A 56929-nucleotide genomic window follows, 5' to 3' on the forward strand; every position below is an offset into this window, starting at 1 on the left:
CGTGCGCAACGCGCCCGCACCGGCGGTGCCCTCGGCGCGCACCACGGTGCAGCAGCGCAGCAGGTCGGTGATGCCCAGCTCCTCGGCCCGCCGGGCGGCGTGGAGCGGGTCGACCCGGCCCTCGACCACGGCGCAGAGGTGGTCCTCCCGCTCCTGCTGCAGACGCTGACCGCTCTCGAGCGCCCCGGCTTGCTCCACGATCAGCTCGGCCGTGACCCGGATCAGGTCCGCGAGCGGCTGGACCGTTGCGGGGTCGCCCGAGATGCCGACCACCCCGACCACCTCGCCGTGGTGCCGCAGCGGCAGGTTCACCCCGGGGTGTGCCCCGCGCAGGCCCCGGGCCTGGTCCGCGTCGATCACGACGGCCCGGTCGCCCTGGGCGGCCAGGAGCGCGCCTTCGTGCTGCTCTCCGCGCCGGGACGGGTGCCCGCTCGCGAGGATCGTGCCGCGCGCGTCCATGACGTTCACGTTGTGGCCGATCACGGCACTCGTGCGGTCGACGATGCGCTGGGCGACGTCCTCGCTGAGGGAGCTCATGAGCCCAGTATCGGACGTCGGCTGTGCAGATGCCCTGGATGATCGTCGACGACTGCTCCACGTCTGGTCACCTGCCCGTAGCGCCCGGTGAGGTCCTGTCCCCACGATGGAGGGGCGGCTCTGTGACGGCCGTCACCTCGAGAAGGAGAGACAGATGGCGGACGTCCTCGTGCTGGTAGGTCTGGTGCTCGGTCTGGTCGTGCTCGCGAGCGTGGTCAGGCTGCACCCGTTCGCGGCGCTGCTGATTACGGCGCTGGTGGGCGGCCTGGTCTTCGGCCTCCCGCTGCTCGACGAGGGGGAGGACCTGGGGCTGGTCGGCGTGATCACGTCAGGGTTCGGCTCGACCCTCGGCAACATCGGACTCGTGATCGTCCTGGGCACCGTGATCGGGGTGATCCTGGACAAGTCCGGTGCGGCCATCACGATGGCCGACTGGATCGTGAAGAAGATCGGTCAGCGCTTCCCGACCGTGACCATGTCCGTCATCGGCTACATCGTCTCCATCCCCGTCTTCTGCGACTCCGGGTACGTCATCCTCAACTCGCTCAAGGAGTCGATGGCCGCCCGGCAGCGCATCTCGCCGGTCGCGATGTCGGTCGCGCTCGCCACGGGACTCTTCGCCACGCACACGCTCGTCCCGCCGACGCCGGGACCGATCGCCGCAGCGGGAAGCCTCGGCCTCGGGAACCAGCTCGGGCTGGTCATCCTCGTCGGTCTCCCGGTGGCCCTCGTCGCGGCCGTGGCCGGCAACCTGTGGTCCAGGCGCTTCCGCGACGTGCTGCCCGACGGTGTGCCCGCGGAGGAGGTCGAGGCGCGGATCGCCGAGTTCGGGCGTCTGCGCGAGGACCTCGGGACGCTCCCCAGCCCCCTGGCGTCGTTCGCCCCGATCTTCGTGCCGCTGATCCTCATCATGCTCGGATCCGTCGCCGCCTACCCGACCTCCCCGCTGGGCGACGGCCCTGTCGCCACGGCGCTGCGCTTCATCGGCCTGCCGGTCGTCGCCCTGCTCGTCGGTGTGGTCTGCGCCCTGCCGCTGCTGCCGCGCTCCGGCTTCGTCGAGCAGCTGAACGCCCGCATCACGCTCGGCATCACCGAGGCGGCACCCATCCTGCTGATCACGGGAGCGGGAGGTGCCTTCGGCGCGGTCATCCAGGCCACGCCGGTCGGCTCCTACCTCGGCAACCAGCTGTCGGACCTCGGCATCGGCATCCTCGTGCCCTTCCTCGTGGCGGCGGCGCTGAAGACCGCACAGGGCTCCTCGACCGTCGCGCTGGTCACGACCTCGGCGCTGATGGCGCCGCTGGTGGGGGATCTCGGCTTCGACTCCGACTACGGGCGGGTGCTGGTCGTCATGGCCATCGGCGCCGGCGCGATGGTCGTGTCGCACGCCAACGACAGCTACTTCTGGGTGGTCAGCCAGTTCAGCCGGATGAGCGTCAAGCAGGCCTACGCGGCCCAGACGGCCGCCACCGGTGTCATGGGCGTGTCGGCCATCGCGGTCGTCTCCGTCCTGTCCCTCTTCGTCTGAGGAGACGGCCGTGCACGTCGTGATCGCACCCGACTCCTTCAAGGAGAGCCTGTCCAGCCCCGAGGTGGCCACCGCGTTGGAGCGCGGGTGGCTGCTCGGCGCACCCGGCAGCACCTGCGACCTGGTGCCGCTCGCCGACGGTGGCGAGGGCACGGTGAGGGCGCTCGTCCAGGCGACGGGTGGACGTCTCGAGCGTCGACGTGTGCAGGGGCCGCTCGGCGACCCGGTCGACGCCGAGCTCGGGGTGCTGGGTGGGCCCGGACCGCCGACGGCCGTTGTCGAGGTGGCGGCGGCGAGCGGGCTCGCCCTCGTGCCTCCGGACGAGCGTGACGCAGGGCGGGCCACGTCGTACGGCACAGGTGAGCTGATCGCTGCCGCGCTCGACCTCGGGGCACGTCGGATCGTCCTGGGTCTCGGGGGGAGCGCCACCACCGACGGTGGCACCGGCCTCGCCCGGGCGCTGGGCGTGCGGTTCATCGACGCCGACGGGCAGGACGTCGTCGGCGGTGGGGACGACCTGGGGCGCATCGTCCGCGTCGACACCGACGGTCGCCACCGAGGCCTCGCCGACTGCGAGGTGCTCGCGGCCTGCGACGTCGACAACCCGCTGACCGGTCCCGACGGTGCGGCTGCGGTCTACGGGCCGCAGAAGGGAGCCGACCCCACGTCGGTCGCGCTGCTCGACGGGAACCTCGCGCACCTCGCCGACGTGCTGGCGGGGGCGGGCCTCGGTGCCGACGCCACGACGCCCGGAGCCGGGGCCGCCGGCGGCATCGGGTTCGCGGTCCTCGCCCTCCTCCACGGGCGGCTCCGACCCGGTTTCGACCTGGTGGCCGAGGCCGTCGGGCTCGACGACCTGCTCGACCGAGCCGACCTGGTCCTGACCGGTGAGGGACGCCTGGACCGGCAGTCGCTCGCGGGGAAGACGCCGGTGGGTGTGATGCGGCGTGCGCGCGCCCGCGGCATCCCGGTCGTGGCCCTCGCCGGCTCGCTCGGGGAAGGCGCCGACGAGCTGCTCGACGCCGGGATGACCGCGGTCCTCAGCGTGGTCCCGGGCGTCGTCGACCACGACGAGGCGATGGGTCGCGCTGCGGCGAACCTGGAGGCGACGGCGCGCGCCGTGGCGGCCGTCTGGGCGGCTGCGAGGGCGCGTCCCGCCTGACCTCTGCCGCCGCGACACCGCGTCCCACCCGCTCTCGGCGGACACGTGGGCAGGCCCGTCCGGCCTACGCTGACCTCATGACGCTGCACCCCCAGGCCCGGGCCTACCTGGAGGCCCTCGGGTCCCACGACGGCGGGCCGCCGCTGGACCTCGATGCCGTCAGGGACATCCGTGCGCAGTCGCGGGCGGCCGCCCTGGAGCAGGACCGCATCGGCCTCGACCACGTGGCCGACGTGGACGCCGACGGCGTGCCGTGCCGGCTCTACCGTCCGAGGCTCGGTGCACCCGTGGCCCTCTACGTCCACGGGGGCGGCTGGGTCATGCACGACGTCGAGACGCACGACGTCTTCTGCCGGTACCTCGCGCACATCACCGGCTGGGCCCTGCTGTCGGTCGACTACCGACTGGCTCCGGAGCACCCGTTCCCGGCGGGCCTCGACGACGTGGAGCGCGCCGCCCGATGGCTCCGCGCGAACGGCCGCGGCCACCGGGTCGACACCGACTGGGTCCCCGCGATCGGCGACTCCGCCGGCGCCAACCTCGTCGCGGGGCTGTGCGTGCGCGACCCGGCACTCCTCGACCACCAGGTCCTGCTGTACCCCGTCACCGACCGCCGGGCCGAGCTCGACCCGTCGCTCGGGAACGCCGCCCTCGGCATCGACGACATGACCTGGATGTGGGAGGCGTACGCGCCGGGGGAGCGGGCCGACGAGCCCGAGGTGAGCGTGCTCCGCGTAGCCGACCTGGCCGAGCACCCGCCCGCCGTCGTCGTCACGTGCGAGCACGACGTGCTCCGTGACCAGGGCGAGGCGTATGCGGCAGCGCTCGCCGACGCCGGCGTGCAGGTCACCGCGCACCGGGCCCTCGGGATGATCCACTCCTTCTGGCGGCAGCCGGCCGTCTTCGACGCGTCTCGAGCCCTCGTGGTCGCGGTCGGCGGATGGCTCGACACGGCGCGGTCCGCGGCACGGGAGGCGTGATCGCGGCTGGCATACTGTCGCGCGTGGTGGAGCAGGCCGAGCCGGGGCAGACCGAGCGCCCAGCCTGGCGCCGCTTTCTCGACCGGCAGCTCAGCCGCGAACCCCTGGTGGTCGTCCCCACCCACGCCTACGGCCTGCGAGGCGTCGCGGACGGACCTCCGGCCCCGCACCGCCTGGTGCCGCTGCTGCGCACCGCGCTGCTGGGTGCGGCCTTCGCCGTCCTGGTGGTGCTCGCCCTCACCCGCCCGACGCCCCTCGTGGCGGTGCCCGGGGTCGTGGTGGCCGTCGCGCTCGCGGTCGGCGCGTCGGAGGGGACGCTGCGGCACTGGCGGCACCGCAGACGTCTGCGTCGCGCCCTGGTCCGTCACGCCCCGACCACGGCGATGGCCTACGCCGGCAGGTCGGGCGGTCCGTGGCAGCTGCGCATGTGGGAGCCCTACCTGCTGCGCTCCGGTGAGCCGAACGTCATCATCAACCTGCACGCCAAGTACGTCGAGCGGATCCTGACCGAGGGCGACACCCCGCTGCGATCGCCCTTCGTGCAGCTGGGGTCACGGGGGATGAAGGACCTCGACGACGCGCTGGTCCCCAGCCTCCGCGCCTTCTTCTACGTGCAGAACGCCCAGACGAACGCCCGGTTCATGGCGCGCCGGGACATCACGCACGTGTGGCTCAACCACGGCGACTCCGACAAGCCGGCCAACTACAACCCCCGGCACGCGGACTACGACGTCCTCGTCGTGTGCGGCCAGGCGGGCATCGACCGGTACGCCAACCACGGCATCCACGTGGACGCCGACAAGTTCGAGGTGCTCGGCCGCCCCCAGGCGTGGGACATCGAGCCCGCTCGCGGTGCCATCGGGTCCCTCGAGCAGCCGACCGTGCTCTACGCGCCGACGTGGCACGGCCTCGATCCCGCGGTCAACTTCTCCTCGCTCGAGCAGGGACCGAAGATCGTCGCCGCCCTCCTGCGACGCGGGGTGCGCGTGGTCTTCCGGCCACACCCGCTCAGCTACCGCTGGCGCATCCGACGGGCCGTGGTGCACGAGATCCACGGGCTGCTCGAGGCCGACCGGGCCGCCGGCGGTCCCGCGCACGTGTGGGGACGGCGCGCCGACGTCGAGTGGAGCGTGGCCGACTGCACCAACGCCTCCGACGCCCTCATCTCCGACGTGTCCAGCGTCGTGTCCGACTGGCTGCAGTCCGAGAAGCCGTACAGCATGACGGCGATGCGGTCGAGCGTCGAGGAGTTCCGCGACGAGTACCCCATCGCCCAGACCGCGTACGTGCTGCGCGGTGATCTCGAGAACCTCGACGAGGTCCTCGACGACCTGCTCGTGGACGACCCGCTGGCCGAGGCCCGGTCGGCTCGCAAGCGCTACGTGCTGGGGGAGTTCCGGGGCGAGGAGTCCGCCGACGCCTTCGCGGGGTTCGTGCGGCGCGTGGTGCGCGAAGGCCGCTGAACCGGCAACCGACCGCTCTGGGACACTGTCCGCATGCGCGTGCACCTCGGAACCGACCATGCCGGCCTCGAGCTCAAGGACGCCCTCGCGGCGTGGCTCACCGACCACGGGTACGAGCCCGTCGACCACGGCGCGCACGAGTACGACGCCGACGACGACTACCCGCCGTTCTGCGTCGCGGCGGCCCAGGCCGCGGTCGACGAGCCGGGGTCGCTGGCGATCGTGATCGGCGGGTCGGGCAACGGTGAGCAGATCGCCGCCAACAAGGTGCGCGGCGCTCGAGCGGCGCTCGCCTGGAGCACGGAGACGGCCGCACTCGCCCGTGAGCACAACGACGCCCAGGTGATGGCCATCGGCGGGCGCATGCACACGTTCGAGCAGGCCGTCGAGATCGTCGAGACCTTCCTGACCACGCCGTTCAGCGGAGCCGAGCGTCACCAGCGCCGGATCGACCTGCTCGCCACGTACGAGAGGACCGGCGGCTTCGCCTGATCCTCGTCGCCGGCCCCGACGGGTCGTCGTGCGGTACGCAGCGCGCTGACTAGGCTCGTCGGGTGGCTTCCTCTCCCGTCGTGACCGGCCCTCGAGATCGTCGTGCCTGAGGGCCACACCCTCCATCGGTTGGCAGGGCGGCTCACGAAGGCGTTCGCGGCGGACCGGGTGCGCTCGAGCAGCCCGCAGGGCCGTTTCGTCGACGGAGCCGGCCGGCTCGACGGGCTGGTGCTCGCCGGTGCCGACGCGTGGGGAAAGCACCTGCTGGTGCGGTTCGAGGGCCTCGACGAGCAGGTGCACGTCCACCTCGGCCTCTACGGGGCGTTCCGGATCTCGAAGCACGCCGAGGGCGAGGTCCCCGAGGTGAAGGGCCAGGTGCGCTGGCGGCTCGAGGGGCCGGCTGAGTGGCCCACGCGCACGGCGGACCTACGGGGTCCCACGGCGTGCGAGCTGCTGCTGCCCGGCGAGGTGGAGGCGCTCGTCGCGCGGCTCGGTCCCGACCCGTTGCGGGCGGACGCCGAGCCCGACCGTGCCTGGCGGCGGATCCACCGCTCGAGGGCACCGATCGCGACCTTGCTCATGGACCAGTCGGTCGTCGCCGGCATCGGCAACGTGTACCGGGCGGAGGCACTGTTCCGGCACCGCATCGACCCGTTCCTGCCCGGCCGGGACCTGCCCGAGCCGATCTGGGACGCCCTCTGGGCCGACCTCGTCGCCCTGATGCGAGAGGGCGTGCGCAAGGGTCGGATCGACACCGTCCACGTGGCGCACGGCCCGGCCGTCATGGGTCGGCTCCCGCGACGCGACGACCACGGCGGCGAGGTCTACGTCTACCGTCGCGACGGGCGGGAGTGCTACGTCTGCGGCGACGAGGTGCGCACCCAGGTCCTCGCGGCAAGGAACCTGTTCTGGTGCCCCACGTGCCAGGCCGCGGGTACGCTCGGCCGGTGAGATCACGTCTTCGCCGCGCCCGGCACACCGTGGGGCGCTACGTCGACGACCGGGTCGTGCGCTGGCAGACCGGCACCCAGGAGGGTCAGGTCGCGGTCCTCGGGGTGCTGGCGGTCCTCAGCGCGGTGATCCTCGCCCTCTCCATCGTGTCGTACCCGGTGTTCCCGGCCTTCACGTTCGTGATCCCGCTGCTGCTCGGCAGCATCACCCTGCGCTTCAAGCCGTTGCTCGTGCTGGTGGGCACGATCGCGCTGTTCGTGGCCGTCACGGTCACCGTCGAGTCGCTCGAGACGGGCATGACGACCAATCGGGTGAGCTCGCTCGTGATGATGACCGTCGTGGCCGGCATCCAGCTGTGGGAGGCGCGACGTCGGCGGAGCGGACTTCCCGGTCCGCTGGGCGAGGCCATGCTGGTCGACCTCCGAGACCGGCTGCAGGCTCAGGGCAAGGTCCCGCCCCTGCCGGCTCCGTGGCACGCGGAGTCCGCGATGCTGACCGCGGGCGGGGTGCACTTCTCCGGTGACTTCATGGTCGCCAACCTGAGCGAGGACGAGCGGAAGCTCGAGATGGTGCTCGTCGACGTCTGCGGGAAGGGCGTGGCCGCGGGGACCCAGTCGTTGCAGCTCGCCGGGGCCCTCGGTGGTCTGATCGGGGCGCTGCCGCCGCTGGCCCTGTTCGCGGCCGCCAACGACTTCCTCATGCGGCAGGACTGGGACGAGGGCTTCGCCACGGCGGTGCACGTGACGATCGACCTGCGCAGCGGGGACTACGGGATCATCAACGCCGGCCACCCGCCGGCGCTGCACTGGCACCCCGGCGCATCGGACTGGAAGACCGACCACGCCCGCGGCACGGCGCTCGGCATCCTGCAGCACCCCGACTTCCACGAGACCCGAGGGACCCTCGCGTCGGGGGAGGCCCTGCTGTTCTTCACCGACGGCGTGGTGGAGTCCCGTGAACAGGGCGTGGAGGAAGGCGTCGAGTGGCTCCGGTCCGTGGCCGCGCGTGCCGTGCGACCCGGCTTCGAGGGCGCCGCCGGCCGCATCATCGGACGGGTGAAGACCAAGGACGACGACCGAGCGGTGCTCCTGCTCGCACGTCGCGACTGACCCGCGGGCCGCAGCATCACCGGCCACGCGCATGTGGCATCCTGGAGTCGCTTCGGCCCCGAGAGCGGACGTAGCTCAATTGGTTAGAGTCTCTGCCTTCCAAGCAGAATGTTGCGAGTTCGAGTCTCGTCGTCCGCTCTCGGGGCCGAAGCCTGTTCCCAGCCGCGAGGCGTGGTCGAGCATCACGGGTCAGTGCTGGTCGGGCAGCACGTGTGCCCCGGCCGATGGGTCGGGGTGTCGTGGTCAGGGTCGCCAGCGGGTGTTGCGTTGCCAGGTGTCGGAGCCGGGGAGCTTCCACTCGACGTGTCCGTCGTCTGGGTTGATGCGTCCGATCCAGCCTTGGTCGTGTGCTCGGTGGTGGTGGAACGGGCAGAGCAGTGCGCCGTCTCTGATGTCGGTGGTCTTGGAGATGGCGTAGGGGTTCAGGTGGTGGGCCTCGGTCCACCGGGCGTCGCGGTCACATCCGGGAGTGGTGCAGCCCATGTCTCGCTTCTCCATGGCCCGGCGTGAGCTGCGGTTGAAGTAGCGGTTGGCCGAGCCGAGGTCGAGGGGGAGAGGCTTCCCGTTCAACACCATGGGCACAATCTGCGCGGAGCAGGCGAGCCGGCGTGCTTCGCCGGCGCTGATGCGGGTGCCGTCGGACAGCCCGGCGGCCTTGACGCCGCCGAGGAGGGTGTCGAGGTCCAGGTTCACGGTGACGACGGCGCTCACGCCACCGTTGGACGGCAGGGAATCGGCCGGGAGGTGCTCGACGAGGGTGGCGAACGCGTGCCCGAGGCGCTGCGGGTAGGACTGGCCGAATCCGACCTCGTCCATCTCGCCTGTGGCGGCGTTGACGGTCCCGACCTTCTGGTGCGGGGCTGCGAGCGCGTCGAGGGCGGTCTTGAGCATCGCGCCCTGGGCTTCGGGGAGGGTGAACCTGCCGGTGACGGTGCCGTCGTTGTTGTCCCACATCGAGAACGACGTCTTCTTGCGGGCTTCCTCTTCGCGGCGACGCAGGATCTCGTCCTCGTCGGCGTCGACCTCCTCGGTCTTCTTGCGGTAGGTCTCGGTGATCCGCGCCGCCCTGCGGCGCAGGTCCTTGAGCGTCAGCTTCTGCGCGTCCTTCAGCAAAGTCTCTTCGCACCGCTCGCGCTGCTCTGCGGTCACGTCCTCGGGCAGATTGGCCAGGGCGCGGGAGATGAGGTCGGCCTGCTTGGTGCTGATCACTCCGGCGGCGAGCGCGTTCTCGATGAGGGTGGTCTGCTCCTCGATCCGCTGCGCAGTGTTCACGAGTGCATCCGCACCCCCGCGGTCACCCCCGAAGTCGAACGAGATCGTCGCGCCGGTCGAGGTACCCGTTCCCGGTCGCGGACCGTCACCGTTGGCTGCCGCCTTGCGGGCCTTCTCCAGCACGCGAGCGGCGGCCATCTTGTGGGCGGCGACCTGGGACTCCAGGCGGCTCAGCTCACCGATCAGCCGCCGGACCTCACCGGTCTCCAGCCCGTCCCACGCACTGGTGGGGACCGCGGAGAATCCCTCACGAGCCGAACGCACGCACGCCGGCACCGGGTGGGTGTCGAGTGCGGCGACGCTCATGCTTCCTCCTGCGGATCTACCCCCATTCTAGAGACAGGATCAGACAAGAAACAAGCACACGTTCGAATACGTGACCAAGGTCCCGAGTCATCAGGGGCGATCGGTCCGGAGCACCAGATCGGCGGCGTTGCGGGTCCCTTCGGCGGCGAACAAGGCGCGCTCCTGCGCGGCCCACACGTCCCACCACGGCACGTACGCCTCACCGTCGCGTGCCGTGGCGCGGGTCCTGCGGGTCTCGACGTCGGCCTCGACCCAGACGAGCGCGCTCAGGAAGGGGCGGAGCGGTCGCGAGCCGCTGCCGCAGCCGTCGAGCACGAGCAGCGGTGCGGGCTCGACGGGCAGGCCGGGCAGCCAGGTGTCGCGCACCCAGCTCCACCGTCGGGGCCGCGCGACCTCGTCACGTGCGAGGGGGTCCAGCAGCTCGCGGGCCAGAGCAGGGGGCATCTGCGACAGCCCTCGCCATCCCGGCACGAAGGTGTCGGTCCGCAGCACCACCGCGTCCGTCCGTCGCGCCAGCTCGTCCGCGAGCGACGACTTGCCGGACCCGCTCGGCCCGTCGATCGCCACCACCGTGGTGGAGCCGCACGCCGGTAGTCGTCCGCGCACCAGCTCGACCACGGCGTCCATGCGGCCAGCGTAGGTTCGTGCGCGGCGCAGAGATCGTCCGGCGGTCGGTTCGGTCAGGCGAGTCGCTCGACGAGCGCGCGACCGAGGGCGCGGCCCGACACGAAGGCCGCCTCGACCGACGACGACGGCCCCCAGGAGTCGCCGCACGCGCCGATGCCGTCGTCGTCGAGGTGGAAGGGCGCCTCGCGCTCCTGTGCGGGGCGGGCGAAGGTCCACCGCTGCACGTGGACGAGCCAGGGCTCGTCGCCCGGCACGTCGACCACCTCGCGCAGCGCGGCGAGCATCGGGTCGGCGGCCGAGGCGGGGTCGGACAGGTGCCGGCGGGCGCGCTCGGCGGTGCTGTGCGCGACGAGGACCGGGGCCCGGTCGCCACGACGCAGCCCGTCGTCGGCGACCCACGTCAGGTCGGGGTGGTCACCGACGAAGACGCCGTCCTCCTCGGGCCAGGTGCGCCGTTGCCAGCCGACGGTGAGGGCGAGGGCCGGCTCGTAGGGATCGTCGAGGGCGTCGTGGGCGGCGGTGCCGGGCGCCACGAGCCTGCGGGCCTGGGGGTCAGGCATGGCGAGCACGACGGCGTCGGTCTGCTGCCCGTCGACGCTCGGCCGCTCCCCGACGGTCACGTGCTCCACGGGGTCCGCGCTGCGGATGTCGAGACCCTCCGCCAGGTCCTGGACGAGGGAACGGAGCCCGTGGGGCGCGGACCACCGGACGGGGCCGGGCTTCGGCTCCCGCTCGCCGTCGGACCACGCCGTGAACGTGTCGGTCCACGGTCGCGCGAGCCCTCGGCGCTCCCAGTCGTCCACGACGGCGGCGAAGGCGTCGTCGCGAACCGTGAAGTAGCTGGCACCGATGTCGACCACACGGTCGCCGTGGCGGCGCAGTGCCATGCGGCCGCCGGGTCGACGGCCGGTGTCGCGCAGCACCACCGTGTGTCCTGCGGCCTCCAGCTCACGAGCGCACGCGACGCCGGACACGCCGGCTCCCACCACCACGACGTCTGCCATGCCCCGATCGTCGCACCCACCGGCGCACCCGGCAGGACGAGACGAGCCCCCGACCCGGACGGGTCGGGGGCTCGTCGGAGCGCGTCGGCTCAGGCCGCGTCGCGCGTGGGGTAGTCGGTGTACCCCTCGGCGCCGCCACCGTAGAACGTCGACGGATCGGGCTCGTTGAGCTCGGCGCCGTCGCGCCAGCGGTCGGCGAGGTCGGGGTTGGCCAGGAACGGGCGGCCCACGGCCACGAGGTCGGCGAGGCCGCCGTCGACGATGTGCTTGACCTCGTCGAGGTCCGTGACCTCGGTGAACCCGGTGTTCGCGATCACGACGCCGCCGAAGCGGCTGCGCAGCTCGCGGAACAGGTCGCTCGCGGGGTCGCCGAGGATGCTCAGGTAGGCCAGGCCGAGGTCGGCGATGCCGTCGACGAGCGCGAGGTAGGTGGCCCGCGTGTCGGCGGCGTCCTCCTCGAGCACGCCCTGGATGTTGTGCGCAGGCGAGATGCGCAGCCCGACCTTGTCGGCACCGATGGCCTCGACGGCGGCGCGCACGGCCTCGATCGTGAGGCGGGCCCGGTTCTCGGGGCTGCCGCCGTACTCGTCGGTGCGCTCGTTCGTGGACGGCGCGAGGAACTGGTGCAGCAGGTAGCCGTTGGCGCCGTGCACCTCCACGCCGTCGAGCCCGGCCGCGACGGCGTTGCGGGACGCCTGCGCGAACTCCTCGACGACGCCGGGGATCTCCGCCGTCTCGAGCGCGCGGGGGACCGGGTGCGGCTTCTGGCCGTCAGCGGTCACCATCTCGCCCGGGGCCGCGATGGCGCTCGGGGCGACCGTGTCGAGGCCGTCCTTGTTGTCCGGGTGGGCGATGCGTCCGGCGTGCATCAGCTGGGCGACGACGCGGCCGCCTCCGGCGTGCACGGCCTCGGCGACGCCGCGCCATCCGTCGACCTGCTCGGGGGAGTGCAGGCCCGGCGTGGCGAGGTATCCCTGGCCCACGGCCGACGGCTGCGTGCCCTCCGTGACGACCAGCCCGGCACCGGCGCGCTGGCCGTAGTACTCGGCGGCGAGGGCTCCGGGCACGCCTCCGGCCTCGGCGCGGTTGCGGGTCAGCGGCGCCATGACGAAGCGCTGGGGCAGCTCCCAGGCGCCAACGGTGATCGGGTCGAAGACGGTGGTCATGTCTCTCCTTCAGCTCGGGTGTCCCGGACGCTGTCCGGGCGGGGCCGCGGACGGCCCATCTCCTTCACTGTTCAACCATCTGCCCGACGACGCATTCCGAATCGCGGCGACTGTGGGGGGTCTCACCCGCTGGCGTAGGCTGACGTCCGCCGTCGCCGCTGGTGCGGGTCCGACGGCACCGGGATGTAGCGCAGCTTGGTAGCGCATCCGCTTTGGGAGCGGAGGGTCGCAGGTTCAAATCCTGTCATCCCGACCCTGCTCGACCGTGGGCGTGGCGGTCAGCGCACCCGTGTGCTCGTCCGTGCACCCTGTGACGTCGTCATCCCGTCCCGCGAGGGTCGGAAGCGGACCCAGTACGTCCGCTTCCCCTTCGGCTGGCGGGCGAGGGTCGTGGTCGCCCGACCGTCCACGACGCGGATCGTCCCGATGCGGTCCGAGCCCTTCCTCGACCGGTAGAGGTCCAGTGAGCCGTCGACGTAGGCGGCGCTGACCTTCGCGACGGTCACCCTCGCCGACACCGCGACGCGACGGCCACCGCGCGGCGTCAGCGTGGCCTTCACGCTGCTGCGGGCCGACGTGACGTCGCGCGACGTGCTCCGCACGACTGCACGGGCGTATCCCGGACGCTGGACCGTCGCCTGCGCGACGACGTTGCGCCCGACGTCGGACGCGGTGGGCCGGTACCGGGCTCCGGTGGCGCCCTTGATCGCCTTCCCGTCGCGGAGCCACTGCCAGCTGGTGGTGCTCGGGGTGGGGGAGAGCGTGCCGGTGCGGGCCGACAGCAGCTCGTGGGCGACGGGCGCCGTCGTCGACGTGGTCGGTCGGCCGGTGAAGTACTCGGGGTCGCGCACCTCGACGGCCGGGGACGACACCCTGCTCTCGATCCCCTTCCGCTGCGCCGTCACCTCGGCGCTGACGAAGCTACCGTCGAGCGTGCGCGGTGCCGTGAAGCTCGATCCGGTCGCGAGCAGGACCCGTCCCGGCCCGGAGCCCTCGTACCATCGCACGCCGGTGATCACCGCGTCGTCCTGGTACAGCACACCCGGGTCGACCGTCATCGGCCGGTCCCAGGCAACGGCGTGGGGGCCGACATCGAGGGTTGGTGCGACCCGCCAGTACGGCGCCCGGTGTGCGAGGTCGGTCCGGACGTCAGTCGCTTGTCGGGGCTGCACCGAGGCGTCGCGGCGGGCGTGCTCGATGCGGTGCAGCGGATCACTGATGGAGAGCCCGTAGGTGCCCTCGCGCAGGCCGCCCAAGGTCCAGGAGCCGTCCGGGCCGGTCGTGACTTCGACCCGAGCCGCGTCGGAGGTGATTCGAACACCGTTCAGCGGCACCCCGTCGGAGGTACGGACCACACCGGAGAGCGTGCCGTTCGGCACCATCACGATCGGATCGGCCACGGTGATGCGGCCGGCGAAGACGTCGACCCGCTGCGCCGCGTCCTCGCTGGTTGCGCCACCGGAGAAGGTCTGGGCGTCGGCTCCCTGGGCCCCGTAGCCGACCCCGGTCACCGACGGTCCGCTGACCCGCACGACAGTAGGCCCGGAGTCGAGACCACCCAGGTCGTAGTCACCTTGGGAGGTGATGTCGCTGCGGCTCACCGGAACCCAACCTTCGTCACCTCTCGGCTGGAAGGCCTCGACGTAGGCGACGCGGGGCAGCGGCGATCCGTCGGCCCGCGACACGAGTCCCGTCAGGTGGCCTCCCGGCCGCGGAACGAAGGAGGTGAGGTCGACTGAGGAGTCGGGCTCCACCTGGAGGACGCTCGCATCGTCGGGACTCTCCGTCGAGGGGAAGTAGGTGGTGGAGACGTCCTCGAAGCCGGATCCGAAGGTGGGGTAGGGCTGGCGGTACCAGGCGACCCGATAGTCGCCCGCCGGAAGGTGGAAGTCCACGGTCTCGGCCCCCACGACGACCGGGTGCTGCGTCCAGTCGACGGTCCTCCAGGTGCCTTCGTCGAGTCGTTCGAACCGCAGGTGCGTGCGCTCGGCCCAGGCTCGTCCGACGGTGATCGTCCCCGACGCGGTGGCGTCGGCCGGGGCAGCCAGCAGCGTGGTGCCGAGGACCGTCGCCAGGAGGGCAGCGACGAGGTGGGACGCGCGGTTCATGACCGAAATCTAGGACGTTCCCCTCGGTTGTGCCCGCCGAACGCCGAAGTCGGTCTCACATGTCGCGGTAGCGCTGCGCCGCGTCGAGCTTCTCGCGGAGCAGGTCCGCGGTGACCTGGCGCGGCGGCGCGTCGACGTCGCCGGTCTCGGGGTCGATGTAGAGCCCGGCGTAGGCGGCGGTGTCGCGCTGGTAGCGCCAGCCCTCCGAGAGCGGGCCGACGTCGTACGCGTCGTAGCCGAGGGCGTCGAGCACCTCCGTGACCGTGCGCTTGGCGTCGTCGTGGTCGCCGGCGATGGCCAGGACGGAACGCTCGGCGTCGCCGCTCGGCCGCTGCAGCGTCCCGAGGTGCTTGAAGTAGATGTTGTTGAACGCCTTCACGACGTGCGACTCGGGCAGGTGCTCCTGCGTGAGCTCGCTCGTGGTGGTCGACTCGTCGTCGAGCTGCGCCACCTGGCCGTCGCGCTGCGGGTAGTAGTTGTTGGTGTCGATGACGACCTTGCCCCGCAACGGCTCGACGGGGACGTCGGGGAGCGCCTTCAACGGCACCGTGACGACGGCGATGTCTGCGGCCTCCGCGGCCTCGACGGGTGTGGCCGCGCGGGCACGCGGCCCGAGGCGGTCGACGAGCTCGGTCAAGGTGTCGGGGCCGCGACGGTTGCTGAGCACGACGTCGTAGCCCGCGTCGACGGCCAGCTGTGCGACCGTGCTGCCGATGTGTCCGCTGCCGATGAGTCCGATGGTGGTCATGCTCGGTTCAACACGACGGACCGACCGGGTGTTCCACCCCCATGCCCGACCCCCATCGGTGGATCCTCAACCGCAGGCGGACGTCTGCGGTTGACGATCCACCGATGCGGGCGCTGATGTTGCGGATCCACCGATGGGGGGAGTCAGACGAGGGCGCGGAGGGCGGTGTCGGCGGCGCGCAGGGCCTCGCGGTCCCACGTGGAGATGGAGGCGAGCAGCTCGTCGGCTCCGGTGCGGTCGGCCAGCTGCTCGAGGGTGCGCCGCACGGTGGCCGCGTCCCCGGCGATCGCGCGGTCCAGCGACGTCTCCACCCGCCTGCGCACCTGGTCGGGCCAGTCCTGGGCGCGGATCGACGCGGGTGACTCCAGCGGTGGGAACTCGCCCGTCCGGCGCGAGATCGCCATGGCCCACGCCTCGGGCAGGGCCAGCTCGCGGGCCGTCGCGACGTCGTCGGCCACGTGCACGTCGGCCGACACCACGACCGACGGTCGGTCGTGCTCCGACGAGGGCACGAAGGTGCGCCGATAGGCCGCCAGGGCCTTCGGGAGCTCGTCGGACCACAGCACCGGTCCACCGACGACCACGGGCAGACCCAGCTCGGCGGCCAGGGCGATGCCCCGACCGGTGGCCAGCAGGAACATCGGGACGGGACCGCCTTCCGGTCGCACCGTCACCGGGCCCGCGCCGGACAGGTGGTCGCGCAGCTCGCGTACGTCGTCGGCGAAGCGGTCCGGGGCGTCCGCGGCCTCCCGCAGGGCGGCACGGACGGGCGGGGTGAAGCCCGACGACCGGCCGAGCCCGACGTCGACGCGACCCGGGTTCAGCGCCTCGAGCATCCGCAGCTGCTCGGCCACCACGAACGGCTGGTGGTGGGGGAGCATGATGCCGCCCGACCCGATCCGGATGCGTGACGTCGCCGCCCCGATCGCCGCCATGAGCACGGGCGGTGACCCGCTGGCGATGCCCGGGACGCCGTGGTGCTCGGCCACCCAGAAGCGCTCGTAGCCGAGCTGCTCGGCCCAGACGGCACGTTCCACGCTTCCCGTCAGCCCCTCGCCGTCGGGGCGGCCGACGCGGGTCCGGGAGCGGTCGAGCAGCGAGAGCCTCACGTCGTCGTCAACACCGGACGGGGCCGATGGCTTCCGCGGCCGGACCGTCTCCTGGTCGTCCCGCCCCGTTCACCGCGGCATCGCCGTCCGGTACCCCGCCCCTGCCTGACTGGAGGGGTGAGGACCGGGACACCCCGCCAGCCCCCCGCGCGCCGCCGACCCCCGATGAGCCGCCGTGACCTCGTGGTCAGCGGTCTCGGACTCACAGTCGGCGCCGGGGTCGTCGCCTCCACCCTGCGGCCCTCGGCCGCACCGGCCAGTCGGCACCAGCACTTCCAGCACGGACTGGCGTCCGGGGACCCGCTGCCCGACGGCTTCGTGCTGTGGACCCGCGTCTCGCCCGCGCCCGACGCCACGCCCGGCTCGGGACGCGGGGGCCCGGTCGACGTGGCCTGGCAGGTGGCGCTCGACGACGTCTTCGCGGACGTGGTGGCGGAGGGCACGGTGAGCACCGACGCGGGGCGCGACCACACCGTGAAGCTCGACGTCCGCGCTCTCCGACCCGCCACGACCTACTGGTACCGGTTCTCCCACGGACCGGACACGGTCACCGGTCGCACCCGGACCGCACCGGCCGTCGACGCGGCCGTGGACCGGCTCCGGCTCGGCGTGGTGTGCTGCGCCAACTGGCAGGCCGGCCACTTCGGCGCGTACCGCCACCTGCTCGACCACGACCTCGACGCCGTCGTGCACCTCGGCGACTACCTCTACGAGTACGAGCCCGGTCGCTACTCCCACGGAGCAGACTGGTCCGACGTCCGGCGCCACGACCCCCCGCACGAGACCGTCACGCTCGAGGACTACCGGCGCCGGCACGCGCAGTACAAGACCGATCCCGACCTGAGCCGCCTGCACGCCGCCCTGCCGATGATCGCCACGTGGGACGACCACGAGGTCGCGGACGGCTGGTTCCCCGAGGGTGCGTACGAGCACGACCCCGCGACCGAGGGCCCCTGGACCCGCCGGCGCGACGCCGCGCTGCGGGCCTACGACGAGTGGATGCCGGTTCGGCTGTCGGGCACGGCGACGGTCGGCGACGGCACGACGATCCAGCGCCGCTTCCGCTTCGGTAGCCTCGTCGAGCTGACGATGCTCGACCTGCGCAGTCGCCGAGACGAGCGGGTCGAGCCGCGCGACGTCGCCCTCGCCGACGAGCGGCGCACGCTCACCGGCACGGACCAGGAGTCCTGGCTGGCGCAGGGGCTCGCGGCCTCGACCGCCCGGTGGAAGCTCGTCGGGAACCCGGTGATGGTGGCGCCGATGCTCATGCCGCCGCGGCCGCGCGGGGAGGAGCTGGCGCTGCGCGACACGACCGACCCCATGACCTGGGGCTCCCCGGAGCCGAACACCGACACGTGGGACGGCTATCCCGCCGAGCGGCGGCGGCTTCTGCAGGGTCTGGCCGACGCCGGCGTCGACGACGTGGTGTTCCTCAGCGGCGACGTGCACACGGCGTGGGCCAACGAGGTGGAGCTCGACGGCCGGCCGGTGGCCACGGAGCTCGTGTGCAGCTCGATCACCAGCAACAACGTCGACGACTTCATGGGCACCGCGCCGCGCACCGTCTCCCTCGCGATGGAGGAGGCGATCGGCGCGCTCAACCCGCACGTGCGTTTCGTCAACCTCGACGACCACGGCTACAGCGTGGTCGAGCTGACGCCCTCGGAGGCGAGGTGGGAGTGGCACGCCGTCAGCGACCGTCGAGATCCCGACGCGTCCTCGCGGCTGCTCGCCGCGCGGTGCGTCCGGTCGGGCTCCGCGCGGGTGCTCCCCGTCTGACGGCGAGCGTGGCAGGGCCACGCCCACGCCGTCGGACGGAGGGGCCGGGCCTCGGGAGCCCGACCCCTCCGCACCGCGTGGCGGTCAGTCGTCGTCGGGCTCGCTGCCCTGGTAGGCGCGGTCGTCGCCCTTGCCGCCGCTCACGACGTCCTTGGCCGCTCCGCCCTCGACGAGGTCGTTGCCGTCCTGGCCGTAGACCTTGTCGCGGCTCGCGCCACCGTCGAGCTCGTCGCGCCCGGGACCACCGTGCAGGCGGTCGTTGCCGGAGTCGCCGTCCACGTCGTCGTTGCCGTAGCCGGCGTAGACCAGGTCGGCGCCCGTGCCGCCCTCGACCTCGTCGTTGCCGTAGCCGGAGCAGATGACGTCGTTGCCGCCGTTGCCGTCGATCTCGTCGCTGCCACCGAGGGACACGATCACGTCGCGTCCGCGCGTCCCCTCGATCTCGTCGGCCCCGTTCGTGCCGACGATGGTGGCCTTGTAGCCGCCGCAGGAGTACGACGACGCGGCCTGGGCGGGGGAGGTGACGACGAGGGCGACCGGGACGACGCCGATGACGGCGGCCGCTGCTGCTGCGAGGGTGGTGCGCTTCATGGTGGTCCTCCAGGAGTGGGATGGGGTGGGGAGCGTCGCCGCTCGACTGCCCTCATCACAGCGACGCACCATGAGGCGGTGATGAGCCGGTCATGAGGGCTCTCTCATGAATCCCCTGCGGCCGGGGGCAGTGCGGGTTCGCCCTGGACTGGTGGGCCGTGAGAGACTGGCCGGAGGTCCTGCCGCAGGCTCGGAGAGCCAGCGCGACCTCCCGTGCCCGCAGCACGTCACGTGCGGATGCGGCACGCACCCCGACCCCCATCACCGCAGGAGCAGCACGACGTGAAGAGCACCACCGAGTCCCTGAGCCCCACCCGCGTCAAGCTCACGATCGAGGTGCCGTTCGAGGAGTTCCAGCCCAGCCTCGACAAGGCCTACAAGACGATCGGCGCGCAGATCACCATCCCCGGCTTCCGCAAGGGCAAGGTGCCGGCGGCCATCGTCGACCAGCGGATCGGCCGCAGCGCCGTCCTCGACGAGGCCATCAACGGCGCACTGCCCGGCTGGTACAGCGAGGCGCTGCAGCAGGCCGAGATCCAGCCGCTGAGCCAGCCCGAGATCGACCTCACCAAGTTCTCCGACGGTGAGGACATCGAGATCACCGCCGAGCTCGACGTGCGCCCGACCATCGAGCTGCCCGACCTCGCCGCCATCGAGGTCCAGGTCGCCGACGCCGAGGTCACCGACGCCGACGTCGACGAGCAGATCGACGCCCTGCGCGACCGCTTCGCCGTCACGCTCGACGTCGACCGTGCGGCCGCCGACGGCGACGCCGTGACCATCGACCTCGTCGCACGCGACAAGGACGGTGCCGACATCGAGGGCGCCGACGCCAAGGGCCTGCCCTACACGATCGGCTCGGGCACGCTGCTCGACGGCCTCGACGAGGCGCTCATCGGCCTCGAGAAGGGCGCGACGACGACGTTCTCCACCGAGCTGGTGGGCGGTGAGCTGAAGGGCACGCCGGTCGACGTCACCGTCACCCTCAACGACGTCAAGGAGCGCCAGGTCGCCGACCTGGACGAGGAGTTCGTCCAGACGGCGTCGGAGTTCGACACCGTCGAGGAGCTCAAGGCCGACGTCCGCGAGCGTCTCGTGCGCGGCAAGCGCATGGAGCAGGCCGCGGAGGCCCGCGACCTCGTGCTCGAGGAGGTCGTCGGCACGGTCGAGGCGCCGCTGCCCGAGACCGTCGTCGCCGAGGAGCTCCAGGGCCGCCGCGAGCAGATCATGCAGCAGCTCTCGTACGCCGGCATCTCCTTCGACACCTACCTCGAGGACGAGGGCCAGACGGCCGAGGAGTTCGAGGCAGAGCTGGAGCGTCGGGTCCGCGACTCGATCGTCGCCCAGTTCGTGCTCGACCAGGTCGTCGCCGACTCCGAGATCGGCATCGAGAACGACGAGCTGACGCAGCACATCATGCGTCGCGCCCAGGAGTCGGGCGAGGACCCGAACTCCTACATCCAGCACATCATGGAGCACAACCACGTGCCCGAGATGGTGAGCGAGGTGCTGCGCGGCAAGGCGCTCGCCACCCTCATGCAGCAGGCCACGGTCAAGGACGCGTCCGGCACCGTGCTCGAGCTCGGCAAGCTGCGCGCCGACGGCTCGATCGCCGACGACGAGGTCGAGACGACCGACGAGTCCGCCGACGCCGCCGCCGAGTCCGAGGTCTCCGAGGAGTCCGACAAGGCCTGACGCGACGTCGTCCGACGACGGCCCGGCGCCCCCTGGGGGTGCCGGGCCGTCGTGCGTCGGGGTCCGGTCCGGTGGGCCGGCCGGGAAATCGCTGAGAACCTCACCACTCCCGGTTCCCATCGTGTCCGGATACCGGCAGTATGTAGACATGCCCGGCACACCTGCACGCACCACCGACGTGGCAGCGCTCGCGCTCGACCACCTCGACCGGTTGGTCGTGGGCACGGTCCGCGAGGTGCACCAGGCGGCTGCGGCGCGGGCGTTCCGCGCCACGCGGGTCGTGGGCGGACGGGTCCCGGAGTCGTTGCACGACGCGGTCGTGACCTCGGTCTACGGCGCGGTGTCGGGCGTGCTGAGGGTCGGCAGCGGCACGGTGCGCGCGCTCTCCGCGCGGGGCGTGGGGTCGCCGGTCGAGTCCAGCCGGTTCGGCCGCAGCGTCGTCGCCGCCGTCAACGGGCTCATCGGCGACGAGCTGCGCATGCTCGACGACCCGCAGGCGATCGTCATGTCGGTGCGCGTCGACGGTGCGGACCTCCCGGTCACCGAGTGGCAGGTCGCCGAGGCCTTCCGGGGTGCCTCCAGCCACCTGGTGGTGTTCCTGCACGGTCTGTGCGAGGACGACGAGTCGTGGGACCTGGGCTCGAAGGTCAGCGGCTCCACCTACGCGTCGCGGCTCACCACCGAGACCGACGCGACGCCGGTCATGGTCCGGTACAACACCGGCCTGCACATCTCCGAGAACGGCAAGCACCTCGACGCGCTGATCACCCAGCTCGTCGACGTCTGGCCCACCGCCGTCTCGCGCATCACCCTGGTCGGCCACTCCATGGGTGGCCTGGTCGTGCGGGCCGCGACCAACCACGCCACGGCGGGCGGCAAGACGTGGCAGCACCTCGTGCGAGACGTCGTCTGCCTGGGCACGCCGCACGCCGGCGCCAACCTCGAGAAGGTCGCCCACCTCGGGTCGTCCGTGCTCCGGTTCCTGCCGGAGTCGCGTCCGTTCAGCACCATCCTCGACACCCGCTCCGCCGGCATCGTCGACCTGCGCCACGGCTACATCTCCGCCGACGAGTGGGAGGGGCAGGACCTCACTCGCGCCTGGGGCCTCGACCGCATCGCCGCGGCGCCGCTCCCGCACGCCGAGTACCACTTCGTGGCCGGCACGCTGGGTGCCACGCAGCGGCACGCCGTGAGCGCCGTGCTCGGCGACCTGCTGGTGCACTTCTCCTCGGCCACCGGGGTCGGACGCACCGGCCCGGTCGTCGACGGCGCCCGTTTCGAGTACGTCCCGAGCGCCCACCACTTCGCCCTGCTGAACCACCCGACGGTCGGCGACTGGATCGTCGAGTGGGTGCGCGCCGGTCACCGTCCCGTGCGTGCGCTCTCCGCCTCCGGTCGCGCCTAGGCCCGGGCCCCTCGTCCCCTCTCCGAACGACCCACCCGTCCCGCACCACCTTCTGGAGGACCACCGTGCCGAACCGCAGCCTGATCGAGGACTCCGTCGAGATCGACGCGACGCCCGCCGCCGTCTGGGCCGTCGTGTCCGACCTCAAGCGCATGGGGGAGTGGAGCCCTCAGTGCAAGAAGATGATCATCCGCGGAGGCGAGGTCAAGCAGGGTGCCCGCACGATCAACGTCAACCGCCAGGGCTGGAAGGTGTGGCCGACGCGCTCGTACGTGAAGGTCTTCGAGCCCGAGCGTGAGCTGGCGCTCAAGGTCGCCGAGAACGGCACCGTCTGGACGTACCGCCTGGAGGCGCTCGACGGTGGACGCACCCGGCTGACGGAGTCGCGCACCGCCCCGAACGGTGTCTCGAACCTCTCGAACCTGCTCACCAAGCACGTCCTCGGTGGCACCGACGCGTTCGAGACCGAGCTCGAGCAGGGCATCGCGCACACGCTGCAGCGGATCAAGTCCGAGGTCGAGCGGACCTCCCGTGCCGCCTGAGTTCCCGAGCCAAGGCCTGCCGCCCCTCGAGGCGGAGGTCGTCGTCGCCGCTCCGGTCGAGACGGTGTGGACCCTGCTCTCGGACCTGCGCTCGATGAGCGAGCGCAGCCCCGAGACCGTGCGGATGTTCATCGCCGCTGCGCCGAAGGTGGGCTCGCGCGGGCTGAACGTCAACCGCAAGGGTGCCGTCGTCTGGCCCACGACCACCCGCATCACCCGGTGGAAGCCGCCGACCCACGACGGCTCGGCAGCCCTGGCGTTCCACGTCGGCCCGACCGACGTGGAGTGGTCCTACGAGCTGACGCCCGAGGGTGCCGGCACGCGCGTCGTCGAGCGTCGCACGGCCCTGCCGCGCGCAGGCCTGACCGTGCGGCTGGCGGGGAAGTGGTTCATGGGCGGCGCCGAGAACCACGACGTCGACCTGCTCGACGGCATGCACCGCACCCTCGAGGCCCTGCGTCGCGACGCGGAGGCGCTGGGCTGATCGAGGCCCACTGACACCGATCCGCCCCGGATCGGTGTCAGTGGCATGGGCGTGCGAAGAAATCCACGTCAGTATGTCAGGACATGGGCTTGACGTGGGGCTGTGAGCGCGCCCACACTAGGGACGTCCCTCTTTGTCACGACAAATAACGCCCCTGTTGAAAGGACATCGCCCGATGTCGACCACCGCTTCCGTCCGCACGCGTGTCGCGGGCGCTCCCATCTCGTGGGGCGTCTGCGAGGTTCCCGGTTGGGGCCTGCAGCTGCCCGCCGACCGAGTCCTCGGCGAGATGCGCGAGCTGGGCCTGACCGCCACCGAGTTCGGTCCCGACGGCTTCCTGCCGGACGAGCCCGTCGAGAAGGCGGCCTTCCTCGAGCAGTACGGCCTCGCCGCCGTCGGCGGGTTCCTGCCCGTCGTGCTGTTCGACGCCGACCACGACCCGCTGCCCGAGGTCGACCGCTTCATCGACGCCTGTCTCGCGTCCGGTGCGGGCGTCGTGGTGCTGGCCGCGGCCACCGGCCAGGAGGGCTACGACGCACGTCCCGTGCTCGACGACGTGCAGTGGAAGACGCTGAACGCGAACCTCGACCGCATCGCCGACCACGCCGTCTCGCGCGGCGTCGTGGCCGTGATCCACCCGCACATGGGCACCATCGTCGAGAACGCCGCCGACGTGCAGCAGGTCCTCGACGGCTCGCACATCGGCCTGTGCGTCGACACCGGTCACCTGGCCGCCGCCGGCGCCGACCCCGTCGCCATCACGCTCGCCAACCTCGACCGCGTGGGCCACGTCCACCTCAAGGACGTCGATGCCGAGAAGGCCGCCCGCGTCGTGGCCGGCGAGGTCACCTTCTCCGACGCGGTCGCCGACGGCATGTGGCAGGTCCTGGGCCGCGGCTCGGTCGACGTCGCCGCCATGGTGAGCGCCCTCGAGGGCCACGGCTACACCGGCTGGTACGTGCTCGAGCAGGACCTCATGCTCACCGACGGCGAGCCCGAGGGCGAGGGTCCGGTCGCCGACGTGCGCCGCTGCCTCGCCTACGTGGAGGGCCTGCTGGCCTGACCGCCCCGACCCCCTGACGGACGGGCCCCGCGCACCTGCGCGGGGCCCGTCCGTCGTGGTGGGACAGGGGCGCCGAGTCGGTCGGCGCTGCCGGCCGGACGCAGGATTCTGCCTTCGTGGGTGCGAGCCCGAACGATGCTGCGTTCGTGTCGGGATCCGGACACGAACGCAGAATCCTCCAGCCAACCGTGCACGAACGCAGAATCCTCCAGCCAACCGTGCACGAACGCAGAATCTTGCGTCTCCCGGCGGCACCCGGCGAGCTCGGGGCGGCCCGGGCCCGTCCGCTCCGTCGAGGCCCTTTCGGAGACCAGGTTCGACGGGAGCCGCGGCAGCGCAGCACCACCCCGAGCGGGAGCCGCGGCAGCGCAGCACCACTCCGGGCGGGAGCCGGGCCAGCGCGGCGCCACACCGAGGGCGCGAGTCAGCCCACCACCGACGAAGGGCCCCGACCGTGAGGTCGGGGCCCTTCGCCGTGCGGTGGCAGCCGCAGGTCGGTGGAGCGTCAGGCGCGCGGTGTCACACGTTCAGCGTCACGCGTTCTGGGGGAAGCCCAGGTTGATGCCGCCGTGGCTGGGGTCGAGCCAGCGCGAGGTGACGACCTTGCCGCGGGTGAAGAAGTGCACGCCCTCGGTGCCGTGGGCGTGGGTGTCGCCGAACAGGCTGTTCTTCCAGCCGCCGAAGGAGTAGTACGCCATGGGCACGGGGACCGGCACGTTGATGCCGATCATGCCGACCTCGACCTCGTTCTGGAAGCGCCGGGCGGCGCCGCCGTCGTTGGTGAAGATCGCGGTCCCGTTGCCGTAGGGGTTGCTGTTGATGAGCTCCAGGGCCTCCTCGTAGGAGTCGACGCGCAGCACCGAGAGCACGGGGCCGAAGATCTCCTCGGTGTAGATGCTCATGTCGCGGCTCACGTGGTCGAACAGGGTGGGGCCGACGAAGAAGCCCTCACCGGCGGCGTCGACCTCGGGGTTGCGGCCGTCGACCACGAGCGTCGCGCCGGCGGCCTCGCCCGCGTCGACGAAGCCGGCCACGCGGTCGCGCGACTGCGACGTGACGAGCGGGCCCATGTCGCAGCCGCGGGTGCCGTCACCGGTGCGCAGCGCCTCGGCGCGCTCCTTGACCTTCGCGACGAACGTGTCGGCGACGTCCCCGACCACCACGGCGGCGGAGATCGCCATGCAACGCTCGCCCGCGGAGCCGAAGCCGGCGTTGATGGCCTGGTCGGCGGCGAGGTCGAGGTCGGCGTCGGGGAGCACGATCATGTGGTTCTTCGCGCCGCCGAGGGCCTGGACCCGCTTGCCGTGCGCGGTGCCGGTCTCGTAGACGTACTGCGCGATGGGGGTCGAGCCGACGAACGAGACGCTCTTGATGTCGGGGCTGGTGAGCAGTCCGTCGACGGCGACCTTGTCGCCGTGCAGCACGTTGAACACGCCGTCGGGCAGACCGGCCTCCTTCCACAGCTCCGCCATCCAGACCGCGGCCGTCGGGACCTTCTCCGACGGCTTCAGCACGACGGTGTTGCCGGCGGCGATCGCGACGGGGAAGAACCACATCGGCACCATCGCCGGGAAGTTGAACGGGCTGATGATCGCGACCGGGCCCAGGGGCTGGCGCACGGAGTGCACGTCGACGTTGGTGGACGCGTTCTCGGTGAAGCCGCCCTTGAGCAGGTGCGGCATGCCGCACGCGAACTCCACGACCTCCTGGCCGCGAGCGACCTCGCCGGCGGCGTCGGAGAGCACCTTGCCGTGCTCGGAGGTGATGATCGCGGCCAGCTCGTCGGCGCGGGCGTTCAGCAGCTCGCGGAACGCGAACATGACCTGGGTGCGGCGGGCCAGCGACGTGTCGCGCCAGGCCGGGAACGCGGCCTTCGCTGCGGCGACGGCTGCGGCGACGTCGTCCTCGGACGCGAACGACACGCTCGACGTGACCTCGCCCGTGGCGGGGTTCGTGACGTCGCCGAAGCGTCCGCTCGTGCCCTCGACGGGGGCGCCGTTGATCCAGTGGGTGACGGTGGTGGCCATGGTGGCTCTTCTCCTCGGTGGTGCAGGTGCTGGTGGGGTGGGGCGGTCGCCTCCGGCGGGGGTGCCGGGCTGTGGGCGGCGTCGTGCCTAGGCGCCCGGCGTGGGCGGCGGGGTGAGGTGCAGGTGCTGGCCGGCCTTGGCGGACCGGTAGGTCTCGTAGGCCTGCTGGGTGGACTCGAGGGTGGAGGTCTCGCTGACCGGGACGTCCCACCACGACTCGCTGCTCGGTGCAGGGACGAGCGGGTCGGTCTCGACGTGGATGACGGTGCTCGTCGGCGACTCCTTGGCCGCGGTGACGGCCTTGCCGAACGCCTCGGCCGAGTCCACGCGCACGACCTCGACGCCGAGGCTCTCGGCGTTCGCCGCGAGGTCGACGGGGAGCTTCTCCCCGTCGAGCCGGCCGGATCCCTCCGCGCGGTAGCGGTAGCGGGTGCCGAAGCGTTGCGAGCCGAGGCTCTCCGACAGCGAGCCGATCGAGGCGTAGCCGTGGTTCTGCACGAGCACGACGATGATCTTCACGCCCTCCTGCACCGCGGTCACGAGCTCGGTGGCCATCATCAGGTACGAGCCGTCGCCGACCATGACGAAGACGTCGCGGTCACCCCGCTCGGCCATCGCGGCGCCGATCCCGCCGGCCACCTCGTAGCCCATGCAGGAGTAGCCGTACTCCACGTGGTAGCCCTTGCTGTCGCGCGTGCGCCACAGCTTGTGCAGGTCGCCGGGCATCGAGCCGGCGGCGCAGAGCACCACGTCGCGCGGGTCGGACAGCTCGTTCACCAGGCCGAGCACCTCGCCCTGCGTGGGCAGGCCGCCCGCACCGCGGTCGGGCGTCTCGGGCACGTAGGTGGCCTCGACGGTGGCGTCCCAGTCGGCCGCGAGGCGCTGGTACTCCTCGACGTAGGCGTCGTCGACGCGGTGGCCGTCGAGCGCCACGCGCAGGGCGTCGAGCGTCTCGCGGGCGTCGGCGGTGATCGCGAGGCCCGACTGCTTGACCGAGTCGATCGCCGCGACGTTGACGTTCACGAAGCGCACGCCCTCGGCCTGGAACGCCGTGCGGCTGGCCGTCGTGAAGTCGGAGTAGCGGGTGCCGACGCCGATGACCAGGTCGGCGTCGCGGGCGATCGCGTTCGCGGCCGTCGTGCCGGTGGAGCCGATGGCGCCGAGGCACTGCGGGTGGTCGTACACGAGCGTGCCCTTGCCGGCCTGGCTCTGGCCGACGGGGATCCCGGTGGCCTCGCTGAAGGCCGCCAGCGCCTCGGTGGCCTGGCTGTAGTGCACGCCACCGCCGGCGACGAGCACCGGACGCCGCGCCGAGCGGATCGCCTCGGCGGCGACGTCGACCAGCGAGCGCTCGGGCACGGGGCGCGCCACGTGCCACACGCGCTTCTCGAACAGCTCGACCGGCCAGTCGTGGGCCTGTGCCTGCACGTCCTGCGGGAAGCAGATCGTGACGGCCCCGGTCTCGGCCGGGTCGGTGAGCACCCGCATGGCGGCCAGCAGCGCCGACGGCAGCTGCTCGGGACGCCACACACGGTCGAAGTAGCGCGACACGGCGCGGAAGGTGTCGTTGACGGTGACGTCGCCGGACTGGGGGAGCTCGAGCTCCTGCAGCAGGGGCGAGGCGCTGCGGTCGGCGAACGTGTCGGCGGGGAGCAGCAGCACGGGGAGCCGGTTGATCGTCGCCAGCGCGGCGCCGGTGACCATGTTCGTCGCGCCCGGCCCGACGCTCGTCGTCACGGCCCAGGTCTGCAGCCGGTCCTTCTGCCGGGCGTACGCCACGGCCGAGTGCACCATGGCCTGCTCGTTGCGGCCGAGCACGTAGGGGAGCAGGTCGGGGTCCTCGAGCTCGGCCTGGAGCAGCGCCTGACCGAGGCCCGCCACGTTCCCGTGGCCGAAGATGCCGAACGCCCCGGCGAACAGCTTGTGCTCCACGCCGTCGCGCTCGGAGTACTGAGCGCCCAGGAACGCGATGGTGGCCTGCGCGACGGTGAGCCGTCGGGTCTGCGTCATGTCAGTCGCCTTCGGTGAGTCGGGGGTCGATCTCCTGGTGCTCCCAGGTGGACCTGACCCAGGTCTGGTCGGGGTGGTCGCTGATGAGCCACGCACGCTCGGCGCCCGGTCCGGCCATGACGTTCAGGTAGTACATGTCGTGGCCGGGGGCCGCGGTGCACGGTCCGTGCCACCCGTGGGGGACGAGCACGGTGTCGCGGTCGCGCACCTCGTGCAGCACGTCGATCTCGCCCGCGGGCGTCGAGCTGGTGCGGTGGAAGCCGAGCCCGGGCTGGCCCTGCGGCCCGTCCTGCACCTCGAAGTAGTAGATCTCCTCGAGGGCGGACTCGTGCTCGGACTCCTCGTCGTGCTTGTGCGCCGGGTAGCTGGACCAGTTGCCGCCCGGGGTGATGACCTCGCAGGCGATGATCGACCCGGCGTCGAGGACGCCCACGGTGCCGAAGTTCCGCACCTGGCGGCTGCTCTGCCCGGCCCCGCGCAGCTCGACGGGGACCTCGGCCGCCGGCAGGTGCCGGGCGGGCAGGACCACGTCGGTCGTGGCGCCGCAGACCGCGAAGCGACCACCGTCGGCCGACGTCAGCGTGACGGCGGCGTCGAGCGGTGCGTAGACCACGTCGGTGGGTCCGGCGAACACGTCGGAGCGACCGGTGAGGGTGTAGGTCTCCCTGTCGACGGTGCTGCCGACGGTGCTGCCGACGGCCACCTCGGTGCCGCCGGACAGCGGCACGACCAGCAGCTCCTGGCCGGGTGCGGCCACGGTGCGGCTCTCGCCGGCGGCCAGCGTCACGGTCCACAGGCTGGTGTGCGACCAGCCCTCCCGCTCGCCCGCGACGACGGCGAGGTCGAAGCCGTCCTCGGCGCCCTCGCCGGCGGGGACGACCCAGTCCGTTGCCGCCCGCGGCCCGGCACCCCCGCCGCGCTCAGTGGTGGTCACCGGACGAGTCCCACGGCCGTGTCGACGGCGCCGGCGACGTCGTCGTCGTGCGGGAAGAGCATGGTGCGGCCGACCATCAGGCCACGGACCCCGGGCTGGGCCAGGGCCTGCTCCCAGCTGCGGTAGACCGTCTCGGGGTGGCCGGTCGGGTCGCCGCCCAGCAGCAGCGTGGGCAGCGTCGTGGACCGCATGACGCGCTCCATCTCCTCCACCACGGGGAGCTTGAGCCACGTGAAGGCGCTCGCGGCACCGAGCCCCTGGGCGATGGCCACGGACTTGATGACGGCGTCGGGGGAGAGGTCGTTCACGACCTTGCCGTCGCGCCGGCTCGACATGAACGGCTCGACCATGGCGACGACCTCGGCCCGGTTGAGCTCGGTGATCGCGGCCGCCTGCGTCTCGAGCGTGCGCAGGGTGCCCGGGTCGTCCAGGTCGATGCGGGTCAGCATCTTGGCGCCCTCGAACCCGGCGTCGATCGTGCCCCGCACGTCGTAGCCCGTCATGCGGTCGTCCATCTCGTAGGACGAGCCGGCGAGGCCCCCACGGTTCATGGAGGTGAAGACCACCTTGTCCTCGAGCGCGCCGAGCAGCAGCAGGTCCTCGAGGACGTCGGCCGTCGCGAGCACGCCGTCGACGCCGGGGCGGCCGAGCGCGGTGACCAGACGGGCGAGCACCTCGTGACGGTCGGCCATCGCCGTCGGGTTGCCCGTCGCAGCGAGGGCACCGCGGGCGGGGTGGTCGCACGCGACGATCATCAGGCGTCCGTCGGCCGGCAGCAGCGGCCGCCGACGGCGCGAGCTCAGCAGCTTCGTGACGCGTTGGGGGTCGTGCGCCCGGACCTCGCGCAGCGCGGCGATGTCGGCGACGAAGGGGGTCGTCGGGTCCTGGGGGGTGGGGGACATGCGGGTCACGACTCCTGCGGGAAGCGCTCTCGGACGAGCTCGTCGATCTCGTCCTGGGTGGGCATGGCGGTCGAGCACTCGAGGCGCGACGCGACGATCGCGCCGGCGGCGTTGGCGTTGCGCAGCAGCTGCTCCAGCGGGAGGCCCGTCAGCAGGCCGTGCACGAGCGAGCCGCCGAAGCTGTCGCCGGCACCGAGGCCGTTGACCGGCTCGATGAGGATCGGCGGGGACTCGACCCGCTCGTGGCGGGTCTTGGCGAGCACGCCCTTCGGGCCCTGCTTGACCACGGCGAGCTCCACGCCCGCGTCGAGCAGGGCGTCGGCGGCGCGGTCGGGGTCGGTCTCGCCGACGGCGACCTCGCACTCCTCGCGGTTGCCGACCGCGACGCTCACGTGGGGCAGCATCTTCTGCACCTGGACCGTGGCGTCCGCGGGGTCGGACCAGAACATGGGACGGTAGTCGAGGTCGAGCACGGTGTGGTGCCGCTCCTGACGTGCCGAGCCGTCATGCCGCCCGTGGCCCGGCACCCCCGCCGAGGAACGTGCCTCGAGCATCGCGAGCTGCGTCGAGCGGCTCGGTTCCTCGCTCATGCCGCTCGTGGTCACCCAGAGCAGGCCCACCTCGCGCACGAGGTCGAGGTCGACCTGGTCGACGGTCAGGTTCATGTCCGGGGCGCTGGGCTTGCGGTAGAAGTACAGCGGGAAGTCGTCGGGCGGGAAGATCTCGCAGAACGTGACGGGCGTGGCCAGCTCCGGCACGACCACGACGTGGGAGTCGTCGACGCCCAGGTCGCGGAACGCCCGCCGGACGAACCGTCCGAAGGGGTCGTCGCCGACACCGGTCAGCGCAGCCACCCGGTGACCCAGCCGCGCCGCGGCGACCGCGACGTTGGCCGTGGTCCCGCCGAGGAACTTGCCGAAGCTCTCGACGTCCTCGAGACCCACGCCGATCTGCAGCGGGTAGACGTCGACGCCTGCCCTGCCGTAGGTCAGGACCTCGGGGATGGTGCTCATGGCGGCCTCTCTGCCGGGCGGGGTACGACGTGGACGACGTTACGTTCGTCACGACGACCATGTCAACTGTTTGTCATGACAAACAAATGTCAGGACATATATCCACCGCGAGTGCGGCGTCGTTCAGCGGTCGACCAACGTCATCTCGAAGGAGTAGCGGTCCGGCCGGTAGAGGTGTGTGCCGAACTCCACCGCGTTGCCGGCGTCGTCGTAGGAGGTGCGCTGCATCGTGAGCAGGGGCGCCGAGCGCCGCTCCTCGAGCAGGCGGCACTCGCGAGCATCGCCCTTGCGCGCGCCGATGCGCTGCTTGGCCACGCGCATGAGCACGCCGGCGTTGCGCAGGGACTCGTACAGCCCCTCCCGCTCGAGGTCGACGGTGTCGAGGTCGAGCACGTCGACCGGCAGATAGTTGTGCATGAGGGCGAGCGGGGCGGACCCGACGAACCGGACCCTCTCGAGCGACCAGATCTCGGCGCCGACGTCCACCCGCAGCTCGTTGGCGAGCTCCTCGGTGGCCGGGATGCGCTCGTAGGACTCGACCTTGGTGTAGGGCTCCTGGCCGGCGGCCCGCAGGTCGTCGTGCAGGCTCGTCAGCTCGACGGAGCGGCTGATCTTGCCGTGCACGACCTGGGTGCCGACGCCGCGCTTGCGCACCAGCATGCCCTTGTCGACGAGCACCTGGATCGCCTGGCGCACGGTGGGCCGCGAGAGGCCGAGGTGGCCGGCGAGGCTGATCTCGTCGCTGATCCTGGCGCCGGCGCCCAGGTGGCCGTCCAGGATGGCGCGCTCGAGCTGCGCGGCCACCTGGAAGTACAGGGGAACCGGGCTGGAGCGGTCGAGCTGGATGTGCTGGGCTGTGTCCGACACGTCAAAGTCCTTCCTTTGTGAGGCCATGCAACACGGCGTGAAACGTTTCGTCAATATGTCTTGACAATGAACCCGTCCCTGCTGTGAAGTGGGGCACACTGTGACGCGTCGCACCTGGCGAGGTCACGAAGGGCCTGACCCGCAGGCCCCGAGAACAGGAGAACCCCCGCATGAAGAAGCTCAAGCTCGCCGGCGCGGTCATCGTCGCCGGCGCCCTCCTGGCGGCGTGCAGCGGCACCGGCCAGGAGGACGACACGGCCGAGTCCAAGGACCTCACGTACGCGGTCATCACGCACTCGAGCCCCGGTGACGCGTTCTGGGACCGGGTGAAGAGCGGTGCCGAGCAGGCCGGCAAGGACTACGGCGTCGAGATCAACTACAGCAACGACCCCGACCCGGCCAAGCAGTCGCAGCTGATCGACGGCGCGGTCGCCGACAAGGTCGACGGCATCGTGGTCTCCATGGCCAACCCGGACGGTCTCGAGAGCAGCATCAAGAAGGCCGTCGCCGCGGGGGTCCCGGTCGTCTCGATCAACTCCGGCATCGACCGCTGGCAGGAGTTCGGCGCCATCACCCACATCGGCCAGTCCGAGGCCATCGCCGGCGAGGCCGTCGGCGAGCGCCTCAAGAGCGAGGGCCTGAAGAAGGGCATCTGCGTCGTGCAGGAGGCCGGCAACGTCGGTCTCGAGGAGCGCTGCAAGGCTGCTGCCGGCACCTTCGGCGGCGACATGGAGAACCTCCAGGTCGACGGCACCGACGACAACGCGGTCACCTCGACCATCACCTCCAAGCTGCAGGCCGACTCCGACATCGACGTCGTCCTGACGCTCGGTGGCCAGTACGCGATCGACGCCGTCTCGGCCGTCGACGCGGCCGGCAGCGACGCCACCGTCGCGACGTTCGACCTCTCGGCCGACGTCGTGAAGAACATCGAGGACGGCAAGATCCTGTTCGCCGTCGACCAGCAGCCCTACGTCCAGGGCTTCCTGGGCGTCACGACGCTCTACCTCAAGAGCATCAACGGCAACGACGTCGGTGGCGGCCAGCCGATCAACTCCGGCCCCGCCTTCGTCACGAAGGACAACGCGGCCGACGTCGCGAAGTTCGCCGAGGACGGCACGCGCTGACACAGCGGTCACGGGCGGGGACTCGGACCATGTCCGGGTCCCCGCCGCCCCCCTCCACGAAAGGCACCCACACCATGACGACAGCCTCCGTCGCCGATGAACGCGTCGCCAAGACGTCGACGCTGACCAAGCTCCTCAAGCGACCCGAGATCGGCGCGCTGGTCGCCGTCATCGTCATCTTCAGCTTCTTCGCGCTGACCACCAGCGCCTTCGCCACCTCCAGCGGCGCCAGCACCTGGCTGCGCTCGGCCTCCACGATCGGCATCATGGCCGTCGCCGTGGCCCTGCTCATGATCGGCGGCGAGTTCGACCTCTCGGCCGGCGCGATGACCGGGTTCACCGGGCTCGCGGTCGGCATCCTCTGCACGGAGTACGGCCTCAACATCTGGGCCGCGATCCTCGTCTCGCTGGCCCTCGCGCTGGCGGTCGGCTTCTTCAACGGCGTGATCGTCATGCGGACGGGGCTGCCGAGCTTCATCGTCACGCTCGGCACGTTCTTCGTGCTCCAGGGCATCAACCTCGCCCTCACGAAGGCCCTCACGGGCCAGGTGGCGATCCAGGGCATGGCCCAGGTGCCGTTCTACGACCAGCCGAAGGCGATCTTCGGCTCGTCGGTCGACATCGCCGGCGGTGCGGTCTTCGCGTCCGTCTGGTGGTGGCTGGCCATCACCGCCGTGGCCACCTGGGTGCTGCTGCGCACGCGCGTCGGCAACTGGATCTTCGCGGTCGGTGGCGCCCAGGTCTCCGCACGCCAGGTCGGCGTGCCGGTCTTCAAGACCAAGGTCGGGCTCTTCATGACCACGGCCGGCGCCGGCTGGCTGGTCGGCATGCTGCTGCTGTTCACGACGTCGACCGTGCAGTCCAACACGGGCGTCGGCCAGGAGTTCATCTACATCATCTGTGCCGTCGTCGGCGGGTGCCTGCTCACGGGCGGCTACGGCTCGGCGATCGGCGCGGCCTTCGGCGCCCTGATCTACGGCATGGCGAACCAGGGCATCGTCTACTCGGGCTGGGACAACAACTGGCTCCGGGCGTTCCTCGGCATCATGCTGCTGGGAGCGGTCCTCCTCAACGAATGGGTACGCAAGCGAGCGGAGCTGTCCCGATGAGCAAGAAGTCCACGCAGTCCACCGTCACGACCAGCGAGCCGCCCGCGCGCGGCACGACGATCGTCGAGGTCCAGGACATCGGCAAGCGCTACGGCAACATCATCGCGCTGTCCGACGTCTCCACCACGGTCAAGGCCGGCGAGGTCACCTGCGTGCTGGGTGACAACGGCGCGGGCAAGTCGACGTTCATCAAGATCCTGGCCGGTGCGCACCAGCACACCGACGGGACGCTGGTGGTCGACGGCGAGTCCACGTCGTTCTCGAACCCGCGCCAGGCGCTCGACGCCGGCATCGCGACGGTCTACCAGGACCTCGCCGTCGTGCCGCTCATGCCGGTGTGGCGCAACTTCTTCCTCGGCAGCGAGGTCCGCACGGGCGTCGCGCCGTTCAAGAAGCTCGACGTCGACTTCATGAAGAGCACCACGCGCGACGAGCTCGCGGCGATGGGCATCGACCTGCGCGACGTGGAGCAGCCCATCGGCACGCTCTCCGGCGGCGAGCGCCAGTGCGTCGCCATCGCCCGGGCGGTGTACTTCGGCGCCCGGGTCCTGATCCTCGACGAGCCGACGGCCGCCCTGGGCGTCAAGCAGTCCGGTGTGGTGCTGAAGTACATCGCCAAGGCCCGCGAGCGTGGCCTGGGCGTCGTGTTCATCACCCACAACCCGCACCACGCCTACCCGGTCGGCGACCGCTTCATGCTGCTGCGTCGCGGCAAGAGCATGGGCGACTATGCCAAGTCCGAGGTCACGCTCGACGAGCTGACCTCGATGATGGCCGGTGGTGCCGAGCTGGAGTCCCTGGCGCACGAGCTGGCCCGCACGATGGGCGACGACAGCGAGATCGCCCAGGAGATGGCCGCCGAGGCCTGACCCTCGACCGCACGGTCGGCCGGGAGCCAGGGGGACCCGGCCGACCGTGCTGCGCTGTCCGCGCCCGGTGCGCCCCACGCCGGGCCCGACCCGGCACCCCACGAACGATCGCCGTCGCGACGGCGGAGAGGCAGGACCCCGTGAGCACACCCGAGCTGCGCGTCGGCATCGTCGGCTTCGGCTGGATGGGTCAGGTGCACGCCCGAGCCCTGACCCGGCTCGTCCAGCACTACCCCGACACGGCGCTGCGCCCCCGCCTCGTGGCGGTGGCCGACAACGCCCCCGACGACCGGACGGCGCGAGCCGCCGCCGCGTACGGGTTCGAGCACCTGCTCTCGGACTGGCGCGAGCTGGTCGAGCACCCGGAGGTCGACCTCGTCTGCGTGACCGGTCCCAACTTCATCCACCGCGACGTCGCGGTCGCCGCGGCGCGGGCCGGCAAGCACCTCTGGGTCGAGAAGCCCGCCGGCCGCGACGCCGGGGAGACCGCCGAGATCGTGGCTGCGGTCGAGGCCTCCGGCGTGCAGGCCGCCGCGGGGTTCAACTACCGCAACGTGCCGGCCGTGGAACGGGCCCGGCGCATCGTCGCGTCGGGGGCCATCGGCGAGATCGAGCACTCCACCGTCCGGTTCCTCGCCGACTACTCCGCCGATCCCGACGCGGCACTGTCCTGGCGTTTCCGGACCGAGTTCTCCGGCTCGGGCGTGCTGGGTGACCTCGTGAGCCACGCGACGGACCTGCTCGGGTACGTGGTGGCGCCGGTCGCCGAGCTCGTCGTGGACCGCGCGACCTTCATCGCGCAGCGTCGCGAGGCCGTGCCGGGTGCGATGCACTACGAGAAGGGTGCCGGCGCGCTCGGCGACGTCGAGAACGAGGACTACGTGAGCGCCCTGCTGCGCCTCGCCGACGGCTCGCGGGCCGTGCTGGAGTCGAGTCGCGTGGCCGTGGGGGAGCAGAACACCTACGGCTTCGAGGTCCACGGCACCCGCGGCGCCGTAGCGTGGGACTTCCGTCGCATGAACGAGCTGCGCGTCGCGTCGGCGCGCGACGACGCCTACACCGACACCTTCTACGCCACCGAGTACGCCGGACCGGGCGACGGCGAGATCGGTGCCTTCCAGCCCGGCACGAACAACCCGGTCGGCTTCGACGACCTGAAGGTGGTGGAGGCCCGACGTCTCGTCGAGTCGATCGCCACCGGCACGCCCGTCGGCGCGACCATCCACGACGCGCTCGCCGCGGCGCGGGTGCTCGACGCCATGATCCTGTCCTCCGACGAACGAAAGTGGGTCCAGCTGTGAGCAAGCGACTGAAGGTCGGCGTCGTCGGCGCCGGTGCCATGGGCGCGGCGCACGTGCGCACGCTCGCCACGAGCGTCCCCGGCGCCGAGGTCACACGGGTCTTCGACATGGACACCGCGCGCGCCCAGGCCGTCGCGGCCGAGGTGGGCGGTGAGGCCGCGGCCTCGCCCGAGGCGCTGGTCGCCGACGTCGACGCGTTCGTGATCGCCTCGCCCGACTTCACGCACGCCGACCTGGCGATCGCGGGCATCGAGGCCGGCAAGCACGTCCTGTGCGAGAAGCCGCTCGCGGTGACCGCCGACGACGCGCGCCGCGTCGTGGACGCCGAGGTCGCGGCCGGGCGCCGATTCGTGCAGGTCGGCTTCAACCGGCGCTTCGACCCGGGCTTCGTGAGCCTCAAGGGTTCGGTCGCCGACGGGTCGCTCGGCCAGGTGAAGCTCGTGCACGGGATCCACCGCAACGCCACGAACGCGACGAGCACCGACTCGTCCACGCTGGTGACCGGCTCGATGATCCACGAGTTCGACACCTTCCGGTGGTTGCTCGACGACGAGATCGCGGCCATCCGCGTCGAGTCGCCGATCGCCGAGGGCTTCAAGGACCCGCAGGTCGCCACGATCTGGATGGCGGCCGGCCAGATGATCACGGCCGAGGTCTACTGCAACGCCGCCTACGGGTACGACGTGCGCGTCGAGGTGGTCGGCGACGGCGGGTCGGCGATTCTCGAGCCCCGGCCCCCGGTGGTTCGCCGCCTCGCGGGGCAGAGCAGCACGACGATCGGGAGCGACTTCGTGGAGCACTTCATCGAGTCCTACCGGCTCGAGCTCTCCGCCTGGGTCGACGCGTCGCTGCGCGGCGAGGTCGTGGGCGCATCGGCGTGGGACGGCTTCGCGGCCAACCTGGTCGCGGCCTCCGGCGTCGCGGCCCTGGACTCGGGCGCACGCGAGCCCGTCGTCGTCCCCGAGCGCCCGGCGCTCTACGCCTGACGGGGTCGGTCAGGCAGGGTCGGCCAGGCGGGGGGCGGGCCCGCTGGTGCTGCGCACCACGAGTCGTGGCGTGAGCACGACCTCGGTCGGGTCCCGTCCCGCGAGCAGGTCGAGCGCTCCGCACACGGCTCGCTCCGCCATCTCGAGGGCGCTCTGCGCCACCGTCGTCATCCGGTCCTGCCGGGCGACGGCGAGCCGGGAGTCGTCGTAGCCCACGACCGACACGTCGGCCGGGACGTCGACGTGGGCTCGCAGCAGGACGTCGAGCACGCCTGAGGCGCAGTGGTCGTTGAAGGCGACCACGGCCGTCGGCGTCGGGCGCTGGTCGAGCAGGCGTCGCGCCGCCTCGACGCCCGCCTGCTCGGTGGGTCCGCCGGGGACGACCCACGACTGCATGCCGCGGCGCACGGCCGCTGCGTGGAAGCCCCGGCGGCGGTCCTCGGCGCCGGGCGCGGACCCGCCGTCGACGTGCACCACCCGCACGTGGCCGAGGTCGGCCAGGTGGTCGACCGCGAGTCCGACGCCGGCCTCGTCGTCACCCCGCACCGAGGCCACGCCGTCGGCGTCGCTCCGGCGGGCCACGACGAGCGTCGGGACCCGCGTGCCGAGCGAGCCGAGGGCGTCGGGGGAGAGGTCGGGACCGAGCAGCACCAGGGCGTCGCACCGTTCCCGCAGGAGGGCCTGGACCGCCGCGTCCTCGTCGCGCGAGGGCGCCACGGCGCTGATCGCGACGTCGTAGCCCTGTGCGGCGGCCGCTTCGTAGAGGTGCTCGACGAGGTCGCCGTGGAAGGGCTGGTGCAGGTCGAACGTGACGCCCAGCAGCCGCGTGTCCGTGCGCCGCAGCTGGCGGGCGCGCTGGTCGGGCACGTAGCCGAGACGCTCGGCGACGCCGCGGACCCGCTCCCGGGTCGCCGCGCTCGCCCCGGGGGCGTCGCGCATCACGATCGACACGAGGGCGACCGAGACCCCGGCCTCGCGGGCCACGTCGGCGAGCGTCGTGCGGGTCACGCGTCCTCCTGGGGGCTCGTCGACGGCGGGGCTTGGACGAGAGGGCTTTGACGATGGGGCGTCCGCATCATATCCTCGGTCTGCATCGTTCTACTAGAACGTTCTAGTCAGCCCCCGCCCCGGCCACGTCCGGTCGTCCGACCCGGCAGCCCACGTCGTCCCCGCCCCGCCCACCTCACCTGCACTCGGAGGAACCATGTCCGCTCCCGTCCGCATCGGCCTGATCGGTGCCGGCCGCATCGGCGCCTCCCACGCCGCAGTCGTCGCCCGACGCGTCCACGGGGCGTCCCTCGTGGCCGTCGCCGATCCCCGTCCCGGCGCCGCGGCCGAGGTGGCCGGGCCGCTCGACGCACGCGCCGAGACGTCGGTGGAGGCCGTCCTCCGTGCCGACGACGTCGACGCCGTGGTCGTGGCCGCGTCGTCGGTCGCCCACCGCGACCTCGTGGTGGCCGCGGCCGAGGCCGGCAAGCACGTGTTCTGCGAGAAGCCGGCCGGCATGTCGCTCGCGGAGATCGACGACGTGCGCACGGCGACGGCGAGGGCGGGGGTCGCGTTCCAGGTCGGCTTCAACCGGCGGTTCGCCCGCGAGTTCGCGGCGGCCCACGAGGCGATCGTGGCCGGGCGTCTGGGGGACGTCCGCCAGCTCCGCTCGCTCACCCGCGACCCGGGCCGGGGTCCCTCCGACCCCGACGGCGTGCCGCCGTGGACGATCTTCACGCAGACCCTGATCCACGACTTCGACACGCTGAACTGGCTGAACCCGGGCGCTCACGCCGTCGACGTCGTCGCCACCGCCGGCTCGCTCACGGCGCCGGGCCACCCCACGTTGCTGGACCACGCCACCGTCGTGGTGACCTACTCCAACGGCGCGATCGCCACGGCCGAGGCGAGCTTCGCCGCGACCTACGGCTACGACGTGCGCGCCGAGGTGCTGGGCTCCGAGGCGATGGTGACGATGGGAGAGGGCGCCCAGTCGTCGCTGCGCCTGCACGACGGGTCCGGCCGCCTCGCCACCACCGCCCACAGCGACACGGAGCTGCTCCTGGACGCGTACACCGGCGAGCTCGAGGAGCTCGTCGCCGCCGTGCGGGAGGGCCGTGCCCCCTCGGTCGGCGCGGACGACGCCTTCGCCGCGTTCGCGATCGCCCAGGCCTGCATCGACTCGTTCACCACCGGCGGCCGTGCGGCCGTCGCCACCGCCGTGCCGCAGGAGGCCTGAGATGACGTTCACCCTCGCGATCTGCTCCGAGATGGTCTACACCGAGCTGCCGCACCTGGAGCGCGTCGAACGCATCCACGAGCGCGGGTTCGCCGCCGAGATCTGGGACTGGACGGCCAAGGACGCCGACGCCCTCGTCGCGACCGGCGCCCGGTTCACGTCGATGACGGGCTACGTGACCGGCGACCTCGTCACCGAGGACGGGGCCGACGACCTCCTCCGGACGGCGGAGGAGTCCATCGGTTTCGCCCGGCGGATCAGCTGCCCGTCGCTGAACATCCACGGCACGGGCCTGGGGGAGGGCGGCATCCCGGTCCGGCCGGTCGAGGTCGTCACCGGCGACATGTGGCTCGCGGCGGTGAGGACGCTCTCGCGGGTGGCCGAGCTCGCCGAGCAGCACGACGTCACCTACGTGATCGAGAACCTCAACCTCGAGGTCGACCACCCCGGCACGCCGTTCGCGCGGGCCGCCGACACGCTGGCCCTGGTGAAGGCGGTCGGCAGTCCGCACCTGCGGATGAACCTCGACCTCTACCACGCCCAGATCGGCGAGGGGAACCTCGTGGAGCTCGTGCGTCGGGCCGCCCCGTACCTCGGCGAGGTGCAGGTGGCCGACGTTCCGGGCCGCTGCGAGCCCGGCACGGGCGAGGTCCGCTGGTCCTTCGTGGCCCAGGCCCTCGCCGACGCCGGCTACGACGGCGTGGTGGCCATGGAGGCGTGGGCGAGCGACCCCGCGGTCGACGGCAGCGACCGCGCCCTCGACGCGTTCCGCGAGGCCTTCACGGTCTGACGCCTCGGCCGTCCGCTGCTTTGCCGGGCGCCAGGCTCACCGTCCGAACGCGCGGGGCAGGTTGAACGGCGTCACGACCTGGACCTGGGACGGTACCGACGTCGGGGGCCCGGGGACGGCTCCGTGGTGACGGAGCAGGAGGCGGCAGGCGTGCCGCGCGTCGGCACGCAGGTCGTGGTGGAGCGCGAAGTGCACGCGCCGGGTGCGCAGCAGCTCGGAGTTGTCGGCGTCGAGGTCGTGCGCGACGAAGACCTGCGGCGCCCGACCGACCTCGGCGAACGCCGCCAGCGTGGCGCGGTTGCCACCACCGACGGAGTACACGGCGTCGACGTCGGGGTGCTCCGTGAGCGTGGCGCCGACGGCCGTGCCGGTGGAGGGGTCCAGGCCGCCGGTGTCGCTGACCCGCAGCACCCGGCGGCTGGGAGCGAGCTCGGCGAGCGCCTCGGTGAAGGACTCCACGCGCTGTCCCTCGCCGCGGAAGTCGCTGGCGCTGAGCGTCACGAGGACCGCGCCGGCACCGGGTGCGGACCGGGCGACCAGGTAGGCCGCGGTGCGTCCGGCTGCCGCGTTGTCGATCCCGACGTACGCGAGGCGCCTGCTGCCGGTCAGGTCGGTCACCAGGGTCACCACGGGGATCCCGGACTCGGCGAGCGCCCCGACCTCCGCGGCCACGTCGGGGTGGTCGGGCGCCTTGAGCAGCACGCCGTGCGAGCGTCGGCGACCGATCGCGCGCAGCGTCTCGACCATGGTCGCCACGTCGGCCTCCTCGCCCAGGTGGAAGCGCGCACGGACCGCCGCCGGGCGCAGGGCGGGCAGCTCGGCCTCGAGCGCGGTCCGCACGGCGGCGCTGAACCGCGTGGGTGCCTGCATCACGAGGTCCAGCAGGAAGGTCCGGCCGACGAGGCGCAGCTGGGTGGCCTGGCGGTCCAGCTCCTCGATCGCCCGCTCGACCTCCGCCACCGTCGCGGCGCGGACGCCGGGGCGTCGGTGCAGGACGCGGTCGACCGTGGCCTCGCTGAGGCCGCTCTGCTGCGCGATCTCGCGCACCTTGTGGCGGTGGGGCACGGCTCCTCCGGGCGGGTCGGACCGATCGTTCTGAGGGTTTCTTGAGGGACTCTAGGCCCCCGCGCGGACGCGTACCAGGACTAGCGTCGGAGACGTCGAGACCTGCCGCCCACCCCGCACCCAGGAGTCCGCCATGACCGCCACGCACCCCGCCCCGCCCGGCCGCCGAGCCCGCTTCACGCCCGACGACGTGAGCCTCGACGACTTCGTCGCGCTCGTCACCGCGCCCACCGATCCCCACGCCTACCGCCACGCCGACCGGGTGGAGCAGGGTGTCGTCGTGTACGCCGCCGCCGACCTGCGTGCAGCGGCGTCGACCCCCGACGGCGAGGACGCCGTCCGCGCCGAGATCGTCCACGCACTCGCCGACGGGCCGGGCATCGTCGTGCTCGAGGGGGCCTGGGACGACCTGTCCGTCGTCGACCGGGCCACCGCCGCGTTCGAGTCCGTCATCGCGGCGGAGAAGGCGTCGGGCGGGGCCGCCGGCGACCACTTCGCCAAGCCCGGGGCCAACGACCGGATCTGGAACGCGCTGGAGAAGCTCGCCGTGAGCGACCCGGGCACCTTCGTCGACTACTACGCCAACGACCTCCTGGCCCTCGTCTCCACCGCGTGGCTCGGACCGGCCTACCAGGTGACCTCGCAGGTCAACGTCGTGCGCCCCGGCGGCGTGGCACAGGACCCGCACCGCGACTACCACCTGGGGTTCCTCTCCGACGAGCTCACGGCGCGCTACCCCGCGCACGTGCACCTGCTGTCGCCGGTGCTGACGCTGCAGGGCGCCGTCGCCCACGTCGACATGCCCGTCGAGAGCGGCCCCACCCTCTACCTGCCGCACTCGCAGAAGTACGGCCCCGGCTACCTGGCCTACCGACGTCCGGAGTTCCGCGCCTACTTCGAGGAGCACCACGTGCAGCTGCCCCTGGCCAAGGGGGACGCGGTGTTCTTCAACCCGGCGCTGTTCCACGGAGCCGGGACCAACGTGTCCGCGGACGTGCAGCGGGTCGCGAACCTGCTGCAGGTCTCGTCGGCGTTCGGCCGGGCGATGGAGGCGGTCGACCGGGCGAGGGCCGCCACCGCCGTCTACCCGACGCTGCTCGAGCGCCAGGACGCCGGCTGGCCGACCGACGCGCTGCACCACGTCGTCGCGGCGGTCGCGGAGGGCTACCCGTTCCCGACCAACCTCGACCTCGACCAGCCGGTCGACGGCATGACTCCGCTCGCGCAGACCGAGGTGCTCGAGCAGGCGCTCGCGGCCCGGTGGTCCGCCGACCAGGTCGCGACGTCGCTCGGTGCGTACGCCGACCGCCGCAGGACCGCGCCGATCGAGGGTGTCTGACATGGGGCGCCTCGACAATCGGGTGGTCCTCGTCTCCGGTGGCACGCAGGGCGTCGGGCTGGCCATCGCGCGACTCGCCCTGCGCGAGGGCGCGCGGGTGGTCGTGACCGGGCGTCGTCCCGACGTCGGGGCCCGCGCCGCCGAGGAGCTGTCGGCACTCGGTGACGCGCGCTTCGTGGCGTGCGACGTCGCCGACGTCGAGGCCTGCCGCGCGGCGGTGGCCGAGACCGTCGCCCTGCACGGCCGGGTGGACGGTCTCGTGAACGCGGCGGGCTTCACCGAGCGCGGCAGCGTGCTCGACACGACGCCGGAGATGTTCGAGCAGCACGTGGCGGTGAACCTGCGTGGTCCCTTCTTCCTCATGCAGGCCGCGATCGGCGACATGGTCCGACGCGGGCAGCCCGGCGCCGTGGTCAACGTGCTCACCATGAGCGCGCACGGCGGCCAGCCGTACCTGGCGCCCTACGCCGCCACGAAGGCCGGGCTCGCGGGCCTGACGAAGAACGCCGCCCACGCCCACCGCTTCGACCGCGTGCGCGTCAACGGCGTCAACATCGGGTGGACCGACTCCGACGGCGAGGACGCGATCCAGCGCCGGTTCCACGACGCGGGCGACGACTGGCGGGAGCGTGCCGCCGAGCGGCTGCCGGCCGGCCGGCTCGCGTCGCCGGAGGACGCGGCCGGCATCGTGGTGCTGCTGCTGAGCGACGAGAGCGGCGTCGTCACGGGCTCGGTCGTGGACTGGGACCAGACCGTGCCCGGTGCCTCGGACTGAGGTCCCGGGCTCCGGACGCGTCACGCTGTCAGCGAACAGGGCGTGTTCACGCGTGTCTCGCGACCGCTCGCCCTCTAGGGTCGACAACGTGAACACACCAGACGCCACCACCCAGGGCCCGACGGGCCAGGCTCAGTCGGTGCAGGGCATGGCCGGCACCGACGTCGGCCCGTCCGACCTCGACGGCCACATCTACCAGCGCCTGCTGCGCGAGCGCATCATCTTCCTCGGTTCGGAGGTGCGCGACCAGAACGCCAACGCGATCTGCGCGCAGATGCTGCTGCTCAACGCCGAGGACCCGGGCGCCGACATCTTCCTCTACATCAACAGCCCGGGCGGCTCGGTCGACTCGGGCATGGCCATCTACGACACGATGCAGTTCATCTCCAACGACGTCGCCACCGTGGCCATGGGCCTCGCCGCGTCGATGGGGCAGTTCCTGCTCGCGGCCGGTGCACCGGGCAAGCGCTACGCGCTCCCGCACGCGCGGATCATGATGCACCAGCCCTCCGGCGGCATCGGCGGCTCGGCCTCGGACATCAAGATCCAGGCCCAGCAGTCGATCCTGCTCAAGAAGCAGCTCAACGAGCTGCAGTCGGTCCACACCGGCCAGACGATCGAGCAGATCGAGGCCGACGCCGACCGCGACCGTTGGTTCACCCCCGACCAGGCCAAGGACTACGGCTTCATCGACCAGGTCATCAAGAGCGCCCAGGAGGTCGCACGATGAGCTACTACATCCCTCAGTGGGAGGAGCGGACGTCCTACGGGTTCCGCCGCATCGACCCCTACGCCAAGCTCTTCGAGGACCGCATCATCTTCGTGGGCACGCCCATCAGCGACGACGTCGCCAACGCCGTCATGGCGCAGCTGCTGTGCCTGCAGCAGATGGACGCCGACCGCGACATCCAGCTGTACATCAACAGCCCGGGTGGTTCCTTCACGGCCATGACGGCCATCTACGACACGATGCAGTACCTCAAGTCCGACGTGATGACCGTCTGCCTCGGCCAGGCCGCCTCGGCCGCCGCGGTGCTGCTCGCCGCGGGCACCCCCGGCAAGCGCTACGCCCTGCCGAACAGCCGCATCCTCATCCACCAGCCCTACACCGAGGGCACGGGCGGCCAGATCTCCGACCTGGAGATCCAGGCCAACGAGATCCTCCGCATGCGTGAGCTGATGGAGAAGATGATCTCCGACGCCACGGGCAAGACGCCCGAGGAGGTCAGCAAGGACGTCGAGCGCGACAAGATCCTCACGGCCGACCAGGCCAAGGAGTACGGCATCATCGACGGGATCTTCGAGACCCTCAAGGTCCCCGCCGCCTGAGGCTCCGGCCGACGCCGCCACCCGTGGACGACACGCGGCGGCGTCGGCCGAACCCCCGGTGGACGGTCCGCCGGGCTTGTAGTGTGAGGGCGACGACACCAGCTCGTCCCCGACGTCGTGACGGAAGAGGAGTGCACCTGTGGCACGCATCGGTGAGACCGCTGACCTGTTGAAGTGCTCGTTCTGCGGCAAGAGCCAGAAGCAGGTCAAGAAGCTCATCGCCGGACCCGGCGTGTACATCTGCGACGAGTGCATCGACCTCTGCAACGAGATCATCGAGGAGGAGCTGGCCGAGGGTGCCGAGCTGAGCCTCGGCGAGCTGCCCAAGCCGCAGGAGATCTTCGAGTTCCTCAACGGCTACGTCGTGGGCCAGGACAACGCCAAGAAGAACCTCGCGGTGGCGGTGTACAACCACTACAAGCGGGTCCAGGCGCAGGCCGCGACCGGTCGTCCCAAGGACGACGCCGTCGAGCTGGCCAAGTCCAACATCCTCATGGTCGGGCCCACCGGCTGCGGCAAGACCTACCTCGCGCAGACGCTCGCCCGCATGCTGAACGTCCCGTTCGCCATCGCCGACGCCACCGCCCTCACCGAGGCCGGCTACGTGGGCGAGGACGTCGAGAACATCCTGCTCAAGCTCATCCAGGCCGCCGACTACGACGTCAAGAAGGCCGAGACGGGGATCATCTACATCGACGAGGTCGACAAGATCTCGCGCAAGGCGGAGAACCCGTCCATCACGCGTGACGTGTCGGGCGAGGGCGTGCAGCAGGCGCTGCTCAAGATCCTCGAGGGGACCACGGCCTCGGTGCCCCCGCAGGGCGGTCGCAAGCACCCGCACCAGGAGTTCATCCAGATCGACACCACCAACGTGCTGTTCATCGTCGGCGGCGCCTTCGCGGGCCTCGAGGAGATCATCGAGCAGCGCAGCGGCAAGGTCGGGCTGGGCTTCAACGTCGGCGGCATGCCCGAGAAGACGCCGGCCGAGCCGGAGAAGGTCTACTCCCAGGTGCTGCCCGAGGACCTGCTCAAGTTCGGCCTCATCCCCGAGTTCATCGGCCGCCTGCCGGTCATCGCCGCGGTCGACAAGCTCGACAAGCCGGCCCTCGTGTCCATCCTCACCGAGCCGCGCAACGCGCTCACCAAGCAGTTCGTCCGGCTGTTCGAGATCGACGACGTCGAGCTCGAGTTCACGGAGGAGGCGTGCGAGGCCATGGCCGACCTGGCGCTGGCCCGCGACACCGGCGCACGTGGTCTGCGCTCGATCATCGAGCACGTGCTGCAGCCGGTCATGTACGACATCCCCTCCCGCGACGACGTCGCCAAGGTCGTCGTCACCGGCGCCACGGTGCGCGGCGAGGAGGGCCCCACGGTCCTCAGCCGCGACGAGGTCGCGAAGAAGGCCTCTTGACGGTCCGCTCCTGACCGCTCGCGTACCGCCGGTACGCGACGGTGGCTAGGGTCGGGGCATGACCGTCGACATCACCCTGTTCGGGGCGACCGGGTTCACCGGCACGCTCACCGCCGTCTACCTCGGCACGCACCTGCCCGAGGGTGGGACCTGGGCCGTGGCGGGTCGCAGCGCCGCCAAGCTGCAGGACGTCGTCGACGAGGTCGAGGCCGCGGGTGGTGTCGCGCCCGAGGTGGTCCTGGCCGACGTCTCCGACCCCGCCTCGATGCGGGCGATGGCCGAGGGCACGCGCGTGCTCATCTCGACCGTCGGCCCCTACGTGCAGCACGGCGACCCCGCGGTGAAGGCCGCGGCCGAGGCGGGCATCGCCTACGTCGACCTGACCGGGGAGCCGGAGTTCGTCGACCGCACCTGGCTGGCGCACCACGAGACCGCCGTGAGGACCGGCGCGACGCTCGTGCACGCGTGCGGCTTCGACTCCATCCCGTACGACCTCGGCGTGCTCTTCACGGTCGAGCAGCTTCCCGAGGGCGTCCCCCTCGACGTCAAGGGCTACATCCGGGCCGGCGGCACGGCGTCGGGCGGCACCTACCACTCGGCGCTCGGGGCCTTCGCGCGGATCCGCCAGGCCGGCGCCACCGCCAAGCAGCGCAAGGCCGCGGAGGCCCGGCCCCAGGGCCGGAAGATCCGCGGCGGAGGGAAGATCGGCCGCGGGGCCGACGGCAAGGGCTGGGCTCTGCCGCTGCCCACCATCGACCCGCAGGTCGTGCTGCGCTCGGCGCGAGCCCTGGAGCGCTACGGCCCGGAGTTCTCCTACTCCCACTTCGCCCAGTTCAAGCGGCTGCCGATGCTGGCCGGCACGGTCGCCGGCGCGGGCGTCCTGCTCGCCGGCGCGCAGCTGGCACCCACCCGCAAGGCGCTGCTGAAGCTGCGTGCCCAGGGTGACGGCCCCAGCCCCGAGAAGCGCGCCTCGTCCTGGTTCAAGCTCCGCCTCGTCGGCGAGGGTGGTGGCAAGCGCGTCGTCACGCAGGTGAGCGGCGGCGACCCGGGCTACGACGAGACCGCCAAGATGCTGAGCGAGTCGGCGCTGTGCCTGGCCTTCGACGACGTGCCGAAGGTCGCCGGCCAGACCACGACCGCCGTGGCGATGGGCCGCCCGCTCATCGAGCGCCTCCAGCGCAACGGCATCGCCTTCGAGACGCTCGAGTCGCGCTGACCCACGCCCGCCCACCCTCACCGGTCACCCGGGGAAGGGAAGGAGCGGACTCGGCGCGCTACTCGGTCTCGGCGAGCGTGGCGTCGGCCACGACCTCGGTGGTGCCGTCGGCGGCCTCCATCGCGAGCTCGCCGGTCACCCGACCGGCCGCCTTCACGTCCTCGACGGCCTGCAGCACCAGGTCGAGCGAGGCCTGGGGCCCGCGGACGGTCACGGCCGTCACCTCGGTGCGCTGGCTGACCTTCGCGGTCGACTTCGCCCCGCGGATGCCGGCCAGCGCCTGGGCGGCGGCCGGCAGCAGCGCCGGGTCGCCGTCGACGGTCACGTCGTCGGTGGTCGGCCACGCCGCGCGGTGCACCGAGCCCTCCTGCCACCAGCTCCAGACCTCCTCGGTCACGTAGGGCAGGAACGGCGCGAGGAGACGCAGCTGCGTCGACAGCGCCAGCACGAACGTGGCGCGGGCGGACTCCCCGGCCGGCGTCTCCTGGCGGGCGCGCTCCTTGACCAGCTCGAGGTAGTCGTCGCAGAAGTCCCAGAAGAACTTCTCGGCGACCTCGAGGGCCGAGGAGTAGTCGTAGACCTCGAAGTGGGCGGTGGCCTGCTCCACGACGCCGCGGAGCCCGGCGAGCACGGAGCGATCGAGGGGCTCGGTCACGCGCGCGGCGTCGAGGTCGGCCGCGGTGGCACCGAGGCCGTAGTCCTCGGGCGCGGCGAGGACGAACTTGCTCGCGTTGAGCACCTTCATGGCCAGCCGCCGGCCGACCTTCATCTGGGTCTCGTCGAAGGGGGAGTCCGAGCCGGGACGCGCCAGCGCGGCACGCCAGCGGACGGCGTCGGCGCCGTACTTGTCGAGGATCTCGTCAGGCACGACGACGTTGCCCTTGGACTTGCTCATCTTCTTGCGGTCGGGGTCGACCACGAAGCCTGAGATCGCCGTGTGCGTCCACGGCACGGAGCCGAACTCCTGGTGCGAGCGCACGACGGTGGCGAACAGCCACGTGCGGATGATGTCGTGGGCCTGGGGGCGCAGGTCCATCGGGAAGGTCCGCGCGAACAGGTCGGCGTCGCGCTCCCACCCGCAGGCGATCTGGGGGGTCAGCGACGACGTCGCCCAGGTGTCGAGCACGTCGGGGTCGCCGACGAACCCGCCGGCCGCACCGCGCTGCGACTCCTCGAAGCCGGGAGGGGCCTGCGACGCCGGGTCGACGGGCAAGGTGTCCTCAGCCGCGAAGATCGGGTCGTCGTAGTCGGGCTCGCCGTCGGCGTCGAGGCGGTACCAGACGGGGAACGGGATGCCGAAGAACCGCTGACGGCTCACCAGCCAGTCGCCGTTGAGGCCCTCGATCCAGTTGGTGAGGCGCGACTGCATGTAGCCGGGCGTCCAGTCGATCTCGTCACCCCGGGCGATCAGCGCTGCGCGCAGGTCGGCGTCGCGGCCTCCGTTGCGGATGTACCACTGACGGGTCGAGACGATCTCGAGCGGCTTGTCGCCGCGCTCGTAGAAGTTGGCCACGCGCTGGGTGGGCTGCGGCTCGCCGTCGAGGTCGCCGCTGTCGCGCAGCGCCTGCACGACGAGCTCGCGGGCCGAGAACACGGTCTTGCCGGCCAGCTCGGTCCACAACGTCTCGCCGGGGCCGCCGGCGACCCACTCCGGGGTCTCGCGCAGGAACCGGCCGTCGCGGCCGATCACGGTGCGGTTGGGCAGCTGGAACTCGCGCCACCACTGGACGTCGGTCAGGTCGCCGAACGTGCAGCAGTGCACGATGCCGGACCCCTTCTCGGGGTCGGCGAGCGGGCTGGCGATGATCGGCACCTCGACGCCGAACAGCGGTGAGACCGCGGTGCTGCCGAAGAGGTGCGCGTAGCGCTCGTCGTCGGGGTGGGCGATGATCGCGACCGCGGCGGCCGTGAGCTCCGGCCGCGTGGTCTCGACGACGATCGGGCCGGACGCGTGCTGGTAGGTCACGCGGTGGTAGGCGCCGGGGTAGTCGCGCGCCTCGAGCTCGGCCTGCGCGACGGCGGTCTGGTACGTGACGTCCCACAGGGTCGGGGCGTCCTGCAGGTAGGCCTCGCCGCGACCCACGTTGCGCAGGAACGCGCGCTGGCTGGCGGTCTGGGCGTCGGCGCCGATGGTCGTGTACTGGTGCGACCAGTCGACGCTCAGGCCGAGCGTGCGCCACAGCTTCTCGAAGACCTTCTCGTCCTCCTCCACGAGCTCGTTGCACAGCTCGATGAAGTTGCGTCGGCTGATCGGCACCTGCTTCTTGGGATCGGGCTTCGCAGGCGGCGTGAAGTCGGCGTCGTAGGGCAGGGAGGGGTCGCAGCGGACGCCGTAGAAGTTCTGCACCCGGCGCTCGGTCGGCAGGCCGTTGTCGTCCCACCCCATCGGGTAGAAGACCTCCTTGCCGCGCATCCGCTGGAAGCGCGCCACCACGTCGGTGTGGGTGTAGCTGAACACGTGACCCACGTGCAGCGAGCCCGACACGGTCGGGGGAGGCGTGTCGATGGAGTAGACGTCGGCCCGCTCGGCGGAGCGGTCGAACGTGTAGGTGCCCTGCTCGGCCCATACCTGGCTCCAGCGCTCCTCGAGTCCTTCGAGGGCGGGCTTGGCCGGGACGCGGTTCGCTGCAGTGGTCACGAGAGGACAGTCTAGGAGCCCGGGCCCTGGCGGGGGTGCCGGGCCGTGGGCGGCGGATGGTCCGGCGGGGGTGCGGGCCGTGGGCGGCGGATGGTCCGGCGGGGGTGCCGGGCAGTGGTCAGCTACCCGGTCCTCCCGCCGGCCGAGACACGGGGGACCGCGGCCGTGGCGGACGGCCTCGGCGCGTGGCTGGCGTCCTACGCCGTCGGTCCCGGGTACGAGGTGCACCACCTGTACGTGGGTGGGGCCGACGACGTCGGGTACTGCGCCTTCCGGTACCACGTGAGCGGCCGCCTGCACGACGGTGCCGAGGTGGACATGTGGGTGCGCAGCACCCTGGTCTGTCGGCGCGTGGACGGCGCGTGGCGCATCGTCCACCAGCACGAGTCGGTGCCCTTCGACCCGGCCACCGGTGCCGGCCTCGTCTCCGAGGCGCCCGACGACTGACCCGCGCCGACCGGTCCGGTGAACCGGGGCAGGGCACGGCCGCCAGGTGCAACCGGTTACGCCTAGGCGCGGTGCTCGGGGGAGGGGTGCCCCTCGGCCAGGGGGTCCGCCGGATGGGCCGGGTCAGCGGCGTGGTGGGCGACCGCGTGGTCGGGGGCGCCGCTCACGTGCCCGCCGTCGGTGCGGAACAGCGCGCTCGGCCACCACATCCAGCGGCCGAGGTCGAGATTCAGGGCCGTCACCAGCACCGACCGCACGATGATCGTGTCGAGCAGCACGCCGAGGGCCACGGCGAAGCCGAGCTCGGCGAGGAACACGATCGGCAGGGACCCGAGGGCGGCGAACGTGCCGGCCAGCACGAGGCCGGCCGACGTGATGACGCCTCCGGTGGCGGCCAGCCCGATGAGCGCACCCCGTCGGGTGCCGTGCAGGAGCGCCTCCTCTCGGACGCGGGTCATGAGGAAGATGTTGTAGTCGATGCCGAGCGCCACCAGGAAGACGAAGGCGTACAGCGGGAGCGACGAGTCGGCCCCCTCGAAGCCCAGGACGTGGCGGAACACGAGGGCGCTGATGCCCAGGGCCGCGCCGAACGAGAGCACCACCGTGGCCAGCAGCACCAGAGGCGCGACCAGCGCCCGCAGCAGCAGGGCCAGGATCAGCAGCACGGCCACCAGGATGATGGGGATGATGAGCCGGTTGTCGGCCGCCGAGGCGTCCTGCACGTCGTGGTTGATCGCCGTGGTGCCACCGACGAGGGCTCCCGGCACGTCGGCCAGCGCGTCGCGGGCCCGGTCGATCGTCTCGAACGCGCTCGTGGAGTCCGGCGCCGCCTCGAGGGTGCCCTCGACGTAGGCGATGTCGCCCTGCACGACCGGCTCGGTCACGGTGTCCGGCGAGATGCCCTGCACGTCCTGGAGCGCCGCAGCGGCCGGCTCGCCCGCGCCGGCGTCGGCCACGACCTGCACCGGGTCGCCGGCACCCCCCGGGAAGTGCTCCGCCAGCTTCTCCTCGGCCACGATGGACGGCTGCTCGGTGGTGAACGACTCGGCGTTCGAGAGTCCGTCGGCGTCGAGCTGGACCACGCCGAGGGTGAAGGCGCCCAGGGCGAGGGTCGTGACCACCCACACCGTGCGCGGGCGGTGTGCGATGCGCCGACCCACCCGACCCCAGATGCCGCGCTCGGCGGGCTGCGGGTCGCCGAAGCGCGGCACGAAGGGCCAGAAGACCCAGCGACCGAACACCACGAGCAGCACGGGGAGGAGGACGAGCATGACGACGAGGGAGACGACGATGCCCGCGGCGGCGACCGGTCCCAGCCCGGACGTCGAGCTCATCTGGGCGAGCAGCAGGCACAGCAGGCCGACGACCACGGTGCTGCCGCTCGCGAGGATGGCCGGGGCGGCGCGGTGCAGGGCGTGCGCCATGGCCTCGTGACGGTCCTCGGTGTTGCGCAGCTCCTCGCGGTAGCGGGCCACGAGCAGCAGCGCGTAGTCGATCCCGGCGCCGAGCACGAGCACGGACAGGATGCCCGCGCTCTGGCCGTTGACCGTGAGGTCCGTGTACCTCGCCAGCAGGTACACGACGCCCTGGGCGGCGAACACGCTGAGCACGCCGCACACGAGCGGGATGATCCACAGGATCGGACTGCGATAGGTGAGCAGGAGCATGACGACCACGACCGAGATCGCCGCGAGGAGGAGGATGCCGTCGATCCCGGCGAAGGCCTTCGCCTGGTCCGCGCCGAGCGCTGCGGGGCCGGCCACGTAGACGTCCGCGCCGCCGGCGCCGTCCTCCGCGGCGGTGCGCAGCTCGTCGACGACGTCGGGCAGGCGCTCCCAGCCGGTGTCGGGGTCGATCCTGAGGCTGACCACCAGCTGCGCGGCGACACCGTCCTCGGACGGGATCGGGCCCACGACGTCGCCGGTCACCTCGGGGATCGCCGCGATATCGGTCTTCAGGGTCTCGAGCCGCGCGAGGTCGTCGGGCTGGGGGCCGTCCTCCCGCACGAGCAGGACGATGGCCGGGATCACGTCGGGGTCGGCGAACTGGGTCGCCTTCGCGATGACCTGCGTCGACTCAGCCTCCGCCGGCAGGAAGGAGGCGACGTCGTTCTCCTGCACGTCGGCGAGCTTGGAGCCGAACGAGCCCAGCCCGCCCAGGGCGACGAGCATGACGACCAGAACGAGCCACTTGGCCCGACGGTGGGCGATCCAACCACTGATCCGGTGGTTCATGCGCATGCTCCTGGGGGGTGGGGTGCACGACCGGCGCCGCAGCCCTCTCATCATGGCGGACAGAGGGGGGCGCGTGGAATCAGGGAGATCCCCGATCCGCTCACCCGGGCCGACTAGGTCCACGCGGTCGGCACGCGCGGCACGGCCTGGGATACTGGCGGGGATGAACCCCACCTACGCCGAGGTCGAGGCCGCCCTGCTGGGCCGCTGGCCCGAGACCAGGCTCGAGCCGTCGCTCGAGCGCATCACCGCCCTGTGCCGTCTGCTCGGCGACCCGCAGGACGCCTACCCCGTCGTCCACCTCACCGGGACGAACGGCAAGTCGTCGACGGCGCGGATGATCGACGCGCTGCTGCGGGCGCTCGACCTGCGCACGGGGCGCTTCACCAGCCCTCACCTGCAGAGCATGACCGAGCGGATCAGCCTCGACGGCGAGCCGCTCACCGAGGAGCAGTTCGTCGAGGCCTTCGCCGACGTGGCCGCCTACGCCCAGGTCGTCGACGACAGCCAGCCGCACCCGATCTCGTTCTTCGAGCTCACCGTCGCCATGGCGTACGCGGCCTTCGCCGACGCGCCGGTCGACGCCGCGGTGGTGGAGGTCGGCATGGGGGGTGCGTGGGACGCCACCAACGTGGCGACCGGCCGCGTCGCCGTGATCACGCCCGTGGCCGTCGACCACACCGCCTACCTCGGCGACCGCGCGGTCGACATCGCGCTGGAGAAGTCCGGCATCATCAAGCCGGGCGCCCACGCCGTGCTCGCCGCCCAGGAGCCCGAGGTGCTCGACGTCCTCATGCGCCGCAGCATGGAGGTCGGGGCCACGGCGCTGCGCGAGGGCGTCGACTTCGGGGTCGCCGACCGGCTCAACGCCGTCGGCGGGCAGCAGATCAGCCTGCAGGGCCTCAACGCCCGCTACGACGACGTCCTCCTGCAGCTGCACGGTGCGCACCAGGCGCAGAACGCCGCCGTGGCGCTGGCCTCGGTCGAGGCGTTCGTCGGTGCCGAGCTCGACGGTGACCTGGTGCGGTCGGCGTTCGGCGAGGTGACGTCGCCCGGTCGGCTGGAGGTCGTGCGGCGCAGCCCGACCGTGCTGGTCGACTCCGCGCACAACCCGCACGGCGTCCGCGCTGCGCTCGAGGCGGTCCAGGACTCCTTCACCTTCAGCCCGCTCGTCGGTGTCGTCAGCGTCATGGCCGACAAGGACGTCGAGGAGATGCTCCGTGAGCTCGAGCCCGTCCTGGCACACGTGGTGTGCACCCAGAACAGCCTGCCGCGTGCCATGCGGGCCGACGAGCTCGGCGAGCTGGCCGAGGAGGTCTTCGGCGAGGACCGGGTGACTGTGGAGCGGGGTCTGGACGACGCCCTCGTCCGTGCGATCTCCATGGCCGAGACCGGCGCGGGGATGGAGGAGGCGATCGGCAGCGGTGGCGTCATCGTGATCGGGTCGGTCGTCACCGCCGGCGAGGCGCGGGTGCTGCTGGGTGCCGGAGCAGCTGGAGGTGCGGCATGAGGGGCATGTGTGCGGCGATGCTGACGTTCGAGGCGATCCTCCTCGGACTCAGCGTCCCGGTGATGATCTCCGTGGAGGACGTGCCGGCCGGGCTGGCGCTCACGCTCGGCCTGGGGCTCGCGGTGTTGTGCATCCTGACGGCCGGCATGCTGCGCAAGCCCTCGGGCTACGTCGTCGGCCACGTCCTGCAGGTGGCGGTCGTCGCCCTGGGCTTCCTCGTGCCGGTCATGTTCTTCGTCGGCGGCATGTTCGCCCTGCTCTGGGCCAGCGCCTACCTGCTCGGCCGACGCATCGAGGCCGACAAGGCCCGGTGGGCCGCCGAGGGCCCCGACCCCGACTGACCCTCGCGTCCCGGGGGAGCGCGGCCTACGGTGGACCCATGGTCAAGGTGCTCGCGGTCGCGGACGAGGTGGTGGAGTCCATCCACCACCCGCAGGTGCGACGCCTGCGGCCGGACCTCGTGCTGGCCGCCGGGGACCTGCCGTGGGACTACCTCGAGTTCCTCTCGTCCTGCCTCGACGTCCCGGTCGTGTTCGTGCCGGGCAACCACGACCCTCAGGTCGTGACCCAGCGCAGCGGTCTCATGGGTGTCCTGACCGGCGACGGCATGCCGTCGGCCGACCCCCGGCCCCTCGGCTGCACCAGCGCCGACGGCGCGGTGGTCGAGGCGGCGGGTCTGCGCATCGCGGGTCTGGGCGGCAGCATCCGCTACAACGCGGGGGCCAACCAGTACACCCAGCGTCAGCTGGCGCGTCGGGCCCGACGACTGGTGCGACGGGCCGGTGACCGACCGGTCGACGTCCTGCTCACGCACTCCCCGCCGTTCGGCCTCGGCGACGAGGACGACCCGCCGCACCGGGGCTTCGAGGCGCTGCACGACGTGATCGGCCGGCTGCAGCCCACCTGGCACCTGCACGGCCACATCCACCCCTACGGTCTGCAGAAGAGCGACCGGCACGTCGGCCGCACCACGCTGCGCAACGTGATCCCGTGGCAGGTCATCGACGTCGAGCCGCTCGAGGCACCCGTCGCCGCGGTCGTCGGAGGTGGGCGCCGTGGTCGGTGACTCCGGATCGCCCCGTGTGGACGCCGAGAGCGACTTCATGCGTGCGCGGCGGCACCAGGTGCTGTCGGCGCTGGCGGCGCGGCTGCGCAACGACCACGACGACGTCGCGCAGTCGATGTCGTTCGACGACGTCGTGGAGGCGCTCGGCCGGCGCGGAGAGCACTACGCGGGCACACGGGTGATCCCGCTCGACTCGATCGTCGGCTCCGTCGACAAGGTGCGCGACTTCGACCGCCGGTTCCGGCCGACGTCGGCGCGCAGCCGTGAGCGCTGGGAGCGTCTGGCTCGCGCGAGCCGCACCGGCGAGGTGATCCCGCCGATCGAGGTCTACCAGGTGGGTGACCAGTACTACGTGCGCGACGGCCACCACCGCGTCTCGGTGGCCCGCAGCCTCGGCCTGAAGCTGATCGAGGCGCGGGTGACCGTCGTCGACACGTTCCTGAGGCCTGTGGGCGTGGAGCAGCGCAGCGACCTCGAGCTCAAGCACTGGCGACGCCTCATGCTGGAGCGGGTGCCGTTCACCGGCGAGGCGCGCGCCGCGGTGGCCTTCGACGACCCCTTCGACTACGGCTACCTGGCCGAGACGGTGGAGGCCTGGGCCACCCGCACCATGCACGCCGAGGGCGCGTACATGGACAAGGCGACCATGGCGAGCCGCTGGTACGCCGAGGAGTTCAGGCCGGTCGTCGACATGATCGAGGAGGCCGGCGTCCGCGGGTCCGACGAGCGCCCCGCCGCGGCCTACCTGCGGGTCGCGGGGGAGCGGTACCGGCTCATCCGCGAGCACGAGTGGAACGCCGAGGTCCTGGAAGCCGTGCGGAAGCGACGCAGGAAGGCCCAGCCTCCCCGCCCGTCCGACCGGTCGTGACCGGCCGGACGCGGCACGGGGCTAGAGACCGACGGTGAGGTTCTCCCCGCTCGTCGGGTCGAACAGGTGCAGCTTGTCGGTGTCGATGAACAGCACCGTGTTGTCGTCGTCGGTGATCTTGCTGGCGGCGTCGAGCGAGACGACCAGCTGCGTGCGCAGCGACTCGCTGTCGGCCTCGCGGGCGAGCTCGCGCAGCTGGTCCTGCGTGGTGGCGTCGGCGTCGTAGGGCACGTAGGCGTACTGCTGGTCGCCGAGCCACTCCCGGACGTCGATGTGCGCCTCGAACGTGCGCGAGGAGTCGGCCTCGTCCTTCAGCACCGACACGTCCTCGAAGTGCTCGGGGCGGATGCCGGCGAGCATGAGGCCCTTGCCCTCGGCGCGCGCGGCCTTGTCGGCGGGCATCGGGAAGGTGCCGAACGGCAGGGTGATCTTCCCGTCCTCCACGGTGGCCGGCAGGAAGTTCATCGGCGGCGAGCCGATGAAGCCGGCGACGAAGAGGTTGACCGGCTGCTCGTACAGCTCACGCGGGGAGGCGAGCTGCTGCAGGATCCCGCGCTTCATGACCGCGACGCGGTCGCCGAGCGTCATCGCCTCGGTCTGGTCGTGCGTCACGTACACGGTCGTGATGCCGAGCTGCTTCTGCAGGCGCGCGATCTCGGTGCGCATCTGGCCACGCAGCTTGGCGTCGAGGTTGGAGAGCGGCTCGTCGAACAGGAACGCCTTGGCGTCGCGCACGATGGCACGACCC

The 56929-nt window shown here is 72.0% G+C and carries 50 protein-coding genes, 2 tRNA genes and 1 pseudogene (2 of these 53 running past the window's edge); 33 read left to right on the top strand and 20 right to left on the bottom strand.

Annotated features, from left to right (window positions below):
• A protein-coding gene (locus RQG84_RS12025; RefSeq protein ID WP_311210222.1) for a sugar diacid recognition domain-containing protein crosses the window boundary here: on the bottom strand, positions 1 to 537 show its 5' portion. It extends 606 nt beyond the left edge of the window; only the first 537 of its 1143 coding nucleotides appear in the window; the start codon lies at positions 535 to 537; its stop codon lies off the left edge, out of view.
• A gap of 154 nt (positions 538 to 691) precedes the next feature.
• Between RQG84_RS12025 and RQG84_RS12030 the strand changes: the two genes are divergently transcribed.
• The 8 genes from RQG84_RS12030 (at position 692) to RQG84_RS12065 (ending at position 8360) form a co-directional block, all read left to right on the top strand.
• Complete coding sequence (locus RQG84_RS12030; protein WP_311210223.1) at positions 692 to 2065, top strand: GntP family permease; 1374 nt, start codon at positions 692 to 694, stop codon at positions 2063 to 2065.
• Positions 2066 to 2075: 10 nt separating this feature from the next.
• On the top strand, positions 2076 to 3227 hold the full coding sequence (locus RQG84_RS12035; protein ID WP_311210224.1) for a glycerate kinase: 1152 nt from the start codon (positions 2076 to 2078) through the stop codon (positions 3225 to 3227).
• Positions 3228 to 3304: 77 nt separating this feature from the next.
• On the top strand, positions 3305 to 4207 hold the full coding sequence (locus RQG84_RS12040) for an alpha/beta hydrolase (RefSeq protein WP_311210225.1): 903 nt from the start codon (positions 3305 to 3307) through the stop codon (positions 4205 to 4207).
• Between the two features lie 23 nt (positions 4208 to 4230).
• Complete coding sequence (locus RQG84_RS12045) at positions 4231 to 5670, top strand: CDP-glycerol glycerophosphotransferase family protein (RefSeq protein ID WP_156368168.1); 1440 nt, start codon at positions 4231 to 4233, stop codon at positions 5668 to 5670.
• Positions 5671 to 5703: 33 nt separating this feature from the next.
• Positions 5704 to 6162, top strand: a complete 459-nt coding sequence (locus RQG84_RS12050) for a ribose-5-phosphate isomerase (protein WP_311210226.1) — start codon at positions 5704 to 5706, stop codon at positions 6160 to 6162.
• Positions 6163 to 6264: 102 nt separating this feature from the next.
• Positions 6265 to 7113 carry a DNA-formamidopyrimidine glycosylase family protein gene (locus RQG84_RS12055; protein ID WP_311210227.1) on the top strand — a complete coding sequence of 283 codons (849 nt, stop codon included), beginning with the start codon at positions 6265 to 6267 and terminating at the stop codon, positions 7111 to 7113.
• Positions 7110 to 8222: a PP2C family protein-serine/threonine phosphatase gene (locus RQG84_RS12060; RefSeq protein WP_156364701.1), complete on the top strand. Its 1113-nt coding sequence runs from the start codon at positions 7110 to 7112 to the stop codon at positions 8220 to 8222. The genes RQG84_RS12055 and RQG84_RS12060 overlap by 4 nt, the downstream gene beginning before the upstream one ends.
• Positions 8223 to 8286: 64 nt before the next feature.
• Positions 8287 to 8360 (top strand) — tRNA-Gly (locus RQG84_RS12065).
• A 105-nt stretch (positions 8361 to 8465) separates the two neighbouring features.
• Here RQG84_RS12065 and RQG84_RS12070 read toward each other — a convergent pair.
• From RQG84_RS12070 to RQG84_RS12085, 4 genes are all read right to left on the bottom strand, one after another.
• Positions 8466 to 9800, bottom strand: coding sequence for a DUF222 domain-containing protein (locus tag RQG84_RS12070; RefSeq protein ID WP_311210228.1), 1335 nt, complete (start codon positions 9798 to 9800; stop codon positions 8466 to 8468).
• Positions 9801 to 9890: 90 nt separating this feature from the next.
• Complete coding sequence (locus RQG84_RS12075; RefSeq protein ID WP_311210229.1) at positions 9891 to 10427, bottom strand: AAA family ATPase; 537 nt, start codon at positions 10425 to 10427, stop codon at positions 9891 to 9893.
• A 53-nt stretch (positions 10428 to 10480) separates the two neighbouring features.
• Positions 10481 to 11431: an FAD-dependent oxidoreductase gene (locus RQG84_RS12080; protein ID WP_311210230.1), complete on the bottom strand. Its 951-nt coding sequence runs from the start codon at positions 11429 to 11431 to the stop codon at positions 10481 to 10483.
• A gap of 89 nt (positions 11432 to 11520) precedes the next feature.
• Positions 11521 to 12597: an alkene reductase gene (locus RQG84_RS12085; protein WP_311210231.1), complete on the bottom strand. Its 1077-nt coding sequence runs from the start codon at positions 12595 to 12597 to the stop codon at positions 11521 to 11523.
• A gap of 179 nt (positions 12598 to 12776) precedes the next feature.
• Between RQG84_RS12085 and RQG84_RS12090 the strand changes: the two genes are divergently transcribed.
• A tRNA-Pro gene (locus tag RQG84_RS12090) sits at positions 12777 to 12850 on the top strand.
• A gap of 25 nt (positions 12851 to 12875) precedes the next feature.
• Here RQG84_RS12090 and RQG84_RS12095 read toward each other — a convergent pair.
• From RQG84_RS12095 to RQG84_RS12105, 3 genes and pseudogenes are all read right to left on the bottom strand, one after another.
• Positions 12876 to 14705, bottom strand: coding sequence for a carboxypeptidase-like regulatory domain-containing protein (locus tag RQG84_RS12095; protein WP_311210232.1), 1830 nt, complete (start codon positions 14703 to 14705; stop codon positions 12876 to 12878).
• A gap of 55 nt (positions 14706 to 14760) precedes the next feature.
• Positions 14761 to 15483 (bottom strand): annotated as a pseudogene (locus RQG84_RS12100) (NADPH-dependent F420 reductase); the annotation flags it as partial.
• 113 nt (positions 15484 to 15596) lie between these two features.
• Positions 15597 to 16562, bottom strand: coding sequence for an MsnO8 family LLM class oxidoreductase (locus tag RQG84_RS12105; protein WP_311210233.1), 966 nt, complete (start codon positions 16560 to 16562; stop codon positions 15597 to 15599).
• 165 nt (positions 16563 to 16727) lie between these two features.
• On the opposite strand from RQG84_RS12105, the gene RQG84_RS12110 reads away from it, so the two are divergent.
• On the top strand, positions 16728 to 18341 hold the full coding sequence (locus RQG84_RS12110) for an alkaline phosphatase D family protein (RefSeq protein ID WP_311210234.1): 1614 nt from the start codon (positions 16728 to 16730) through the stop codon (positions 18339 to 18341).
• Positions 18342 to 18425: 84 nt separating this feature from the next.
• On the opposite strand, the gene RQG84_RS12115 is transcribed toward RQG84_RS12110, so the two are convergent.
• Positions 18426 to 18932: a calcium-binding protein gene (locus RQG84_RS12115; protein WP_311210235.1), complete on the bottom strand. Its 507-nt coding sequence runs from the start codon at positions 18930 to 18932 to the stop codon at positions 18426 to 18428.
• Positions 18933 to 19214: 282 nt separating this feature from the next.
• On the opposite strand from RQG84_RS12115, the gene tig reads away from it, so the two are divergent.
• The 5 genes from tig (at position 19215) to RQG84_RS12140 (ending at position 24121) form a co-directional block, all read left to right on the top strand.
• Positions 19215 to 20627, top strand: a complete 1413-nt coding sequence (gene tig / locus RQG84_RS12120) for a trigger factor (protein ID WP_311210236.1) — start codon at positions 19215 to 19217, stop codon at positions 20625 to 20627.
• A gap of 148 nt (positions 20628 to 20775) precedes the next feature.
• Positions 20776 to 22032 carry a hypothetical protein gene (locus RQG84_RS12125; RefSeq protein ID WP_311210237.1) on the top strand — a complete coding sequence of 419 codons (1257 nt, stop codon included), beginning with the start codon at positions 20776 to 20778 and terminating at the stop codon, positions 22030 to 22032.
• 65 nt (positions 22033 to 22097) lie between these two features.
• Positions 22098 to 22574, top strand: coding sequence for an SRPBCC family protein (locus RQG84_RS12130; RefSeq protein ID WP_056555178.1), 477 nt, complete (start codon positions 22098 to 22100; stop codon positions 22572 to 22574).
• A complete protein-coding gene (locus RQG84_RS12135; RefSeq protein ID WP_311210238.1) occupies positions 22564 to 23058 on the top strand; it encodes an SRPBCC family protein in 495 nt (164 codons plus the stop codon). The genes RQG84_RS12130 and RQG84_RS12135 overlap by 11 nt, the downstream gene beginning before the upstream one ends.
• Positions 23059 to 23233: 175 nt before the next feature.
• The gene (locus RQG84_RS12140) at positions 23234 to 24121 is read left to right on the top strand and encodes a TIM barrel protein (protein WP_055965020.1); all 888 of its coding nucleotides are present in this window, start codon (positions 23234 to 23236) and stop codon (positions 24119 to 24121) included.
• 533 nt (positions 24122 to 24654) lie between these two features.
• Here the strand turns inward: RQG84_RS12140 and RQG84_RS12145 are convergent.
• The 6 genes from RQG84_RS12145 to RQG84_RS12170 all read right to left on the bottom strand — a co-directional run bounded on the left by RQG84_RS12145 (position 24655) and on the right by RQG84_RS12170 (position 31874).
• Complete coding sequence (locus tag RQG84_RS12145) at positions 24655 to 26148, bottom strand: CoA-acylating methylmalonate-semialdehyde dehydrogenase (RefSeq protein ID WP_055965023.1); 1494 nt, start codon at positions 26146 to 26148, stop codon at positions 24655 to 24657.
• A gap of 87 nt (positions 26149 to 26235) precedes the next feature.
• Positions 26236 to 28158, bottom strand: a complete 1923-nt coding sequence (iolD, locus tag RQG84_RS12150) for a 3D-(3,5/4)-trihydroxycyclohexane-1,2-dione acylhydrolase (decyclizing) (protein WP_311210239.1) — start codon at positions 28156 to 28158, stop codon at positions 26236 to 26238.
• Between the two features lies 1 nt (position 28159).
• Positions 28160 to 29092, bottom strand: coding sequence for a 5-deoxy-glucuronate isomerase (iolB, locus tag RQG84_RS12155; RefSeq protein WP_311210240.1), 933 nt, complete (start codon positions 29090 to 29092; stop codon positions 28160 to 28162).
• Entirely contained in the window at positions 29089 to 29994 is a 906-nt protein-coding gene (locus tag RQG84_RS12160) for a hypothetical protein (RefSeq protein WP_055966351.1), read from the bottom strand. The genes iolB and RQG84_RS12160 overlap by 4 nt, the downstream gene beginning before the upstream one ends.
• Positions 29995 to 29999: 5 nt before the next feature.
• The gene (gene iolC, locus RQG84_RS12165; protein ID WP_311210241.1) at positions 30000 to 31007 is read right to left on the bottom strand and encodes a 5-dehydro-2-deoxygluconokinase; all 1008 of its coding nucleotides are present in this window, start codon (positions 31005 to 31007) and stop codon (positions 30000 to 30002) included.
• 123 nt (positions 31008 to 31130) lie between these two features.
• Positions 31131 to 31874: a GntR family transcriptional regulator gene (locus RQG84_RS12170; protein ID WP_311210242.1), complete on the bottom strand. Its 744-nt coding sequence runs from the start codon at positions 31872 to 31874 to the stop codon at positions 31131 to 31133.
• Positions 31875 to 32044: 170 nt separating this feature from the next.
• Here RQG84_RS12170 and RQG84_RS12175 point away from each other — a divergent pair, with 170 nt between their 5' ends.
• The 5 genes from RQG84_RS12175 to RQG84_RS12195 all read left to right on the top strand — a co-directional run bounded on the left by RQG84_RS12175 (position 32045) and on the right by RQG84_RS12195 (position 37266).
• The gene (locus RQG84_RS12175) at positions 32045 to 33001 is read left to right on the top strand and encodes a sugar ABC transporter substrate-binding protein (protein WP_311210243.1); all 957 of its coding nucleotides are present in this window, start codon (positions 32045 to 32047) and stop codon (positions 32999 to 33001) included.
• Positions 33002 to 33075: 74 nt separating this feature from the next.
• Complete coding sequence (locus RQG84_RS12180; protein ID WP_311210244.1) at positions 33076 to 34110, top strand: ABC transporter permease; 1035 nt, start codon at positions 33076 to 33078, stop codon at positions 34108 to 34110.
• Entirely contained in the window at positions 34107 to 34979 is an 873-nt protein-coding gene (locus tag RQG84_RS12185; RefSeq protein ID WP_311210245.1) for an ATP-binding cassette domain-containing protein, read from the top strand. Before RQG84_RS12180 ends, RQG84_RS12185 begins: the two co-directional genes overlap by 4 nt.
• 140 nt (positions 34980 to 35119) lie before the next feature.
• Positions 35120 to 36280 carry a Gfo/Idh/MocA family oxidoreductase gene (locus tag RQG84_RS12190; protein WP_311210246.1) on the top strand — a complete coding sequence of 387 codons (1161 nt, stop codon included), beginning with the start codon at positions 35120 to 35122 and terminating at the stop codon, positions 36278 to 36280.
• Positions 36277 to 37266 carry a Gfo/Idh/MocA family oxidoreductase gene (locus RQG84_RS12195; protein ID WP_311210247.1) on the top strand — a complete coding sequence of 330 codons (990 nt, stop codon included), beginning with the start codon at positions 36277 to 36279 and terminating at the stop codon, positions 37264 to 37266. Before RQG84_RS12190 ends, RQG84_RS12195 begins: the two co-directional genes overlap by 4 nt.
• Positions 37267 to 37275: 9 nt before the next feature.
• Here RQG84_RS12195 and RQG84_RS12200 read toward each other — a convergent pair whose 3' ends face one another.
• On the bottom strand, positions 37276 to 38274 hold the full coding sequence (locus RQG84_RS12200; RefSeq protein ID WP_311210248.1) for a LacI family DNA-binding transcriptional regulator: 999 nt from the start codon (positions 38272 to 38274) through the stop codon (positions 37276 to 37278).
• Between the two features lie 196 nt (positions 38275 to 38470).
• On the opposite strand from RQG84_RS12200, the gene RQG84_RS12205 reads away from it, so the two are divergent.
• Positions 38471 to 39493 carry a Gfo/Idh/MocA family oxidoreductase gene (locus tag RQG84_RS12205; RefSeq protein WP_311210249.1) on the top strand — a complete coding sequence of 341 codons (1023 nt, stop codon included), beginning with the start codon at positions 38471 to 38473 and terminating at the stop codon, positions 39491 to 39493.
• A 1-nt stretch (position 39494) separates the two neighbouring features.
• Complete coding sequence (locus tag RQG84_RS12210; protein WP_311210250.1) at positions 39495 to 40283, top strand: TIM barrel protein; 789 nt, start codon at positions 39495 to 39497, stop codon at positions 40281 to 40283.
• 36 nt (positions 40284 to 40319) lie between these two features.
• Here RQG84_RS12210 and RQG84_RS12215 read toward each other — a convergent pair whose 3' ends face one another.
• On the bottom strand, positions 40320 to 41348 hold the full coding sequence (locus RQG84_RS12215; protein ID WP_311210251.1) for a LacI family DNA-binding transcriptional regulator: 1029 nt from the start codon (positions 41346 to 41348) through the stop codon (positions 40320 to 40322).
• Between the two features lie 133 nt (positions 41349 to 41481).
• On the opposite strand from RQG84_RS12215, the gene RQG84_RS12220 reads away from it, so the two are divergent.
• The 6 genes from RQG84_RS12220 to RQG84_RS12245 all read left to right on the top strand — a co-directional run bounded on the left by RQG84_RS12220 (position 41482) and on the right by RQG84_RS12245 (position 47418).
• Positions 41482 to 42687 (top strand): phytanoyl-CoA dioxygenase family protein, encoded by a 1206-nt coding sequence (locus tag RQG84_RS12220; protein ID WP_311210252.1) that lies wholly within the window; start codon positions 41482 to 41484, stop codon positions 42685 to 42687.
• Between the two features lies 1 nt (position 42688).
• Positions 42689 to 43462 (top strand): SDR family oxidoreductase, encoded by a 774-nt coding sequence (locus tag RQG84_RS12225; protein WP_311210253.1) that lies wholly within the window; start codon positions 42689 to 42691, stop codon positions 43460 to 43462.
• Positions 43463 to 43610: 148 nt separating this feature from the next.
• Entirely contained in the window at positions 43611 to 44192 is a 582-nt protein-coding gene (locus tag RQG84_RS12230; protein WP_311210299.1) for an ATP-dependent Clp protease proteolytic subunit, read from the top strand.
• Entirely contained in the window at positions 44189 to 44791 is a 603-nt protein-coding gene (locus RQG84_RS12235) for an ATP-dependent Clp protease proteolytic subunit (RefSeq protein ID WP_055965072.1), read from the top strand. Before RQG84_RS12230 ends, RQG84_RS12235 begins: the two co-directional genes overlap by 4 nt.
• 139 nt (positions 44792 to 44930) lie before the next feature.
• Positions 44931 to 46202: an ATP-dependent Clp protease ATP-binding subunit ClpX gene (gene clpX / locus RQG84_RS12240; RefSeq protein WP_055965075.1), complete on the top strand. Its 1272-nt coding sequence runs from the start codon at positions 44931 to 44933 to the stop codon at positions 46200 to 46202.
• Between the two features lie 58 nt (positions 46203 to 46260).
• Positions 46261 to 47418, top strand: a complete 1158-nt coding sequence (locus RQG84_RS12245; protein ID WP_311210254.1) for a saccharopine dehydrogenase NADP-binding domain-containing protein — start codon at positions 46261 to 46263, stop codon at positions 47416 to 47418.
• Between the two features lie 58 nt (positions 47419 to 47476).
• Here the strand turns inward: RQG84_RS12245 and valS are convergent, their stop codons facing one another.
• Complete coding sequence (gene valS, locus RQG84_RS12250; protein WP_311210255.1) at positions 47477 to 50056, bottom strand: valine--tRNA ligase; 2580 nt, start codon at positions 50054 to 50056, stop codon at positions 47477 to 47479.
• Between the two features lie 114 nt (positions 50057 to 50170).
• On the opposite strand from valS, the gene RQG84_RS12255 reads away from it, so the two are divergent.
• Positions 50171 to 50503 carry a nuclear transport factor 2 family protein gene (locus RQG84_RS12255; protein WP_311210256.1) on the top strand — a complete coding sequence of 111 codons (333 nt, stop codon included), beginning with the start codon at positions 50171 to 50173 and terminating at the stop codon, positions 50501 to 50503.
• A gap of 62 nt (positions 50504 to 50565) precedes the next feature.
• Here the strand turns inward: RQG84_RS12255 and RQG84_RS12260 are convergent, their stop codons facing one another.
• Entirely contained in the window at positions 50566 to 52737 is a 2172-nt protein-coding gene (locus tag RQG84_RS12260) for an MMPL family transporter (protein WP_311210257.1), read from the bottom strand.
• Positions 52738 to 52900: 163 nt separating this feature from the next.
• On the opposite strand from RQG84_RS12260, the gene RQG84_RS12265 reads away from it, so the two are divergent.
• The 4 genes from RQG84_RS12265 to RQG84_RS12280 are packed head-to-tail and all read left to right on the top strand — an operon-like array spanning position 52901 to position 56181.
• Entirely contained in the window at positions 52901 to 54247 is a 1347-nt protein-coding gene (locus RQG84_RS12265; RefSeq protein ID WP_311210258.1) for a folylpolyglutamate synthase/dihydrofolate synthase family protein, read from the top strand.
• Entirely contained in the window at positions 54244 to 54588 is a 345-nt protein-coding gene (locus tag RQG84_RS12270) for a DUF4233 domain-containing protein (protein ID WP_311210259.1), read from the top strand. The genes RQG84_RS12265 and RQG84_RS12270 overlap by 4 nt, the downstream gene beginning before the upstream one ends.
• A 38-nt stretch (positions 54589 to 54626) precedes the next feature.
• Positions 54627 to 55313, top strand: a complete 687-nt coding sequence (locus RQG84_RS12275; RefSeq protein ID WP_311210260.1) for a metallophosphoesterase — start codon at positions 54627 to 54629, stop codon at positions 55311 to 55313.
• Positions 55303 to 56181, top strand: coding sequence for a ParB N-terminal domain-containing protein (locus tag RQG84_RS12280; protein WP_311210261.1), 879 nt, complete (start codon positions 55303 to 55305; stop codon positions 56179 to 56181). The genes RQG84_RS12275 and RQG84_RS12280 overlap by 11 nt, the downstream gene beginning before the upstream one ends.
• Before the next feature lie 21 nt (positions 56182 to 56202).
• On the opposite strand, the gene RQG84_RS12285 is transcribed toward RQG84_RS12280, so the two are convergent.
• Positions 56203 to 56929 carry the 3' portion of a sn-glycerol-3-phosphate ABC transporter ATP-binding protein UgpC gene (locus tag RQG84_RS12285; protein ID WP_311210262.1) on the bottom strand. The gene runs 434 nt beyond the window's last position, so 727 of the gene's 1161 nt are visible here — the last part of the coding sequence; its start codon lies off the right edge, out of view; it ends in the stop codon at positions 56203 to 56205.

Source organism: Aeromicrobium sp. WCS2018Hpa-31 (assembly GCF_031843905.1).
Lineage (GTDB): Bacteria > Actinomycetota > Actinomycetes > Propionibacteriales > Nocardioidaceae > Aeromicrobium.

Coding starts and splice junctions, on each gene's coding strand:
- RQG84_RS12040 (WP_311210225.1), top strand. CDS start 3,305: ATGACGCTGCACCCCCAGGCCCGGGCCTACCTGGAGGCCCTCGGGTCC.
- RQG84_RS12260 (WP_311210257.1), bottom strand. CDS start 52,737: ATGAACCACCGGATCAGTGGTTGGATCGCCCACCGTCGGGCCAAGTGG.
- RQG84_RS12270 (WP_311210259.1), top strand. CDS start 54,244: ATGAGGGGCATGTGTGCGGCGATGCTGACGTTCGAGGCGATCCTCCTC.
- RQG84_RS12235 (WP_055965072.1), top strand. CDS start 44,189: ATGAGCTACTACATCCCTCAGTGGGAGGAGCGGACGTCCTACGGGTTC.
- RQG84_RS12210 (WP_311210250.1), top strand. CDS start 39,495: ATGACGTTCACCCTCGCGATCTGCTCCGAGATGGTCTACACCGAGCTG.
- RQG84_RS12160 (WP_055966351.1), bottom strand. CDS start 29,994: ATGTCCCCCACCCCCCAGGACCCGACGACCCCCTTCGTCGCCGACATC.
- RQG84_RS12075 (WP_311210229.1), bottom strand. CDS start 10,427: ATGGACGCCGTGGTCGAGCTGGTGCGCGGACGACTACCGGCGTGCGGC.
- RQG84_RS12230 (WP_311210299.1), top strand. CDS start 43,611: ATGGCCGGCACCGACGTCGGCCCGTCCGACCTCGACGGCCACATCTAC.
- RQG84_RS12140 (WP_055965020.1), top strand. CDS start 23,234: ATGTCGACCACCGCTTCCGTCCGCACGCGTGTCGCGGGCGCTCCCATC.
- RQG84_RS12070 (WP_311210228.1), bottom strand. CDS start 9,800: ATGAGCGTCGCCGCACTCGACACCCACCCGGTGCCGGCGTGCGTGCGT.
- RQG84_RS12185 (WP_311210245.1), top strand. CDS start 34,107: ATGAGCAAGAAGTCCACGCAGTCCACCGTCACGACCAGCGAGCCGCCC.
- RQG84_RS12145 (WP_055965023.1), bottom strand. CDS start 26,148: ATGGCCACCACCGTCACCCACTGGATCAACGGCGCCCCCGTCGAGGGC.
- RQG84_RS12220 (WP_311210252.1), top strand. CDS start 41,482: ATGACCGCCACGCACCCCGCCCCGCCCGGCCGCCGAGCCCGCTTCACG.
- iolC (WP_311210241.1), bottom strand. CDS start 31,007: ATGAGCACCATCCCCGAGGTCCTGACCTACGGCAGGGCAGGCGTCGAC.
- RQG84_RS12180 (WP_311210244.1), top strand. CDS start 33,076: ATGACGACAGCCTCCGTCGCCGATGAACGCGTCGCCAAGACGTCGACG.
- RQG84_RS12085 (WP_311210231.1), bottom strand. CDS start 12,597: ATGACCACCGTCTTCGACCCGATCACCGTTGGCGCCTGGGAGCTGCCC.
- RQG84_RS12095 (WP_311210232.1), bottom strand. CDS start 14,705: ATGAACCGCGCGTCCCACCTCGTCGCTGCCCTCCTGGCGACGGTCCTC.
- iolD (WP_311210239.1), bottom strand. CDS start 28,158: ATGACGCAGACCCGACGGCTCACCGTCGCGCAGGCCACCATCGCGTTC.
- RQG84_RS12275 (WP_311210260.1), top strand. CDS start 54,627: ATGGTCAAGGTGCTCGCGGTCGCGGACGAGGTGGTGGAGTCCATCCAC.
- RQG84_RS12225 (WP_311210253.1), top strand. CDS start 42,689: ATGGGGCGCCTCGACAATCGGGTGGTCCTCGTCTCCGGTGGCACGCAG.
- RQG84_RS12115 (WP_311210235.1), bottom strand. CDS start 18,932: ATGAAGCGCACCACCCTCGCAGCAGCAGCGGCCGCCGTCATCGGCGTC.
- RQG84_RS12205 (WP_311210249.1), top strand. CDS start 38,471: ATGTCCGCTCCCGTCCGCATCGGCCTGATCGGTGCCGGCCGCATCGGC.
- RQG84_RS12050 (WP_311210226.1), top strand. CDS start 5,704: ATGCGCGTGCACCTCGGAACCGACCATGCCGGCCTCGAGCTCAAGGAC.
- RQG84_RS12125 (WP_311210237.1), top strand. CDS start 20,776: ATGCCCGGCACACCTGCACGCACCACCGACGTGGCAGCGCTCGCGCTC.
- RQG84_RS12175 (WP_311210243.1), top strand. CDS start 32,045: ATGAAGAAGCTCAAGCTCGCCGGCGCGGTCATCGTCGCCGGCGCCCTC.
- RQG84_RS12030 (WP_311210223.1), top strand. CDS start 692: ATGGCGGACGTCCTCGTGCTGGTAGGTCTGGTGCTCGGTCTGGTCGTG.
- RQG84_RS12265 (WP_311210258.1), top strand. CDS start 52,901: ATGAACCCCACCTACGCCGAGGTCGAGGCCGCCCTGCTGGGCCGCTGG.
- RQG84_RS12080 (WP_311210230.1), bottom strand. CDS start 11,431: ATGGCAGACGTCGTGGTGGTGGGAGCCGGCGTGTCCGGCGTCGCGTGC.
- RQG84_RS12110 (WP_311210234.1), top strand. CDS start 16,728: ATGAGCCGCCGTGACCTCGTGGTCAGCGGTCTCGGACTCACAGTCGGC.
- RQG84_RS12245 (WP_311210254.1), top strand. CDS start 46,261: ATGACCGTCGACATCACCCTGTTCGGGGCGACCGGGTTCACCGGCACG.